A 57,671-nucleotide genomic window follows, 5' to 3' on the forward strand; every position below is an offset into this window, starting at 1 on the left:
CGAAAAAGTGGCTGAACTGGGGCGTCGGTGACCCTCAAAATGGGTTCCGAAGCCATGCACGTCAGTCCACCCAATCAAATCTCACTGATTCAGGGGTTTTGAATTTGAGCTTGCTTATCCCCCCCTCTCGGTTTTCTCTCGGCAATTCGACGATCCGTCTTATGGTACCTCCTGGTTAGATATGCTTATTTTTCCGTCCACACATGTATGCCCACAAGCTTCCAGGTCTCTCCTTCCATCCAGTATTTAAGCTCAAAAAAGACCTTCATGCTTTCTGTCTGGTAGTGGCCATTCAGGAAAAGTTGTCCTTCTTCAATGTGAGCGGTATTATCAAAAATCGGGTTCTGGCCTCTTACCACACCAAGATCCACCTTGTTTTCCACAAATGAGGAAAACATATCGGCCAAACCTTCATTGGATACCTCTTTCTGCCATATTTGGGCAATGTGATTATATAGTGGCGTAAAGTCATTCCTGTTTATGGAGTCGGCTAGAGTATGCATGGTGTTGTTTGTGAGCCTGATCAGCTCACGCCGGGACGGAACCTCCAGTTTCTTACCAGGGGGCGGTTGCGGTGGCCCTGTTCTCACGCTTATGTTCGAAAGTTTCCACTCAGAGTTCTCTGGCTTATAGGTAAGGTCGAATATGACCGTCATGAGAGAAGCATAATATTTGCCTTTGAGCTCCAAAGGCTGATCAGGCTTTATCTGAGGCTCATTTTCCAGTATAGGGTCCAGTCCCTCAATGACAGTGAGATCGATCTTCTTTTCCACAAAGGACTTGAAGTTGTCGGCCACGGTCTGTGGCGTGTTTCCCTTTCTCAATGCCATGGTGAGTTTTTTGTGGAACTGGGCAAAATTCCCTGATTTAATGGCCTCGGCCAGCAGGTACATGGTCTCGTTTACAAGCTTTTTGGGGTCCATGATCGGGGCCTCTGAGGGGCTCCTTCCTTTTTCTGCAAGGCTTTCGGCCAGCAGATCGCGAGCAGCTATTTCCAGCTCACGGTACCCCGCCATCCATGCCAGAGGCCCGCTCATGGGGGAAGGGACCAGCAGGCCCATGGCAATATGTGCGTCGTGCTTGGCAAACACGGCCACAGCCAATTCCCCGGCTTCACCACCGATCAAAACGCTCCACCTTTTTGCCTTCATTTGCCGTCCGGAAAATCTCTTTGTTATCTCCGTTTCTTCCAGCGAGCCTTGGAGCTTTATTCCTGCATCCATCATGTCCTTCTTGATCCCTTCCACTATGTCATCGGGAGAGCGGTTGAGCGTCTTTGATATGCCTTTGATGTGCAGGAATGCCAGGGTGCGTGCTTGGCCCCCGGCCAATTCTTTTCGCAAAGAGATATCAACCCCTGATTTCCCCTTTGGGATCACGTCAGGTTCTTTCGCCGTCCATGAGGCGGGGTAACGAAATCTCAGAACAGGTGCCCGTTTTCCCCCGTAGATCTTCATGGGTTCGGCAAATTCACTGGTTGCGTTCCTTTTTACGGTGAAGGAAATGGCTGCGGCGCTGAAGACCCTGGCATAGTGCTGAAAGGACGTCTCAAGGGCAGAACAGGCTATTAGGAACAGGCGGGAACCGTGGCGGGAAAACGTCAGTCGGGCTAGATAGGACTGGCCCTCTTGCTCGAAACGCGCCAGCACCTCTTCCACCTTTCGGCCATTGTAGGTCCCTACTCTCCTCAACAAGACTTGAAGCCCACTTCCCTTGAGGTAGAAATCCACCCAGTCTTTTATGTTCACCTCAAAGGGCAGCTTGCAGTACCAAACCTCAATAGAGGCGAGGCCTTTCTCTTCTTCAGGTGCTATGAGCTTTGCAACTGAAAGAAGGGAAGCAGACTCCTGACCCAGCTCTTCTTTGGAGATCCTTATGGGAGTGCCTTCCCAATCTTTGGGCACCAGCATACTGAAGGCCAGGTCGTCCCTTTCAAGAGGCCGAAAGTGCATGTTGTAGAACAGTTCTTGGAGTTCTTGATCGGTATACAAATGTTTTATGGGAAGGAACTTCTCAGGGTCCAAGGTCGCGGACCTCAACGGCACATGGAAAAAAAGTACAACCAACATCATGAATATGCAAAGCCGCATCAATTTTCCCATAGCGGGACCTCCTTTCTCTGACTGGTCACGGGGCGCTCAAAGGCAGCCTCGGGCCGCATAGACCGGGTCTTCGCCCATCACAATTCATGGAAACCAATAAATGCACTGTCCCCAAAATTCTGAACTGCTGCCCCGAGCTTTCTTCAGAAATGCCCTTTTGGGGCCCTGATGCCGGCAAGTGTCCAGCGGTTTTCGAAAATCTCTTCGTGGTAGAGAAGGCAGCGAAAATCCAAAAAGAGCTCGAGTCATTCATGGGGCCTCAGGAAGTGATCAAGATCTCTTGGCTTCCCGAAGCCCGCCTGGTCCATGCTATAGGTTTTGTGGGCGATCATAGCGTTCCTGCGGAGTCCCTGTTTTGGCAGGGGAACGAGGGGCCGGTGAAGGTAGTGAAAACATACAATGACATCCTAGCGGGCTTTTTCGATCAGGAAGTCCGTGTCAGGTCGGCCATCCTGGTTGTCATCATGAAACCGCCTCTTCAGCGGCACGCAGGGCGGCAGCGATCACTTACCGGAAAGACCTGGCCCTCCTTCCAGGCGGAACCTGTTTCTGGCAAGGAAAACAGCCTTACACCCGTTGCCCATGGCACATCCCGGACCTTGCCTGTGGGCAGGGATATCCAGATTCTTCACCCCAAATTCGGCAGGCTATTCGGGGGATGCGACCATATATTTCCACTTTCTTTAGGAGAAATGAAGAGGCAGGAAAAAGTCAAGAAAAACCGAAGAAACTCTTCTTCCTGTTGGGAGGAAATCGTATGTTCGCTCTTGTGGCACATCAACGGTCCGGTTCTCCTTATTGGCTGAACGAGGGTGCCGGTGAGACGGATGGAATTGTCGCGGGAGCGGCGCAGGATGCCATTTGAGGACCTCTATGGCCATTGGGGGAGCAAGCGGTTGCCCCAGGCTGATCCCGTCTGCCTGCTGGGGATGAGCCCGGGAACCTTTCGCTGTGCTGTCGATCGCTTTGAGCGCAGTGGTGCGGATGTACTCATGGATAAACGGTTTGGCCGGGAGTCACGCCCACGTGCTCCTGTGGACGAAGCCGTGTAACTGCTTGGAACGCAACACACTCTTATTCTGTCATTTTTCGGCCGATAATGGTCCAGTAGATGTCAGCCAAACTGGTCCACGGATTTTCACCCGAGGTGGTCCAGTCGTTGTCAGCCGAAGTGGTCCAGTGAGGTGCCAGTGCGGTTCCTCCAACATAGGGCATTGTTTCCTCGCACCTACTAGTGAGAAGAGCAGTCGTGCGCTAGCGGAGGAAAACGACCGTGGATATCCGGGAACTGTTGCACCGAATTCAGAAACGAGAAAGTGACCGTGCGATCGCACGGCAATTGAAGATGAACCGAAAGACGGTGGCCCCTTTACGGGCGACAGTTGGCGTGGGGTGGATGGGTGGAGGCGGACCCTTCGCCCTTCCGCCGCCCGCGTTCGGCTCGGCGCGTTTGACAAGGCGTGCAGCGGGGGGTTAGTGTCGAAAAAAGAGGAGACAACCCATGCCCACTGAGCTTTCCACCCTCCTGGCCACCGTGGGCACTTCCGTGGCACTGGTCAAAGAGGCCCTGCCCTTGGTCGATTCGATCAAATCGGGCTGGCTGGCCCGCAACGAGAGCACAAAAAAAGAGCTGCAAGAGACGATAGACAAGCTCCGCCAAGCCGTTCGGGACACGGGCACGTTGGCCCATCACATCGAAGGTTATCTTCGCACTTTGGAAAACATCAAAGAGCTCCTCTTCATTTGCAAGCGAGTGGAGCACCTGGTGACCGACAATCTCACGGCCTTGCGCAACCGAACGGACATCTACTACCAAAGCACCTGGGACCTCGTCGACCTGCTCATGGAAAGCCTGGATCGAGAACGGACCACATCGCGAATGGCCTTCCTGGACCGAATCTCCTGGTACGACGACAAGGACAAGCATCAGATGGAAATGCTCCTGCGTCAGTTCGCTCAGGCCTTCGAGCGAGCTTCGGGACACAGGGAGACAAGAGCGGCCGACAACCTCCTCTACCGGATGCAAGACATGACCGGAACGCTCCAGAATGCGGAAGCCCTTTTGAAGGACACCATTTACGATAAGTCCCTGAGAACCCTTCAGTCCTTGCAGGTGTAGAGATCCGTTGCCGGACGGGTGGAGGGGCTTGGGCAAGGGCTTGCCGGGCAGGATGTGAAACCTCGGGTGAATGGGCGGCGGGATGTCTTCTGTTCACCGAAGAGACCCGGCCAGGGAGAGTCCCCATGAACGGACATGACCAGATGCGGCAGGCCTTTCAATCCCAATATGCCGACAGGTACCGGACTCCCGAGCCCCTGGTTGCGATCCGCCTCTCTCTTCTCAATCGACTGCACCGGTACCAAAGCGCTCTGGAAAGGCACATCCTGGCCTACATGAGCATCTATCAGGTTCAGAGGCTCTCCGATCGGGCTCGCACCCGAATCGAGAAAGGACTCCAAGAGGAGCACAGGCTGGAAGACGCCTACTATTGGGAAGCCCTGAGGGATCTGTTACAGGATGCGCAGCGAACAATCCCCTATCCGTGCCCCGACGAACCCGCGGAAAGCCGCGTCACCTGGGCTCTTGATGCCCTCATGGAAAGCCAGCAAAAAGCGGTATCGGCCGCCAACGATGCCCTGACCAATCCCGACGGCATCGAACCGGGGAGCACCCTTCGTGCCGTCAAATGGGCTGTGGACGAGATGCTCGTGCATGCGGAAGCCGCCCTGCGGGAGTCGCGCAAGGGCGCCGAAGAGGCCCTGGCCGGCATTAAGGCCTGCAGCGAAAGGATTCTGGAGCGGGTCGAGGATCAGAGTCGAATCCCACGCCGGAACGTGTCCGAGGTAACGGCCCCAACGGGGATGAGATTCAAGGGCGCGGAGGTCTTGTTGGAGAATCGAACGGACCGAAACAGCGCCTCGATTGTGCCCGAAGACCCATCGAGGCGCCGATCCAATGCCTTTGGTGTCTTTCGCACCAGCTAACGCATCCCACGCAAGGAGACCCGCCATGTCCAGATGGCTCAAACTTGTTGCAAACGAATTGAACGAAGAGGAAACCCGCCGGCTCTTGACGGAAGCAACCACAAAACTCCACGACTTCCTCGAGAGTCACCCCGAGGCGGAATACCGCATTTTGGAAATCCTGGACAGGCGACTTTCAGAGTCCATCGACGGCGGAACGTGGGAAACATTCACCCACCTCATGACCACCTATCTCGGCCAGGACCTCACCCATTTCATTTCGTGGCTGGCTCTCGAAGACCAGGAACATCGTCTGGCCATGGCGGAGCAGGTGGCCTCCCCGGATGTGCTTTCCTTCCTCAAGCTTCTTCTGGCCTACCATGGGCCTGAGCTGGAGGAGGCTTACGTCTTGTGGCAGCAGAACCCCGACGACTGGCGAACCATGGTGCGCCACGTCCACTACGATCAGATCGCCCAGCGCTACAACGTGAAGCTGGAAATTGAAAAATACAACGGACAAAAGGTGGTGCTCGAGGGGCCGCCGGATTCCCTCCTGGGACTGGCCCATGCGCTGCTGGTCACGGTGCGGATGCTGGAAAGTCCTGAGCACTTTAGTGACAAGGCGGCTCAAGTCTTTTTCGAAGAATTGGAACTCAACCGATCCTTCTTCGCCGAAGAAACAGAAGAAACAAAGGAATCAGAAGACGACGGACCAGGTCCACAAGAGCTTCACTGAGGCGTCCGGGGGGCAGTTGCAAACCGAGATGGGAACCGGCCGGGCCCAAGGCATCGCCAGCCCGGACCATTCCCATCTGGGTTCGTCATGGGGTCGCCGCTTTTATGAACTGTTCCCGTCGGTTTCGGGATGGGGTTGAGGGATCCCCAGGAGGTCTGAGATTTCTTTTTGAGCCTTGATGATCGTCTGCGCCTTCTTGATCTGGTCGCGGAGGCGCTGATTTTCCCGCTCCAACTGGGCCAGCCGTTTTGCGAGATGGCGGTCCGGGTTCGGTTTGCGCCCCCGTTTTCGGGGAGACAATGCTTTGAGCTGCCCCTCGTCTCGTTGTCTGCGCCACGTGGTCAAATGCGATGAATGAAGACCTTCCCGGCGAAGAAGGGCGCCGATCTGCCCAGGCAATGTGCAGGCATCGGCTTCCTTGAGGATGCGCAGCTTATAAGCGGCCGTGAATTTGCGGCGGCGTTTCTTTTTCATGACCTGTGGATCCAGTACCTTGAGATTGGCCCCGATGGGGGCAACTCCAGACGCCCCATGGGCCCCTTCCGTTCCCCCATGCCTACCCTGTTTGCCGATTCTAAACTGATGTCATCCGATCCTTTTTCCTAAACGCCCTACCCAACTTTAACAAGGAGTAATTGTCTCAACTACATGGGCACAGAGGGATCGAATCAGGTGACAAGCCCTTTGCCACGCCCGGGGAATGCCGGGGAGCCTGGGGCGGAATCTTTCACGTTGTGGGCGTTGCTTTTCCGCCCGCCGTCTGGCAGTTGGGAATCCCATGCGGTCCATCTTTCCAATCGGATGGGCCCGTGGTGCCAAAGGAGATGAGTCTATCCTTAACCAGAAGACATATTGGTGAAGTCCTGCAAGAGTTGATTCTGGACGCCTTTCCCTTTTCGTTGGATGGGCCCCGCCCGGGCTCAGTCTTCGGTCTTTGACGCTCCTTTTTCCCACGCGGCTACCGGTCCGGGGATCACCCGAAAAATGGGGTGGGCTTCCGGGCGCGTGAGACCGCAAAGGCGCCGGTATCGGTCCGGGTCCCGGGTCTTGAGCTTTCCAAGCAGATGTTGCCATTCGTAGAGAAGTTGTCCTTGGGTGACCACGATGGGGTCAGTGGGGGGTGGAGGGTCCACTTTCGTTTCGTCGAATCGGTACCCCCGGGCCTGGGCTTCCAGGAGCACGCCGTGTAAATATGCGTTGACGGCTTGCAACGGGTTGTGCGCCTCCCTGAATCGTACCAATTGCGGGTGATGGGTGTATCCGCGGGTTCTACCCTGGAGGACGGCCTTGGCCAGAAGCCCTTCGCGCCAGAGAGCCACCAGTCCCTTGGCATCCAGGTACTTGGGGTGAAGGGACCAGAGTCTCATGGGGCCCTCCGCGGCAGCATCTTTCCCTTCTGGGATGGGGTGTGTTGGAACATCTTGTTCTTTCCTCCCGGGTGACAACTCCATCGCAGGGACCGTCAAGGAACAAAATACGTGGAATACGCGGCCGAAATGGCGCGTTTGCGGTTCGCCCATCCCTTTTCCCGGAGCCCGTTCAACAAGGCGTTCCATCCGGGCCTTGCACCGCCTGCGATCTTTGAAGCGGATTGGCCCATCGCCATGGAGAGCGCGTGGTGAGGCGAAAACAAAAAGGGGTCAGGTCGTTGGACCTAACCCCTTGATTGTGTTCTGGTGGGCCGTCAGGGACTCGAACCCCGAACCTCCTGATTAAGAGTCAGCTGCTCTACCAATTGAGCTAACGGCCCATGATGTCTATCTGGTACGCCCGGCAGGATTCGAACCTGCGGCCTGCGGATTCGAAGTCCGACGCTCTATCCAGCTGAGCTACGGGCGCATGCAAACCCTTCAAACGGGGCTTTTTACTAGCCCAGGCGGGTGGGATCTGTCAAGGAACTTTTTGAAGTCGTGCGGAAAAATCCGCCAAAGCGAAATGATCAGGGATGCCAGGAGGTTGGCCTGAGGGTCGGGGTGCCCATTTCAAAAGGCGGCCTGCCCGTTTCCGAACAGCTTCTTAGGCCTTGTAGGTGCGCATCAGCACGGCGAAGACACCCAGAAACACCCCCATGATCCCCGCGGCCAGGGCGAACGCGGGCAGGTAGCCGCTTCGTTCGATCACCAGTCCCATGGTGGCGGAGGCCAGCATGATGCCGAAGTAAATGCAGGTGTTGTAGCCGCCCATGGCCAGGCCCCGGGAATGGGCGGGCACCACCACGGCGATTAGGGCCCCGATGGATGTGAAGGCCAGCGCCAGGCCGGCGCCGAGCAGCACGGCGCAGACGAGAAAGTGCCACAGTTGGCTTGCGACGCCGAAGCCCACCATGGCCGCCCCCGCGCCCACGGCGCCAAAGGCCACAAGCCGTCTTCGGTCTCCCGTCCGGTCGCTCCAATGGCCGAACGGAATGCGTGACAGGGCATTGGATACCCCTTGGACGAAAAAGATCATGCCGATGGAAGCGATGGGAATGGAAGCGTCCCGGGCATGGAGCGGGATGAAGGTGATGAACATCCCCAGCCCGAAACAGAGTCCCAGGGTGACGAGCCAGCAGCCCCAGACCGGGGGGTTGCGCAGCACATCCCGGGCGGCTTTCCGGAGCGGAGGTCGGGCCGGCGTGCCGCTCTGGGCCGGAGGGGTGGGAAGGGCGGCGAGGATCAGCGCGAACAGAACGGCGGTGAGCACCCCGGAGGCCACGAAGACCTGGGCGTAGCCGAATCCGTCGGCGACCCAGCCGCCCACGGCCGGCCCCACGCTCATACCCGTATAGAGCGCCGTGGTGTACCATCCGTAGGAGCGCCCCAGGTGGCTTACCGGCGACACATCGGCCACATAGCTCATCATGGTGGGGCCATAGGCGGAAAGGCCCACGCCGAAGAAGAAATAGACGAGCATGAGCTGTGCCGGGGTGGTGGTGAAGGCCAGCCAGAAGGAGGTGAGCGAAACGATGCAGGTTCCGGCCAGGGCCACCCGCTTGCGACCCCAGCGATCCGAAAGGAGCCCCGTGGGGAAGGAAAGGCAGCCGGCGGTGAGAAAGAAGACGGAGTTGATCCATCCCACGGTGGGCGTGTCCGCTCCCAGCGACTTGGCATAGAGGGGTACCACGGGGATGCGCATGTAGGAGGCGGTGTAGAAGCCGAAGGTCACCGCACAGCAGATCGCCAGGCAGGTGGCGAAGGAAGCCGGCCTGGAGGTCCAAAGGCCCAGGGCGTTTTGGTGTGGTTTTTTCATGGCCTGTCCCTGAATCCCCTGCGGCAAGAAGGAAAAAGCAGGCAATCCCCCCGAGTGAGGCGGTGTTTCCCTGTATCCTTAGCACAAATCCCGGCGGGAGTGAAAGGCTGAGCCGGGATACTGGACGGTCCATTGCAACACCCGCCGTGGCCTTCCCACACACCGCGTGGCCTGTGCGCCAGGGGAAGGGAGCGATTCTACGCCTCCTGGGCGGGTGTCAACCTTTTTCCGGACGCTTCTCCCTTTCCGTTCCGGCCTTTCACTGTGCTGTGAAATGCGCTATGATTCCGATGACTATGGAGGGATGGATCGCTATTTTCACTGACTGAGGAGGGATTTTCGTGACCGCACCATCCAATGCCGCTCTCCGTTTCGAGGGCACGGACCGCTACTACCTCAATCCGGAACTGCGCGAGATCGTCAACATCGCCATCGCTATGGAAAAGCCCCTGCTCCTGACCGGGGAGGCCGGAACGGGCAAAACCCAGCTTGCCTTCGAGATCGCCCGGTCCCTGGGCCTTCGGATGGAGGAGGCCCGGTGCAAGTCCACCTTCAAGGGCGAGGAGTTGTGCTACGTCTACGACACGGTACTCCGATTGAACGATTCCCGGTTCGGATCTGGGGATGCGGGCCGGGATGTGAACAACATCTGGGACTACATCCGCTTCGGCCCCATCGGCCGTGCTTTCACGGCCGAAGATCGGCGGGTGTTGTTGCTGGACGAGATCGACAAGACCGATTCGGATACCCAGGACAACCTGCTGGATGTTTTGGAAGACGGGGCCTTCATCATCCGGGAGATCAACCATAAGGTAAGGGCCAAGCATCGGCCGATCATCATCATCACGAGCAACGCCAAGAGGGAGCTTTCCGATCCCTTCCTTCGCCGTTGTTTCTGTCATTACATCCCCTTTCCCGGCCCCGAAGAGATGGTGCAGATCGTCAAGCTCCACTACCCGGACATCCCTGAGCCCTTTCTGCAGGCGTCTTTGGAAACCTTCTACCGGCTTCGGGAGGAGGGCTTCGAAAAGCCTCCGGCCACGGCGGAACTCCTGGATTGGATCGGGGCCATGCAGGCCAGCGGCGCGCGCGGCCCCGGTGCGGGCCGGGACGTGGTGCACATCGGCACGCTTCTCAAAAGGACTCAGGACATCCTGAAATTCAAGGGCATCCGGAAAGCTCTCCGGTTCTAGGGAGGCTCCATGATCGCCTTCATCTACGGCCTCAAGCACGCCGGGATTCCCGTGAGCGTGCACTACATCCTGGAATTCTACCGGGGGCTGAGGGCGGGACTGGCGCCCGATCTGGACCGGCTCTTTCTTCTGGCGCGCCTGGTCTTCGTCAAGAAGGTGGAGCACTACGATGCCTTCGAACAGGTCTTTCGCTCCGTCTTCCTGGGCGATCCCAACGTGGATCCCACGGACTGGGAAGAGCTTCTCGCCGGAAAACCCTTCCAGCAATGGCTCCAAAAGGAAGTGGAAAGCGGGCGGCTGCCTCCCGAAGCCCTGCGCCAATTGGACACGGAAGAGCTCCTGGAACGTTTCTACCGGACCGTGCTGGCCCAGGAAGGCGAACACCACGGGGGAAACACCTGGGTGGGCACCGGAGGCCGCTCCCCCTACGGGCATAGCGGTCGCCAAGGCGGTGGAATCCGCGTCCACGGGCGAAGCGTCCACGGAACAGCCCAGAAGGTGATCGGCGCCCGTCGCTACATCAACTACAGTGACCAGGCGCCCCTGCGCACGGAAAATCTTCGCCAGGTGCTCTCTTCCCTCAAGAGCCTCCGGCCCGTGGGCCCTGAAAACGAACTGGACGTGGACGCCACCATCTATCGGACCGCCAAGAACGGGGGCGAGATCGAGCTCATCTTCCGAAGGGAGCTGCGAAACCGCGTGGACATGGTCCTGCTGGTGGACAACGGCGGCTATTCCATGCTGCCCTACGTGGATCTGGTGCGCACGGTCTTCAATAAGATCCGCGACTGCTTCCGGGATGTTCGCACCTACTACTTCCACAACTGCATCTACGGAGCCGTCTATGCGGATCCTCAGCGGCGCCGTCCCGTTTCCTGGGAAACCCTGCTGGGCTCGGGGCGAAAGACACGGCTCATCCTCATCGGCGATGCCAACATGGCCCCGGCCGAACTCATGGCCGCCTACGGATCCATCGACATGGTGACCACCGTGCGCAAACCCGGCTACGTGTGGCTGCGCGAACTTCGGGACGCCTTTCCTGTGAGTGTCTGGCTGAACCCCATTGGAAGGGACCAGTGGCCGTGGCAGAGTTCCACCATCGAGCGGATCGGGCGGATCTTCCACATGGAAGACCTGAGCCTGGGTGGCATCAAAAACGCCGTGACCTACTTAAACGTCCAGGGCCAAGCCGTGGACCAGTCGGGATAGTCTCGGATTCAAAAAGGAAAGGACGCCACGTCCGCGGGCCGGGAGGGGCAGCGCCCCGAAACGTTTTTGTGGGATTGGGCGCAATTTCTGAAAGCGCTGGCGTGCATCGCTTGGAAAGCGTGCAATTTCGCCCGCGGATTGCGGGCATTCAACCCCAACGAGCAGCAAATCCATGGCCTACATCGATAAGGAAGCGCGCCGCCTGGTGGGCAAAGCGATTCATCACTACGATCTGATCCAGGACGGAGATCGGATCGCCGTGGCCGTTTCGGGGGGAAAGGACAGCATGGTGCTGCTCTGGCTCCTTCGCGAGCGCCTACGGCGCATCCCCATCCACTACGACCTGGTGGCGGTGCACGTGGCCCTGGGCTTCGATCCGCAACCGGCGGCGGAGCTGGAGGCCTTTTTTCGCCGGGAAGGCTTCGACTACCGCATCCTTCACACCGACTACGGCGTGAAGGCCCATTTGCCGGAAAACAGGGAGAACCCTTGTTTTCTGTGCGCCCGAAGGCGTCGAGCCGCCATCTTCCGCCAGGCCCAATCCCTGGGATGCTCCAAGGTGGCCTTTGCCCACAACCAGGATGACTTCATCGAGACCTTTTTCATGAACGTCTGTTACGGCGCCCAGGTGGCCGGGATCGTTCCCAAACAGCCCTTTTTCGGCGGACTGATCACCGTGATCCGTCCCCTGGCCCTCGTGGATTCCCAGAAAGTGGCGCGCCTGGCCCGCAACCTCCAACTGCCGGTGGTGGAAAACCCCTGCCCCTCGGCGGGAAAGAGCGCCCGGACGGAAATCCGGGATTTCCTCTTTTCCCTCTACCGCAAAAACCGCAAGGTGCGAGGCAACATCTTCCACGCCCTGAGCAATGTGAATCCGGAGTACCTGCCCCCGCCTCTCAAGAGGTGAAGCCCGGGAATCGGTGGGGCGTGTGGATCCCAGAAGGGGCCCCAGACCCATCTTCAGCGCAGTGCAGCCCCTCAGGGCTGCCCAATAAAAAGGTCAGGAGAGACGATTCCATGACGGAAAAGAAGCCGACCTTGTATCTTATCGACGCCAGCTCCTACATGTATCGCGCCTTTTATGCCATGGGCCAGCGCCTCACCGCACCCGACGGAACGCCCACCCAGGCCGTCTACGGCTTTCACCAGATGCTCCAGAAGGTGCTCAAGGACAAAAAGCCCGAACGGGTCTGCGTGGTCTACGATCCGCCGGGACCCACCCTTCGCCACGCCATCTATCCCGACTACAAGGCCACCCGGGAACGCATGCCCGAAGATCTGGTGGTCCAGGTGCCGCTTATCAAAAACCTGGTGGATCTCCTGGGTATCCCCTCGGTGGAGATCACCGGCTACGAGGCGGACGACGTGATCGCGGCCTTGGCCCGCAAGGCGCTGCAAGCCGGCATGCGGGTGGTGATCATCTCGGGCGATAAGGATCTGCATCAACTGGTGCGGGAACCCCACGTGATCCAGTGGGATCCGCAAAAGGACGAAATCTTCACCAGCGAGACGGTGGAGCGCAAACTGGGCGTGCGGCCCGAACAGGTTCGGGATTTTTTGGCTCTCATGGGCGACAGTTCGGACAATGTTCCCGGCGTGGCCGGCGTGGGCCGGAAGACGGCCCAAAATCTGCTCCGCCAGTTCGGGACCCTGGACCAGGTCTTGAGCCGTGTGGAAGACATCAAAAGTGCGGCCATCAAGAAAAAGATTTTGGCCGGCAAAGAGGCGGCGCTCCTTTCCCGGGACCTGGTCACCGTTCGAGAGGATGCACCCGTGGCCCTGGAACCGGACCAGTGCACCATCGGGGCGGCCGACACCAAGGGGCTGGTGGCTTTCTTTCAGTCCTTGGGGTTTCGACGCTTCTTGGACGAACTGGCCCGGGAAGCCGGTGGCGAGGCCGCGCATGCCGCCGCCGAAGGCCTCCAACGGCGCGATCGGCTGGTGACCGATGAAAAGGGCTTTTCGGCCGTGCTGGCTGAGATCGCCCGGGAGGACGTCCTTTCCATCGACCTGGAAACCACCTCAACGGACGCCATGCGGGCCGACCTGGTGGGGGTGGCCCTGTGCTGGGAGGACCACCAAGCGGCCTACATTCCCGTGGGGCACACGGGAGAGGATGCCGGGGAGCAGCTTTCGGCCACTCGGGTGCTGGAAGGCCTTCGGCCCTTTCTGGAAGGCGAGCGGCCTCGAAAGGTGGGGCAGAACATCAAGTATGAGTGGGTGGTGCTGAAGCGCCACGGCGTGGAGCTTCAGGGAATCGACTTCGACACCATGGTGGCCAGCTACCTTTTGGATCCCGGCAACCCGTCCCACCGCCTGGAACGCATCGTGGCCGAGCACCTGGGCGAGAGCAAGCTGCGCTACAGCGATGTGGCCGGATCCGGCAAGCATCAGATCCCTTTCGCCCAGGTTCCCCTGGAAAAGGCCGTGGACTACGCCTGTAGCGATGCGGAAACCACCTTTCGGCTGGTGCCGGTGCTCCGGGAAAAGCTCCAAGGCGCCAAGCTTGAGAACCTCATGGATACCCTGGAACGGCCCCTCATCGCTGTGCTGGCGCGCATGGAACACAGGGGCATCCGGGTCGACGCGGCCCGCCTGCACGAACTTTCCAAGGTTTTGGAAGAGGGTATTCGCAAAGAAGAAGAGGCCATCTACCACATCGCGGGAGGCCCGTTCAACATCCAGTCGCCCATCCAGCTCCGCGACGTGCTTTTCGGAAAGCTGCAACTTCCGGTCATCAAGAAGACCAAGACCGGACCGTCCACGGACATGAGCGTTTTGGAGGAGCTGGCCGCCCTGCATCCCATCGCGCAACACATCGTGACCTACCGAAGCCTGACCAAGCTCAAAAACACCTACGTGGACAACCTGCCCAAGCTGATTCACCCCGAGACGGGCCGCATCCACACCAGCTACAACCAGGCCGTGACCGCCACAGGGCGCCTGAGCAGTTCGGATCCCAACCTGCAGAACATCCCCATCCGAACGGAGGAGGGACGGCGGATCCGGGAGGCCTTCGTGCCGGAAGCGGGCTGCGTGCTGCTCGCCGCCGACTATTCCCAGATCGAACTGCGCATCTTCGCCCACTATAGCGGCGATGAGCGGCTGGTGGCCGCCTTCGCCGAAGGGGCGGACATCCACCGGCGGACCGCTGCGGAGATGTTCGGGGTGCCGCCCCATGAGGTCACCCCGGAGATGCGCCGCCAGGCCAAGACCATCAATTTCGGGATCATCTACGGCATGGGCCCTTACGGGCTGGGCAAGCAGCTTGGGATCAGCCAGGCCGGCGCCAAGGCGGCCATCGAGCGCTACTTCGCCACCTACGAAGGCGTGAAGGGCTGGATCCAACAGGTGGTGGAGGAATGCCGAGAACGCGGCTATGCGGAAACCCTCTTGGGACGACGCCGGTATCTGCCGGAATTGAACAGCCGCAACCGCAACGTGCGCCAGCAGGGGGAACGCCTGGCGGTGAACACCACCATCCAAGGCACGGCGGCGGATCTCATCAAGAAGGCCATGATCGACATCGACGACGCCATCCGCAAGGAAGGCCTTGGCACCGCCATGCTCCTCCAGGTGCACGACGAACTGGTCTTTGAGGTCCCGGAAGACGAACTGGACCGGATCCGCGCCTTGGTCAGGGACCTCATGGAAAACGTACATCCCTTGTCGGTGCCCCTGGTGGTGGACATGGGCTGGGGAGCCAACTGGGCCGAGGCCCACGCGTGACATCTTTGGAATCCACAGCCCATAAGGGCGACTTCCAATCTCGCTCTTTTTTGAAAGGTGCATGTGCGATCTTTGCAAACGGATCCTTCCCACAAGCAACTTTGGAACGGCTACAACATGCTGACTCAGGTGGAAGCATCCTTTCGGAGCCTAAAAAAGGAGCCTTCCTTGCGGTCGGCCACTCACCGCCTACGGCGCCGCATTCACGGGCGCCGTGCCTGCGGCTTTTGGAAAAGGGCCCTGCGCAACGATAGAAAAACCCAGTGGTGAAGGGAAAAAAACACGTTCTAACGATAACAATATGTTACACAAAAAAGTGACCAATTGGGGTTAGAGATTCGCAGTGGAAAGGACGACTTCCATGACGCATGGAGAAAGACCCAAAGCCGTTGTCCTCCTATCTGGAGGACTGGATTCGACCACCTGCCTGGCGATCGCCAAGGACGCCGGCTATGCTTGCTACGCTTTGACCTTCTCCTACGGCCAGCGCCATAAGGTGGAACTGGAGGCGGCTCGGCGGGTGGCCGCGGCTTTTTCGGTGGAGGAACACCTGGTCCTGGAGCTTCCGCTGGACCGCATCGGCGGCTCGGCGCTCACCTCCCCCATGGAGGTTCCCAAGGACGCGCCTCTGGCCATGGAGGGGGGATCCATTCCGGTAACCTATGTGCCGGCCCGAAACACCATCTTCCTGTCGCTGGCCTTGGCTTGGGCTGAGGTGCTGGGCGCCGCGGACATCTTCATCGGTGTGAACGCTGTGGATTATTCGGGCTACCCGGACTGCCGTCCGGAATACATTGAGGCCTTCCAGCACATGGCCAATCTGGCCACTAAGGCCGGGGTGGAAGGGCAAATGAAGGTGCGCATTCGCACGCCGCTGCTGCACTGGAGCAAAGCGCAGATCGTTCGCAAGGGGCGCGAACTGGGGGTGGACTACGATCTCACCCATTCCTGTTACGATCCCGATCCCGAAGGCCGCCCCTGCGGCCGTTGCGAGAGCTGTCGGCTTCGGGCTCGCGGATTGGAGGGGGCGCAGGAGCTTGTCCGAGAACGCACAGGTTGCTCCCTTCTTGTACGGACGGAAGGTTGGGACTACCATGCGAGCCCGTTCAGCCGACCTGGCCTTTAAGTGGGGGCGGGTTCCGAACCCGCCCTCATCAGAGCTCAAAAAACATCCCATAGCACCGTGGGATGGCATTTGAAGGAGGCCCAAACCCTCCGAGCATCTTGGGCGGAGAGGCTCATGGTATTTTGTTGGAGAAGGTTTCCCGGAGGCCGGAAGAAAAAAGGAGGTTTACGTTGATTTTCCCCTGGAGACGCTTACCGGTTCAAGGCGTTTTGATCCTTGTTTGCACCCTGGTGTTGGCCACCGGTTCCCTGGGTTCCGCATGGGGACAGACACCGGAATCCTCTCCGTCCGGCCAGCAGGGCGTTTTGTCCGGCGGGCAAGAACCCCCCAAAGCGCCGCTGCTCCCACCGTCCAAGGAAAAGGTCACCCCCGTTCAGACGGAAAAGATCGACCAGGCGGCCCAGAGGATCGGGGCCAACATCGACCGGATGAGCGAAAAGGCCTCCCGGAGCCTGGGCAAATGGGTGGATGCCAAAGTATTCTACGGCATCAGCTGGCTGAAGCTGATGGTTTGCGCGGGGCTCCTTTTCCTGGTGGTGTTTTTCGAACGCGTGGTGCGCGCCCTGCTCCACCGGAGGCTCCAGAGTTTGGAAGCGGCCGGCGAAAAAGAAGGATGGCTCTGTCTGGCCTTGGAGACCCTCCACAGGCCCCTCACCCTCTTCATCTGGGTTTACGGCGTCTACGGGGCCCTGTCTCCGCTCTTCGGGCATTTCCAAGCGCCGGACGGCAGCAACCTGGTTCATACCGTGGCCAGTAAAGCCGCCGATGTGGGGGGCACCATCGTCCTCATTTGGGTCATCTACCGGCTGGTGGCCGTGGTGGATCTTCGTCTGAAGCAAAGGGCCAGCACCACGGAAAGCACCATCGACGACATGCTGGTCCCGCTGGTGGGCAGGAGCCTTCGAATTTTCGTGGCGGCTGTGGGCGCTATCATGGTGCTCCAGACCCTCACGGGCATCGATGTGGGACCGCTCATCGCCTCCCTGGGCATCGGTGGTCTGGCTCTGGCCCTGGCGGCCAAGGAATCGGTGGCCAATTTCTTCGGCACGCTGACCATCCTCTTCGACAAGCCCTTCCAGGTGGGAGAACGCATCCTGGTGGACGGCTATGACGGGGTCGTGGAATCCGTGGGGTTTCGCAGCATCCGGCTCCGGACCCTCACGGGGCACCTGGTGGCCGTTCCCAACGAAAAGGTGGTCAACTCCCCCATTGAAAACGTGGGAAAACGCCCCCACATCCGTTGGCTCACCAACATCACCCTCACCTACGACACGCCGCCGGAAAAGGTGGAACGGGCCGTGGAGATCATCCGCACCATCCTGGAAAACCACGAGGGTATGCATCCGGACTTTCCTCCCCGGGTCTATTTCAACGGCTTCAACGACTGGAGTCTCAACATCATGATCATCGCCTGGTACCATCCCCCCAACTACTGGGATTACCAGGAATGGCTGCAGAAGACCTGTCTGGCGATCATGAGGGCCTTGGACGAAGAAGGCATCGAATTTGCTTTTCCCACCCGGACCCTTTACCTGGCCAACGACGACCGACGCCAGCTCAAGCTCCAGATGCTCCGGGGCAAGAGTTCATGAAGCACACGTCTTTTGCCGGAAGGAAAGAGCCATGCAGAAGGGGACGAAGCAATCCGCCAAGGAGCCGGGGTTGCCGCCGGGCACTTTGAGCTTTGTGGGACACAGGCGGGCCGAAACCGTCCGCATCCAAGTGGTGGACTACGACGGGGAGACGGCGGACACCTTCCAACTGGAACAGGTGGACGACTGTTCGAACCTCGCCGGGCGGCGCGCCAATGGCTGGATCCATGTGAGCGGTCTGCACCGGGTGGACATCGTGGAGAGGCTGGGCCGCTGCTTTCAAGTGCCGCCCCTGATCCTGGAAGATATTCTGAACACGGGGCACCGTCCCAAGGCGGACATCTGGGAGAAGGGCGTCTTTGTCGTGGCCAAATTCTTTGCCATGGAACCGGAGGAGGAAACCCTGCAGATGGAGCAGGTTTCCTTCATCCTGGGCGGGAATTTCCTGATCAGTTTCCAAGAGAGCGACCGGCCGATCTTTAAGCCGGTTCGAAAGCGGTTGGCCACTCCCGGGAGCCGGCTGCGGCGATGCGGTGTGGACTACCTGCTTTATTGCCTCATAGATCTGGTGGTGGACCACTATTTTGTGGTAGTGGAGACGGTGGGGGATCGGATAGAGGATCTTGAGGAGGCCCTGTTTCATGGCGAGGGAGAGGATCTGTTGGATCCGATCCATCGCATCCGCAGACAGTGTCTTTTCCTGCGCAAGGCCGTGGTTCCCCTGCGGGACGCGGTGGGGATCCTGCGCCGTGAAGAAGGGCCCTTGGGGAGCCGGGAGATTCAGCCCTACCTGAAGGACCTGCAGGACCACGTTTTTCAAGTGCTGGACACGCTGGAAAACCAGCGGGAGATGGGCACGGCCCTTCTGGACGTCTATCTGTCGTCCATGAGCAATCGTATGAACGAGGTCATGAAGGTGCTCACCATCATCGCCACCATCTTCATCCCCATCACCTTCATTGCGGGGGTCTACGGCATGAACTTCCAATACATGCCGGAGCTGAAATGGCCGTGGGCCTATCCGGCGGTGTGGCTGATCATGATCGTCGTGGCCGTTCTCATGCTCCTTTTTTTCAGGAAAAAACGATGGATTTGAAGCGTATCCCTTGGCGTATTCCATATCCCTGCCGACGTGTCGTGCCGGTCCTTCTCGCGGGCCTGATGCTTCTCGTGGGAAGTGCCGTCTGTGCCAGAGCGCAGGACGGAAAGGACACGGTCTCCGCGGAATCTCAGGCCCAGTACCAGGAGCTTTCGGCCTCGCTTGCCCGGGCTATGGCCGCGGAAAAGGGCGTTCTGGAGGAACTGGCCAAGCGCTCCGAGGAACTGGCCTCCCTGCAAAAGGCCGCTTCCCAAGAGATCAGTGCCCTTCGGGTGCAGCTTTCCGCGTTCAGCAATCTTCTTTCTCTTTCCAGCGCGCCGGTGGAAGATCTTACTAAGGCCCAGGGGGTTCTCAAGCAGGTTCTGGAAACCACGGCGTCCCGTCTCAAGGAACTGGCCGATCAGCAAGCGGAGCTGGAACAGAGGTTGACGGAACTGGCCGATCAACGCTCTCTGAACAAAAAGCAGACCGAAGACCTGCAGGCCCAAAAATCCGACTCCCCTATCGTCCAGACCCTGGTCAGGCAATTGAAGGAAGTGAACGGGCTTCTTCAACAGAAGGAGAAACGCCTGAAAAGCCTGTCCGACAAGGTGGCCACGCTTCGGGCCGACTGGGTTCAAATCCAGGAAGAAGCCAGTCTGCTCCAGGAAAAGTTCACGGCCCGGATCAACGAGCGAAAGAAGGAAGAGCTCTTCCAAAGAAGCCGAAACCCCCTGGCGGCTTTGAGCCTGGAGGAGATCCGCTCGGAGGTGGAGCGCTTGGCCGTCTTCACCACGCGCCCATTCACATTGGGTTTCTGGTCGGAACAAGCTCGTTTCTTCTGGCGCACGGGCGGGATCCTGCTCATCACGTCCCTTCTGGTCTTTCTCATCGTGGAATGGATCCTGGTGAGGCTGCGCCGTCTTTGTCGATCCCACGTTACGGAAACGCTGGTGCGGGAAAGAGGCTGGTACTGCCTGGCGGTGCAGCTCCTGGCCCGTTCTCTGCCTTTGGCGGGGGCCGTGGTCTTCGCCACCGGTTACGGCCTGGCCCGGAATCTTTATGACACCTTCCCACCGCTTCGGCTGCTGGTCTCCCTACTCCTTCTTTGGCTCTTTACTTCGTGGGGCATCCAATTTTTGTCTCTCATGAAAGAAAGGGGCACCGGGCCCTTGGGCACCTTCGTACGCCGGCGCCTAAGGCTGGCGCTTTCCGTGGCCCGATGGGCTCTTTTGGCCTACTTCTGCCTCCAGGAAGTGTTGGGACGGGCCGGCGCGCTGCTGCTCATCTACCGCTTTTTTCTGGAAGTCCTGTTTCTGGCCTGGACCCTGGCCGTGGGAAGTGGGCTCAAGATGCGGATCCAGGACGTTCACCCAGATGGGTCCCGTGTCCTGTCAAGTGCAGCCCGTCTTTTCCCCCTGTGGCTCTACGGGGTGGCCACGGTGGGACTCCTGTTGGAACTGGCCGGCTACGGCCTCTTGGCCGTTCTCTGGTATGCGGGCTGGGCGCGAACGGCGGTGGTGGGCCTTTGGCTCTTCGTCTGTTTCATGGCTTTGCGGGAGTGGGAAAAGATCTCCGAGACGGCTTCCGCCTTTACCTCCCAAAACGAGGGGCTCACCCAAAGGTCCTTTCAGTGGCTCATGGTGCGCCTTCTGTGGGTTGTCTGGCTTTTTGCGGGTATCCTGGGAGTATTGATCGCCTGGGGCGCCAAACGCGCCGTCATCCTGAGCCTCTTCCGGGTCCTCAACACCCCCGTTCCCATCGGAGGACTCTCCTTCCGGCTCAGCGGCCTTCTCTACGCCGTGATCCTGTTGGCCCTGACACACGTGGGGACGCGGGTTTTCAAACAGGCCCTTCGCTCGAAGGTCTTCCGGCATAGCGGCTTGGAGCGGGGACTCCAGGAATCGATCACCACCATCAGCGGCTATGTGCTGTGGTTTTTGGGCGTGCTGGCCGCCTTGAACGCTCTGGGATTCAGCGGCACCTCCCTCACCGTGGCCTTCGGGGCCCTGGGCGTGGGCCTGGGTTTCGGGCTCCAGAACATCTTCAACAACTTTGTCAGCGGACTCATTTTGCTCTTTGAACGTCCCATCCAGGTGGGCGACGCCATCGAGGTGGACGGAATCTGGGGCGAAGTGAAGAAGATCAATGTGCGCTCCACGGTCATCCAAACCTTGGATAACGCGTCGCTCATCATTCCCAATTCGGAGTTCATCAGCGGCCGGGTGACCAACTTGAGTTTCAAGGACTTGCGCTTGCGGCGGAACATCGATGTGGGCGTGGCCTATGGATCCGACGTGGAACTGGTGAGACGAACGCTGGTGGAAATCGCCGACAAGCACCCGCACGTCTTCAAAAAACCGGAACCCAGCGTTCTCTTTCTCGACTTTGGAGACAGCGCGCTCATCTTCCGGCTGCGGTTCTGGACGACCACCGATGCCTGTATCCAGGTGGAAACGGAAATCCGCTTTGAGATCGACCGGCTCTTCCGGGAGCGGGGGATCGAAATCCCCTTCCCGCAAAGGGACATCCATATCCGATCGGTGGTTCCCAGCATGGAGTCCGCCATCAAGGGGGAGAAGGACGAGGACGACGTGTCCGAAAAGGACCGAGGTGACGCATGAGGCTGATGGAAATGATCCTTCCCAGAGACCTGGGCGCCTTTGCCGTTCAAACCCTCCGGGAGGCCGGCTATGCAGAGACACACGTCCTGGCCATGGATGACGACCTGGCGCTGCTCCTGGTGCTCATGTGGTTTGCCAAGGGGCCCCTGATCGGCGTGAAGGCCCTGTGAGGAGCCCGGCACGCGCATGAACGAAAAACTTCGCCGCTTCTCCGACCGCTTCGTCAGGATTCATGGGGATCCCCATGAAATCGCCCTGGGATTTTCCTTGGGGATCTTTGTGGGCTTGAGCCCCACCCTGGGGGTGCAAATGGTTTTGGCCGCCTTACTGGCGGCGCTGCTGGGCTGGAACAAAATCGCCGCCGCGGCGGGCGTCTGGATCACCAACCCCTTTACCGCTCCCTTCATCTATCCGTTCACCTACTGGGTGGGAGCCCGTTTGCTGAGCCTGGGAAAGTCTGCACACCAGGGTACGGCCCTGCAGGCGAAGGGGTTTCTTTACGTTCTCGAGAAGATGCCCCACGTTCTGGGTGCCATGACTGTGGGCGGCATTGTGGTGGGGCTGCCCCTGGCGGTCCTGGGCTATTGGCTGGCGCTTCGTGCCGTCACCGGGTACAGGGAAAAGGTGAAGACGCGACTCAGCCAGGCCCGCCAGCGCCTGCGTCAGGAGCGTGCCGCTCGAAAAGCGGAACGAAGGTCGGAAGGGCGGGGAGGGAAAGCACCCAGCTCATCCCAGAGGAGGGCCCCATGAACCCACCAAGTGATCTGAAAAGCCTGATCCTGAGATCCATGGACCAGGTGCCCGAACCGTTCCGGCCGTCCTTCGTGGACCAGCGGGTCTACCTGTGCGACGGTCGCCTGGTTCCCTGGTCGGGTCCGCAGAGTCCCGTGCTGTCTCCCATTCACACGGCGGGCGAAGGCGGAGAGGCCGAGCCCGTCCGCCTGGGCCGCGTTCCCGATCTGGAAGAGGGCCAGGCCCTGGAATGCCTGGAAGCCGCCTATGGTGCTTACGACCATGGGCGAGGCCCCTGGCCCACCCTATCCATCGGGCAACGCTTGAGCCATATGGAAGATTTCGTACACAGGATGATCGCCCGCAAGGACCAGGTGATCCGCCTGATCATGTGGGAAATCTGCAAAAGCCGCCAGGATGCGGAAAAGGAATTTTCCCGCACGGTCCGATACATCCGGGATACCATCGACGCGCTCAAGGATCTGGACCGGGCGTCTTCCCGGTTCGTCTTCCAAGAAGGCATCCTGGCTCAGATCCGGCGGGCTCCCTTGGGGGTGGTCCTGTGCATGGGGCCTTTCAACTACCCACTCAATGAAACCTTTGCCACCCTCATCCCAGCGCTGCTCATGGGAAATACGGTGGTCTTCAAGCCACCCAAACACGGCTGCCTCCTCTACGAGCCCCTCCTGGAGGCCTTTCGGGACGCCTTCCCACCGGGGGTGGTGAACATGGTGACGGGATCCGGCTCCCGGATCATTCCTCCCCTCATGGAATCGGGCAAGGTGAATGTGTTCGCCTTCATCGGGAGCAGCCAGGTGGCCAATTCCCTGAGGCAGCGTCATCCCAAGCTGAACCGGCTGCGCTGTGTCCTGGGGCTGGAGGCCAAGAACCCGGCCATCGTCCTTGCGGACGCGGACCTGGAAGTGACCGTCCGGGAATGTGTGCTGGGAGGATTGTCCTTCAACGGGCAGCGTTGCACGGCCCTCAAGATCTTCTTCGTCCACAGGTCCCTGGCTCAGCGATTCGTGAGGGAACTGAGCGACGCCGTTTCCTCCGTGAGCCTGGGACTTCCGTGGCAGGATCCCATGATCACGCCCCTGGCGGAACCGGACAAACCGGACTACCTGGCGTCCCTGATCGACGATGCCGTGGCCCAAGGCGCTCGCGTTGTCAACGAAGGAGGCGGATCCCGCTACCGCTCCGTTTTCCGTCCGGCCGTGATCTACCCGGTGGATGCGCGGATGCGGCTCTTCCACGAGGAACAGTTCGGTCCCGTCCTGCCCGTGGTTCCCTACGACGACCTGGAAGAGCCGATTCGGGCCGTGATTGAATCTCCTTACGGCCAGCAACTGAGCATCTTCGGGACCGACCCGGGAAGGATAGCGGAGCTGATCGATCCGCTGGTCAATCAGGTGTGCCGCGTCAATCTCAACTGCCAATGCCAGAGGGGGCCGGACACGTTTCCCTTCACCGGACGAAAGGACAGCGCGGAATCGACCCTTTCGGTGTTCGACGCTTTGAGAGCCTTTTCCATCCGCACGCTGGTGGCCACCCGTGACGAGGAAAGCAGCAAGGACCGCGTCCGCACGATCTTGCGGGAGCGGCTGTCGCGTTTCCTTTCCACGGACTTTCTGCTCTGAGGTGCCCCATGATCTATACCGTCACGCTCAACCCGGCCCTGGATCGAACGCTCGTGGTGGATCGGCTCATGGAAGACGACACCGTGAGGGTCCGCGAAGAAACCTGCTATGCGGGAGGCAAGGGCATCGATGTCTCCCGGGTCATTCGGGAACTGGGAGGCCATAGCGTGGCGTTGGGCTTCGTGGGTGGCTACGGCGGTTCTCACCTGGAAGGGCTGCTGATCAATGCGGGCGTACTCACCGACTTCGTGCGCATCGGGGGAGAAACCCGAACCAACATCATTGTGAAGGAAGCGGAAACGGGACGGCAGTTCGTGCTGAGCGCTGCAGGCCCCGAAGTACGGGCGGCCGAGATCGGCGCGTTGTACCATCATATCCTGGGCCTGCCGGACATGGACCACATGGTCTTGAGCGGCAGCCTGCCCCGAGGGGTTTCCCCCAGTGTCTACGGCCAGCTGGTGCTGGCGGCCCGGAGGAAGGGAGCGTTCGTGGTCCTGGACGCGGACGGAGAGGCGCTTCGCGAGGCTCTGAACTACCGGCCCCACTGCATCAAGCCCAACCGGCACGAACTGAGCCGTCTGGTGGACCGGGACCTCTCGAGCCAGGAGGAGATCGTCGCCGCCTGCCGGGACATCCACCGCAGCGGTGTGCCTTTCGTGCTCGTTTCCCGCGGGAAAGAGGGGCTGATCCTTTCCTGTGCGGAGGGGCCGGCCATCAGGGCCGTGGGCCCTCCGGTCCAGGTGGATTCCACGGTGGGGGCGGGCGATTCGGCGGTGGCCGGATTCGTTCTGGCCCACTGGAGGGGCCAAGGTTTGGAAGAGTGCATTCGGCTGGCCTGCGCCGCCGGCACGGCCACCGCCATGACCCCCGGCACCGAGCTCTGTCACCGCCGGACCGTGGAGGAGATCCTTCCCCAGGTTGTGGTGGAGATGCTCCCGGAGGGGTGAAGGCCCCTGCCCCCCTGTGACAGGAAGAAGAGCTGGGGGAAGGTGGGGGCCGGCGCGGAGGTGTTGGACCCGGCCGTAGGAGCGGCGAAAGCCGCGATGATTGAAGGATCCGTTCTAGAAACCCTTGCCGGGAGCGGGCTTGCCCGCGGCCCCAATTGCCGGCAAATCCCCTGCTGAGGGAGGGATTGGCACACGCAGAGGTCTTTTCAGCATCGTGGCGGCAGCGGCGCAGATTGGGTCTTTCGGAAGGCCGCTATTCCGACTCACATCGCTGAAGCAATGGACCCCCCCACTTACTCCCAGCTCACGATATCCGCGTTTTCCCCTTCTCCGCCTTCCTGTCCATCGGCGCCCAGCGAATAGAGATCGTAGTCGCCGTGTTCTCCAGGGCACCTGTAGACATAGTCCCGGCCCCAGGGGTCCTTGGGAACGGCCTTTGGAAGGTAGGGACCGTCCCAGGTATCCAGTCCGGGGTTGGTTTGGAGCGCATCCAAGCCCTCGTCGGAAGTGGGATATCGGCCCACATCGAGCCGAAAGGTATCGAGAGCTGTTCCGAGGAGTGCGACCTGGGCCTTCGCGGCCTTGATCTTGGACGAGCCCACCTTCTGGAACATCTTGGGAGCCACCAGGGCAGCCAAAAGCCCCAGGATGACCATGACAATGAGCAATTCGATGAGAGTGAACCCCGCAGCAGACCGGCTTCCTGATCGTCTGCGTTCCTGTGGATGGTGAGTCCTCATGTGTTTCCTTTCTCTCCCCGTTTCCGTCACGCGATCGGCCTCCCGAAAAGGCATATCATCTTAGCCCAAAATTCCCCATTCCGCCAGAGAGCACCCGAAAAGAGACGGGCGGATCCTCTTCGTGGGCTCAGTGGCGCTCGGAAAAAAACGGCGAGGCTGGATACAGCCGGGACCGTACCTGCCGTGGAGGTCTGTCCACGATTTGGGATGGATGGAACTTTCTGAAAACAGACACCCGTTATGATGATTCCCCAGGGAAACTCGATGGGCGTCCTGATGCGTGTCAAAAAGGTGTGTCTGGATGCCTGGAGGAGCGGCCTCGGCTGCGATCCGCATGGTCGGAAAGGCGGCTGGTGCGAGCCGCTTGCGCGGGGGCGACCCGGCAGGTCGCCCCCGCGAACCCTACGTTTGAGGGCGATCATGCGCCATCGAGACCGTTAGGAATGCTCGCCGTGATGGCCGCCTTGGGACTTGGGGGCTCCTTGGTTCGGTGCGTGTTCGGTCTTGGCGGGTTGATGCTGCGCCGGGGTCTCGGCTTGGGAAGATTTCATGTGTGCCGGGCCCGTCTTTTCTGGGGCTCTTTCCTTTTGTCCCACAACCCAGGAGCCGCCCTTCCTGACCAGAGGAATCCGGGCTTCCACCTCGATGGTTCCCGTCACCTCCACCACCGCGCTGGTTTCATCCTGTTCCACTACCTTGTAGGTCAGATTGGAGGTATCCATCTCGATGCCCTTGTGCTTGGAAACGATCTGCTTTTCCAGGAAGCTCTTGGCCGCCTCCTCTGGGCCCTTCTTGGCGCACCCCGCCGCCGCAACCAATCCCACAGCCATGAGAACACACAGAAACCGCTTCATCGTCCTTCCTCCTTCCGTTTTGGTTGTTCAAAGACCCAGCCGACCAATGGAAACTTTTGTACTAATGGGCGCGGAATTTGTCGAGAAGAGAGCGAACCACGTCATTTTCCGGAAAGCCCAGGCGACCCAAGGGCTCGTTCCCCACCGCCGATCGGAAGCGGTGCCCAAAGAGGGGGCGTTCCGTTCCCCGGTATATCACCCCGGTGACAAATCGGCCGTCTTGGCCCAACAGAAGCCGGAGGGCCGCCTCCCGGTTGGTGGGATCGTGGTCCGTAGGCACCGGCCGAAGCCTTTCCTTGTACCAGCTCACCGGGTGGGGTCCCCATGTGATGCACGGTTGGATCACCTCCACCAGGGACAGCCCCGGACACCGAACCGCCTCCACCAGCAGATCCTTGAGATGATCGGGGTCTGCCGCAAAGCCCCTGGCCACGAAGGCCCCGTCGTGCAGCACGGCCACGGCCGGCATGTTGAGCGGTGTCATCTCCACTCCGTGAACCTGGAGGCTGCGCACTTCCCCCACCGGGGTGGTGGGGGATCCCTGTCCCTTGGTGAGGGCGTAGATTTCGTTGTTGTGCACCACCACGGTCATGTTGGGGTTGCGGCGGAAGGCGTGGAGCAGGTGGTTGCCTCCCTCGCCGTAGCAGTCGCCTTCCCCGGTGGTCACCACGGTGGTGAGCGTGGGATTGGCCGCGTGAATTCCCAGGGCCACGGGGATGGCGCGGCCGTGGAGTCCGTTGAAGAAGTTGCATCGCAGGTAGTGGGGCAGCTTGGCCGCCTGGCCGATGCCCGAAACCAGGCACACCTGGTGAGGCTCCAACTGCAGATCCACGAAGGCTCTTTTCAGGGCCGTCAGGATCCCGAAGTTGGGACATCCCGGACACCATTGGATTTCCACGTCGTTTTGAAAGGGATCATGCACGTTCATGGTAAGCCCTCCTGATGTATCGGGCGGTGAGAGGCAACCCGTCGCTGCGAAGGATGTGTCGGTCGATGCGAAGGCCCAGGCCTTGGCCAAGGAGGGAAGCCAGTTGAGCCGTGGCGTTGTTTTCCACCGTCCAGAGCCGCGCGCCTTGCGGGAAGGTCACGGGGGCAAGAGGCCACAGTTCCGTCCAATGGAGGATGCCCACCGGCACGGCCTCCTTCCGCAGCCGGTCCACGGCCTCCAGGACCGCACCCCGCGTGGCCCCCCAGGAACAGAAGACCTCCCGCGCGTCCTCCACCCGATAGGCTTCCGGCGGTTTCATGGCCCGACACAGGTGCTGGGCCTTTCGGAGCCTTTTGGCCATCATGGCGGGAACCGTTTCGGCCAGATCCTCCGTGATGTGTCCCCACTCGTCGTGTTCGTCGCTGTCGGCGGTCACCAGGTGGTGACTCATTCCGGGGACGAGACGCGGAGAAACGCCGTCATCCGTGAGGGCGTAGCGCTTGTAGATCGTCAAGCTTTCCGGGTCGGCCAGAAAGGATTCCGGCCGGCTTCGATCCATTTCGAAATCGGTGATCGTGAACCGGGAATCGGCCAGGAACTGGTCGCTCAGCACGATCACCGGAATCTGGAACCGGTCGGCCAGATTGAAGGCACGAACCATCTTGTGAAAGGCGTCCTTGGGATCGGCTGGGGCCAAGACCGCCTTGGGAAATTCCCCGTGGCCGGCGTGGACGGCGAAGAGCAGGTCTCCCTGGGCGGTGCGGGTGGGAAGCCCCGTGGCTGGTCCGGGTCTTTGCGCCAGCACGATCACCACCGGTACCTCCGTCATTCCGGACAAGCTGATGCCTTCCACCATGAGGGCGAAGCCTCCTCCCGAGGTGGTGGTCATGGCGCGGGCTCCGGCAAAACTGGCTCCCAGAGCCATGTTGATGGCTCCGATTTCATCTTCGGCCTGTTCGCAGAAGATACCCAGTTCTTCCGATCGCTTGGCCAAGAAGGTGATCACCCCCGTGGAGGGCGTCATGGGATAGGCGGCGATGAAGCGGCACCCGGCCCGCACCGCGCCCATGGGAAGGGCTTCGTTGCCCGTCACCAGGTAGTGGGATCCGCTCCTTTTGGGGAAAGACCAGGGGCAGGCGTCTCGGCAGGCCGCATCGGCCGCATCGTATCCCAGCCGGGCCGCCTGGCGGTTGGCCTCCACCACCTCCAGGCCCTTGGCGGCGAATTCCCGGCCCAGCACCTCCTCCAAGGCGTCGCGTTCCATGCCCAGGACTCCCGCCAGGGCCCCCGCGGCGATGGTGTTGGCATAGATGACGCGCCCCAGCCTTTCTTGGGCCATGGCCTTGAACGGAACGACCATGGCCGCCTTGTCATAGGGCTCTTCCGCCAGCAGAATCCCGCCGTCTTTCAATCGGCCCGCCGCCTTTTCATAGGCCCCTTGGTTGAGGCACAAAAGGATGTCCGCTTCCCAGGTGGGCGCGTTGCAGGGGTCTTGGCGCACCCGAATGGTGTAGGTGTTCTGTCCGCCTCGGATGCGCGATTCATATTCCTGCCAGGTAAAGACGGCGTAGCCGTGGGCGCTCAAGGCATCGGCCAGCACGTCCCCGATGGTCTGGATGCCTTCGCCGGCGCTTCCGGCGATCACAAGGGTGCAGTCCAACATATTCGGCTCCTTTGACTGAGAAGATGGCGGCGTTGGGAGTGGGTTGCGTTGCTTCATCCCTTTAACACGCTGGATACGCCCTGGAAAGTGGACCGTGCCAATCGTTTCCAGATGGAGGCGTTTTCGAGACGGCCTTGGGCGGATCCGCCACTTTCTTCCGGGAGGCTGTCTGGCAATGGCCTTTCGGCCTTTTGAAATTTCTAGCTGCTTGAAATGTCCCTGGGCCTTGTGGCTCTTTGGGGGCCTTGCAGAGGCGGGTTCGGAACCCGACCCTGCTCCCGCAAGGCCAGGCCGACGGCGCAGCCCCAGCCGGCAGTCCCAACCTTCCGTCCGCACAGGAAGGGAACAAGCTGGACGTTCTTGGACAGGCTCTCAATAGTCGATCCTCCATTGGACCCCCACGCCCGCACCCGTGTCTCCTCCCAACTCCGTTTCCAGGGAAATGTTGGGGGTCACCTCCACTTCCACGCCCACGCGGCCGGAGCCCTCCCCAAGGCCCTGCTCCACCTCCACGCGCACCGTATCCGAAAGGTACTTGCCCACCCCCAAGCGGGCGTTTTCCAACCCCTCGCCGGTCCCTTTGAGCTCAATGGCATCCACGCCCAGGCTGCTTCGGACCCGGTCCAACATTCCCGGCGCGTTCGTCCCGCCCGTGGCCAGGGTCTTGATGATCTTGGCCAGTCGGAGTGCTTGGAAAGGGGTGAGCTTGGAGGCGCTTCGGCCGAAGAGGATCTGGGCCAGGACCTCGTCCTGGGGGCGTTCGGGAGTGGAGGAAAGCTGGATGGCGGGCTTGGAGGCGGGGCCCGTGATGGTCACCACCGCCGTGAGTTCCTTCAGTGCGGCTTCGGCCGTCACATCCAGCACGGGATCGGGGGGAAAGCTGCCGTGGAGATCGACCGTTCCCTGCTTCACCTGAAAGCGCTTGTTCAAAAAATCCAGGGTTCCCCGGATCGTCTGGAAGCGCCCTGTGATCATTGGCTTGGAAGTCGTTCCGGAAAGACGCACGGCGCCTTTCCATTGGGAATCCAGCCCCCAGCCGCGAACGGTGGTCCGGCGGGGAAAGTCCACCGCAAGATCCAAGCGGATCCGGGAAGGGCTTGTGGGAGAAGGGGGGCTTTCGGGCCGGGCCGAAGGGGGCGTCTTGCCTCCCACTTCCTCCACCTGGATCTCGGTCATTTCCGGCGGAAGCCGTTGGGGCAGCATGATCTGCAGGGGCTGCACGGTGAGTCGACCGCGGATCGTCATGTCCTGCATGGAACCCGATACGCTCATTTGGCCGGAGACCTTTCCAAAAACATCATCGCCATGTGTGGGGGCAAAATCTTCGAGGGTCGCTTGGATCGAGAACGGGTAGGACTGGGACGGCCCCAGCCGAGCAGTCCCCGAGCCTTTCAGGCGGCCCCCCAAGCCGTCTTGGGCCGTCAACTCCAGGATGCGGATGTGGCCCCCGGAGGCCCTGGCGGAAAGACGCAGGTCTTGGACCAAAAGTCCCAGATCCTCGTTTTCGTATCGCCCCCCATCCAGGTCCATGGTGCCGTTCACTTCCGGACGTGGCCACAATCCGGAAAGATAAAGACGGCTCCTCAGGAGGCCCGAAATGTGCTGGCGGTCCAGTTCCAGAAGGGGCGTCAGCCTTTCCAAGTCACAGGTGAGATCCGCGAAGCCCCGCAGCGGCGTGTCCCGGCGGATCCGGAAGGCGAACGGATCCAGATGGAACCGTACGGGAAGAGAGATTTCCAGGCGGGTGGGCCCCTTGGCAAAACCGCTCACTTCGCCTCTGACCCGCAGATTTTGGGGGGTCAAAGACAAGTCCACTTGCGCCGATGCGGCCGGTGTCGAGTCCGCATTCCACGACGGCGGTCGAAGGTCTTCGGCATTCAGGGACACCTGCACCCTGGGGCCGGCTGGCTTCGTCAAAAGACGGGCCCGCCCGTTCAGGCGCCCGTTGATCGCCGGTCCTCCCAAAAGTCGGACCAGCTTCAGGTCCAGGTCTTGGAGCCTCACCGCCGCCCTGGATGCCCCCGGCTCCCAGACCCCCTCGGCTCGAACGGCTCCATCCCCAAGTCTCAAGGAGAATTCCGACACTTCCATGCGGTTTCCCAAGCGTTTCAGGGTCGGTGGTCGATCGAGGGAAAAGGGCATCTCCCCGAGCCGGCCGGAAAGCCGGTTCAACAAAACGTCCAGCTCTTTCGGCTTCCGCTCCACAACCCCTTGCGCCTCCACCTGGAAAGGCGCGGTGGCACGGCCCTTCCATCGCGAGGAAAAGGCCAACCGCCGGCCCTGGGCTTCCACTGCCACCCGCGCCTCGTTCACCGTTAGAGACGGCCCCTTCAGGCCGGCAGCCGCCAAACGGATCGTTCCTTCGGGGTTGCGCGCCAGACGGGTCACGTCCAGATCGCATCGTAGCGTCTGCAAGAGGAAGTCCCCGAATCCAATGGATGTGCCCGAAAGGCTGCCGCGGGCCCGGGACCCGTCTTTGCCCCGGGTGAGATCCAAACGGGCTTGGAGGCTGCCGCGCATGTCCTGGCCCACCACCTCTCCCAGCTGTTCCAGTCGCGGGACGGAAAGGGCCAAATGCCCGGAAAAGGCCATGGCGGCGGGGTTTCCCTCGAGATTGCCTTGGACATGGGCGTCCCGAAAGCGGGCGTTCAAGCGGGAAAGATCCACCATGCCGTCTTTGGCTGCGAAACGAGCCTGAAGTATCAAGGGGCCGTGGGCGTGTTCGGCGTGCAGGGTGAGCCGGCCTTGGGGCGAGCGGGGGAGATCCGTTGCGTCCAGGTCCGCTCGAATGTGTTTCCAGTGGGCGGTCCCAAAGGCCACGTGGCTTGCTTCCAGCAAGGCCTTGAGGTGCAGGGCGTTCCAGGGGCCTTCCACGGTGCCGGAGGCCTTCAATCGTCCCGCCAGATCCTGGGGAGCCAAAAAGGAAAAACGGCCCAGGGCGGGAAGCTCCAGATCAAAGCCTGCCTCCAGACTCTGCTTTCCAAGATCCGCGGTTCCGGAAAGTTGCACGAGGCCCATATCCGGGATCTGCACTCGGGCTTCTTTCAGAACCAGCTTGCCTTCCGGAGCCAGCCGCCCGCGGGCGAAGACCTGAAGTCTCTCAAGTGCTACGGGATTTCCGTGGGTCAAAACCAGCCGGTCGGCCTCGCCGTCCAGGTCCAGAACAAAGGACGGATAGACCTGCCTGGCCCCCAGGCCGATGCTCCAACGGCCCTGAAGGCGGACGGTCTTTCCCGAAAGTTTCGGGAGAGAAACGTTGGCAAGGGAAAGCACGGTGTCGCCCGCCAGTTCTTTCGCGTTTCCCCTCACGGTCCCTTCCAACAACCCCTTGCCCGAAACCGGAAGGCCCGTCAGGGAAGAAAGAACCTGTAGATCGGAAAACGCCACCTGGTAGGATGCCTCCTCCACCTTCAAGGGATCCAGGCGGACACGGCCAGCCACGTCAAGATCCAGTGCGGACGAGGTGAGCTGGAAAGAGGACAGTTCCAAGGCGCCGTCTTCCCGTCTTTGAACCCGAAGGGAAAGATTCGCCGGGAGGGCCAGGACGGGGGCCCACGGTTCCGGGAGAAGGGAGCGGGAAGGCTCCGCCGTGCCTCGGGCGGAAAGGCGAAGCGGGTGGCCGGTCCGGGGAAGATCCAAAACAAGAGAAAAACGGGCGTGCCCCAGCGCGGCAGACTGGACAGTGACCGCTCCCTCCCACCGGGAAAGATCGCCTTCCGCCTCCACCTGCGCGGTCATCTCGCCTTTGTCGGCCATGCCCAGGCGGCGCTGCACCCAGCCTGCAGGCGGTTCAAAAAATTGGAGTCGGACCGAAAGGTGAGGCGCTTCCGGTGTGAACAGGGCGTCCAGGGATAGCCGCGTGCCGGAGGCCTTCTCTCGGCCCGTTACCGTCAGGGTCGCCTCCAGCGTGCCCTCTTTCGCCTGGGACCTCACGGTTCCCTCCAGGGAGGCGCTCAGGGCCTCGCCCACCACGGGAGCGCCCAAAAAGAGGTGATCCAGGAAGAGGCGTTCCACGGTGATGGGAAAGAGGCTTTTCGGGGGGGACCAGGCCTCTGTCTTTTCCGGGGAGGAAGCGGGCTGGGATGTTTGGGGAAGGCGCAAAAGCCGAAGCCGTTCGGCTCCCAGCGCTTGCAACTGAAGACGCCCTCGGAGCAGCATCCACGGGTTCCAGTCCAGCTGCGCGTCCTTCACTTCAAGCCACGGCCCTTCCGCGTCTTCCATCCGGAGGAGTTTTACGCCCAGGGAAAAGGGGATCCAGCCGGAAAGGCCTTCCAGTTCGATCACCTGTCCGGGTTTGGAAAGCCTTTGGGATAGGGCCTTGGCTGCGAACCGCTTGGTCCCTGGAAGCTGGAGGGCACCCCAAATCGCTGCAACCAAGACCAAGGCCACACAAGGGACGAGAACGGCAAGTTTGAGAAGTGTCTTCATGATGATGTGGTGATTCCTGCCCCATGTCCATCACGCAGGGCAGCCGGTGGAATATGGAATACGGATGACCCGTTGAGAAAGCCCGGCTTGCTCCCTTCTTGTGTGGACGGAAGGTTGGGAGGACCAGACGGGTTCGTGCGACCGGCTTGGCCATGCCTTGTAGGGGCGGGTTCGGAACCCGCCCCTACAAGGCTGTCTGCAATCTCAAAAAGCGCCACGGGACCGGTGGAATTTCAACTGGTCAGAAAGCCACAAAAGGGCGAAAGCCATTTTCGGGCAGCCTCCTAGGGCAAGATCCAGCGCACCTCGAAGACATGAAAATCGAGACCGGGATTGTGTTCATAGATGCCGGCGTTGGACAGATGCTGGAAGCGGTATCCCACGCTCAACCCTTTGAGGAGCTCTAGATCCACTCCCAAATCTTCCGTAAACTGGAAGGCGCCCCCCACATTCTCCCGCCCGAACACATGGTCTTCGAGAAAGGCCGGGCGCAAACCGAAAACGATGGAAACGCGCTTCCACGGTGTCTGCAGGCTCAGGGCCGGTCCCGTGGAAAAGAGTACGCGGTCTTCACCGGCGGCGCTCAACAATCCGAAGTGGATCTCCCAGAACGTATTGAGATACCAGCCGTCCTTCCATGTCCAGTCCCAGGGCAGGGTATGAAATGCCACCAAGTCTTGGATATGAAAGGTTTCCTCCTTCTTTATGGCGGTAAATCCGGAACGGACCGCCATTCCGAACTGGAGCTTTTCCGCGGCCGGTAGGCGAGCCGGGACCAGGACCGGCAGCAAGACCGACAGGATCGCAACGCTCAGGGCCTTACGCATCGAAACCTCCATACATACGGGAACCTCAGAAAGCCTGTCCAAGACTTACATAGAATTGGAAGGCACCGTCAATGTCTTCTCTGGGATTGAGAGGAAAGGCCACATCGATTCGGAAGGGTCCCAACGGTGAATAGTAGCGCACCCCGAGGCCGGCCCCCCAGCGCAGAGTGTCAGAAGGATCGGGCAGGGAATCGGCATACGCGGACCCGCCGTCCACAAAAAGAACCATCCCATAGCGCTGGGTGATCTTCCATCGGGCTTCGGCGTTCACCACAAAGAAGGATCGTCCACCCACGGGGTCCGTTCCTTTGAGGGGGCCCACGCTCTGGTAGTCATAGCCTCGGATGGAGCCGCCCCCTCCCGTGTAGAAACGTATGTCGGCCGGAACGGCGTCTCGGCCTGCGCCCAAGATGGTCCCCACGGAGGCCTGGAAAGCCAGGATGAGTCGCCTGTCGTCCAGCAGGTCCCGGTAGATGCCGGCCCTTGCGGACAGCTTGGAAAAGGCCAAGGACAGGTCCCCCAGGTCCCAATAGGGTGTCATGGCGATCTCCAGCCTCTGCCCCGAGGCCGGATCCAGCAGGTCGTCCGTGGTGTCCAGGGTAAAGAGGACGGGCGCATGGAGAAGCGCAAAGGAGCTTTTGTCTTCATCTTCGTCCACGGAGGCCAAGCGAAAGCCGATTCCCGCAGCTGCCCGTCTTCCGCGGCCGAGATCGCGGCGAAGGGACAAGAGGGTGTGCGCTGCCCGGGATAGGTACGCGTCGGTATCCTCGCGCAAAAATCCCGCATCCATCTGAAGGGACTGGTTTCTTCTCATGTAATCGCGCACCAGGAAAGTGCCGTGGAGCTTCTGCTTGATGGGGGAAGCGGTGGCCCCCACGTCCAATCGGTCCCCCCGATGACGCAGGTTTCGGTGCTGCCAAAAGATCTTCGCCCCGGGGCCCGTGTCCGTGGCGTAGGACAAGCCTCCCCTGAAGGTCCGATGTTTTCGTTCCAGGACGGTCAACAGCACGGGAAGTCGTCCCTGGGCGTCCACCTCATGGCCCAAAGAAAAGCGAACCAGTGAAAAGAGGTCCAGGGAGATCAGCCGATTTCGGGCCTCGTGGACAAGGCGCCGGTCGAAAAGGCGGCCTTCCCGCCAGGGGATGCGCGTCCTGATCACTTCTTCCGAGACCGATTCCAGGCCCTGGATGCGCAAGGGCCCAAAAAACGCTTTCGGCCCCGGGTCCACCGTGTAGAACACCCGAACACGGTGCACCTGGTGATCCACCACCACCTTTCTTTTGGCGATGCGCGAAAGCGGGTACCCGTTGTTGGCCAAGGCAGTGAGCAGCCGCTGGTCTGCCTCGAGAATGTCCTTGGAAACGGCCGGCGCCCCCTGGGGGAGGGTGGCGTTCAGTGCGTCCAGGAGCTCTTTTCGCACTCTGTCTTCCAGATGCGGGGCATCCAGTCGCGGGGCATCGAAAAGATAAGGGGTTCCCGGGGCCACCTGGAAGACCAGTTGAACGGGGCCGGGTTCTGTCTCCACTCGGAACGTGACGCGGCAACCGTAATAACCTTGGGAGCGAAGCCACCTGCGGAGGGTCTGCTGGTCCCTTTGAGCTCTTCGCCTGAGTTGGGCCAAGGAGACAGCCCCTTCCGGCTGCAACCGGACGCTGTCCAGGAAGGGCCGAAAGGCCGCAAGGTCCAGCTTTTCCAGTGAGCCCTGGAAATGCACTGCATAGGAGATGATCGTCGCGTCCTTTGAAAAAGCCGGGAGTGGGCGGCAGCAAACCGACCAGATCAGCGTCCCCATGAGCATCCAGAGCCAAGGGAGCCACACGCCTTCGGCCTCTCTCTGACCCACGGCCTTCATGCGTTCTCCTGTCTCAGCGTTTCCCCAAGATTCCATCCCCGGTGAAGTGCCGAGTTGGAAGGGTGTTCGAAAACGCCCAGCTTGCTCCTTTCTTGTGCGGGCGAAAGGTCGGCTCAGTTAGCCGGGCCCGTGTTGCCGGCCTGGCGTTTCAGCAGTAGGGGCGGGTTCCGAACCGCCTCTACAAAGCTCAAAAAAGCATCAGATAGCACAGTTGAATTGCATTTGTCAGAAAGGCCAAAAAGGCCAAGAGCTATTTTTGCACAGCCTCTTAAGATGCTGTGCGAAAAAAAGCTCCGAGCCAAAACCATCCTGTGAACACCCTCCGTGGGGGCGACCCGCCGGGTCGTCCCCACTGGCATTAAGGCCTCCTGTTTTCATCCCGGCATCCACACCAGGCGTCTTCACTTCATTGGTGTCCTCATGGGGCCAGGTCGTTGCCAAAAGGGAGCAAGTCCGGCGTTTTCGGACAGGTCTCCAGTTTGTTCGCATTATGGAATCCCCCAAAGCCCTTGGCAAGGCTCCGGGCCCAATTCGCCCTTTGGAGCCGTGTCCACAACTCCATGGATGGTGCCACATTGCCCCATGGAAGACTCTTGTCTATGGTGGAAAACGAATCCTGGGCAAGGGACGCCGTAAAGGGCGAGAAGAAAAGTCACTCCGGGTGGCATGAAGCCGATCGGATCGGGAGGAAAGCTTTCATGGGAAAGGGAAAGAAGATTCTCATTGTGGGAGGTGTGGCCGGAGGGGCATCCTGCGCCGCTCGCGCCCGAAGGATGGATGAACAGGCGGAGATCATCGTGTTCGAACGCGGGCCCCATGTGTCTTTCGCCAACTGTGGCTTGCCTTACTATGTGGGGGATGTGATCCGCCGGGAGCAGAGCCTGCTGGTGGCCACGCCCGGGCTTTTTCGCACGCGCTTCAACATCCAGGTGCGGTTGCGCTCGGAGGTGACGGCCATCAACCGCTCCAGGCGAACCATTACGGTAAGAGATCACGAAAACGGAAAAGAATATGAGGAAAGCTACGACGCCCTGGTCCTTTCTCCAGGGGCCGCGGCCGTCCGTCCTCCCGTCGAGGGGCTGGATCTTCCGGGGGTCTATTCCGTTCGGACCATCCCGGACAGCCAGGAGATTCGACAACGGATCGAAGATGCCCGGGCGGGGCGTGTGGTGATCATCGGCGGTGGATACATCGGCTTGGAAATGGCGGAAAATCTCATCCGCCGAAACCTTCGGGTGACGATCGTGGAGCTGCAGTGCCAGCTCATGCCCCTTGCCGACCCGGAAATGGTCGTGCCGATCCACCAAGCCCTGACCAAGCGAGGGGCGGACATCCGGCTCGGCCAGGAGGTGACGCGGGTGACCCGAGGTGCGCAGGGGCTTCTCACCGTGCACCTGCAGTCCGGCGAGACAGTGGATGCCGATGCGGTCATCCTGGCCGTGGGGGTGCGCCCCGAAACCCGCCTGGCCGCGGAAGCAGGCCTGGAACTGGGGCCCATAGGGGGCATCCGGGTGGATGAGCGCATGCAGACCAGCGATCCCCACATCTGGGCCGTGGGCGATGCGGTGGAAGTCTACCATGTGGTTACCGGCACCTGGGCCCCCATGCCATTGGCTGGTCCCGCCAACTGCCAGGGGCGGATCGCCGCCGACGTGATTTGCGGTCGAGAGGCCCGCTTTCGGGGAGTTCAAGGAACGGCCGTGGTGGGGGTCTTGGATCAGGTACTGGCCGCCACGGGGCCCAGTGAGCGGGTTTTGAAAAGACTGGGCCTGTGGGAATCGCCTCTGCAATGCGAAAAGATCTACCTCCACCCGGGCCACCACGCCAATTACTACCCCGGCGCCGAGGTCATCACCATCAAGCTCATCTTTTCCAGGAAGGACGGCAGGATCATCAGCGCTCAGGCCGTGGGGAAAGAGGGCGTGGAAAAGCGCATCGACGTGATTTCCATGGCCATGCAAATGGGTGGAACCGTCTTCGACCTGGAAGAGGCGGAAGTGTGCTATGCACCTCAGTTCGGCTCGGCCAAAGACCCTGTGAATTTGGCGGGGATGATTGCAGCCAATGTCTTGAGAGGGGATGTGGAGGTGGTCCACGCCCCGGACCTGACGGCGCCTCCCGCGGACGTGTTTATCTTGGATGTGCGCGAACCCTTCGAGTTCAAGCGGGGCCACGTGGAGGGGGCCGTGCACATCCCCCTGGGGGATCTGCGTCGGCGGATGCATGAACTGCCGCGGGATCGTGAGATCTGGGTTTATTGCTTTGTGGGCCAGCGTTCCTATGTGGCCGCCCGGGCGCTCCGCCAGCACGGATTCCGCGCCAAGAATCTGAGCGGGGGCCACCGCAGCTTGCTCATGTGGCAAAAGGCGGCCGCCCTGTCCTAGGAGCGTGCCCCGGAATGCTCCGGTTGTTCCCTTCTTGTGTGGACGGAAGGTTGGGGCTGTCAGGCGGGCCCGTGCTGCCGGCCCCCTGTGCCCGGACGGACAACAAAAAAAGCCTCCCACGGCGTGGGAGGCTTTTTTTGCTGTCTTTTCGACTCAGGCTGCAGCCATGAATCAGCTGGCCGCTTCGCCCTTGGCCTTTTCCAGCTCGGCCTTCAGCTTTTCCACTTCCTGTTTGTATTTTTCGGCCTCTTCCTTGTACTTGGACGCCTCATCGGAGGCCGGGGCGGGAGCCGCTTCCTCTTCTTCTTGCTTCTTTCCGAACGGAAGCTGATCTTTGACTTCGTCGTAACCCAGGTAGGCCGCCATGGCGCCGCCCAGGAGCAGCATCAACGGCACAGCTCCTGCCAGCAGGTGCAGGAACGGACCAAAAAAGATAAAGATCCCTATGATTCCCAAAAACGCTGCGGCAATACCGCCCAAAAACACCTTCATCGTTCTTCCTCCTTCTGTTCCCTGGATGGCTCAACAATTTCTGTTGTCATTGACGCATATCGGGTCCGCTCATCGGCGGGTGCCTGAAAGTGATAAAAATTTCACGTATCCCTTAGCATGGCCCCGGGGCGATTGCAAGGACAAAGTGGGCGCGGCAAGGCGGGTCTTTGGGGTTGACCCCCTTGCTGGCCTTCCGTATATAGAACTGTTTTTCCATCGCCCGACCATCGACCGAGCACGACCCGTAAGGGTCCTTTCCGCGAGAGAGTGGATGAAGAGCATCAACCTGGACGATCTTCTCATCAATATGGAACGGCCCGCCCGCTACACGGGCGGAGAGACCCACGCGCGGCTCAAGGATTTCGATGCCGCCACCATCCGTATGGCCCTGGCCTTCCCCGATGTTTACGAGGTGGGCATGAGCCACTTGGGGCTACACATCCTCTACCACCTCCTGAACGACATGGAAGAGGTCATGGCCGACCGGGTCTACACTCCGTGGCCCGATTTTGAAAGGAGGCTGCGCGAGACGGGCACCCCTCTCTACGGCCTGGAATCCCGCAAGCCGCTCAACCGCTTTCATCTGGTTGGGTTCAGCCTTCAGTATGAGCTGAGTTACACCAACGTTCTGACGATGCTGGACCTGGGTGGCATTCCCCTGAGAAGCGCCGAGCGGGGAAACGAGGATCCCTTCGTGATCGCCGGAGGTCCCTGCGCCTTTAACCCGGAGCCCTTGGCGCCCTTTCTCGATCTGGTCCTTCTGGGTGAGGCCGAAGAAGCCCTCAAAGAACTCTTGGACATGTACCGGCGTTGGCAAGGGGCGGGGGCTTCGCGGCGAGAATTCCTGGAAGAGGTCCGAAAGATCCCGGGAGTGTACGTGCCGGCCTTCTTTTCGGCCCGCTACGACGCTGCCGGGCGCCTGGAAGGGGTCGAGCCCCTGTATGCCGACTACACCCACGTGCGCAAACGGTTAATAACCGATCTGGACCGCGTCTCCCCGCCCCCCTTGGCTCCTTTGGTGCCCCTGGCGGACATTGTCCACAATCGACTGGGCCTGGAGATCGCCCGGGGATGCACCCGAGGATGCCGTTTCTGCCAGGCGGGTTACATCTATCGTCCGGTCAGGGAAAGGGATCCGGTGCAGGTCCTGGAGCGGGCCCAGATGGCGATCGACAGGTCCGGGTTCGAAGAGGTGTCGCTGCTCTCCCTCAGTACGGGCGACTACTGCCAGGTGGGCCCCCTGCTGCGGGCCCTCATGGACGCGGTGGGGGACAAGAAAGTGGCCGTTTCTCTGCCGTCCATGCGGGTGGGCACCCTCACGCAGGACCTGATGCAACAGATCCGCAAGGTGCGAAAGACCGGCTTTACGGTGGCACCGGAAGCGGGCAGCGAGCGGCTTCGGCGGGTGATCAACAAGAACATTTCCGACGCCGATCTGCTCACCACCGCCCGGACCGCCTACGATCTGGGCTGGAACTTGATGAAGCTCTATTTCATGATGGGCCTTCCCACCGAAACCCTGGAGGACCTGGACGCTCTGGCGGCCCTTTCCCTGGAGGTGTGGAAGGCGGGCAAGGCCCGCAAGGGCAAGGTGAATGTGTCCGTTTCCACCTTTGTCCCCAAGCCCATGACCCCTTTCCAGTGGGTGGGCCAAATCTCCAAGGAGGAGATCGAAAGGCGCCTGGCCCATCTCAAGGGGCGGCTCCAAAAGCCCGGCGTGCGCCTCAAGTGGCATGATCCCGATCAAAGCGTTCTGGAAGCGGTCTTTGCCCGGGGAGATCGACGTTTGGCCGACGTGATCGAAGATGCCTGGCGACACGGGGCCCGCTTCGATGGGTGGGCGGAATGGCTGCGGATGGGCACCTGGCTGGAAGCCTTCCAGAGGGCCGGTGTGGATCCGTTTCAACTTGCCCAACGTTCTTTCGAAAAGAATGAGGTATTGCCCTGGGACCACCTGAGCGCCGGTCTGGACAAGGATTTTCTCTGGAAAGAATACGAAAAGGCCCACCGTGAGGACCCCACGGAAGACTGCCGCTGGAATCCATGCAGTCAGTGCGGGGTGTGCGACCACAAGATCGTGCGACCCCATCTGCACAAGGCGGAACCGGCCTTGCGTCCCTCCATGGGCCCTTCGGCCGCGTTGGGTCCGGGCGTTGCGTCAACGTACCGTTTTCGGTACGCCAAATGCGGCCTCGCCCGCTTTCTTGGGCAGCTGGAAGTGGCCAGGTTGTTTGAGCGGGCGTGTCGGCGGTCGCACCTTCCCGTGGTCTTCAGCCAGGGATTTCATCCCCATCCGAAGATTTCCTTTTCGGAAGCCCTGCCTTTGGGCATGGAGAGTGAGGCGGAAGAGGGAACGATCCAACTGGAAAGGGCGGTGCTTCCCTCCCGCATCCAGGAAGTCCTCAACGCCCAACTCCCGGAAGGGCTGCGTGTCCTGCAGGTTCAGGCCGATCGAGCGGGACATGCGCCGCCGCGGGAGCGGCTCATCACGTACCGAGTTTCCCATTTGACCCCCTCCCAAGTGGACTGTATCATCAAAATTTGGCGTTCCCGGCCCCGGCTTCAGTTGGTCAAGAAGACCAAAAGGGGCCAGGCGACGGCGCCTCTGACCCAGGTGGTGGAAAGCCTGGAGCGCCTCGATCCCACGGCCGTCGTCCTGCGCCTGGTGGATCGGCCGGGATTGCACTTCCGGCCCCAGGCCGTGTTGGAACAAATGATGGCGGATTCCGCACCCCTTTCCGGGGCGGCTCGCGTGTGCAAAGTGTCCGTGGATCCGCTGGAGTCCTAGATATGGCTGCGGAACTCATCATCAACGCCGACTTCTACGAAACCCGCGTGGCCCTGATAGAAAACAGCCAGGTGGCCGAGCTCTATATCGAGCGGGCTTCCGATTTGGGAATCGCGGGCAATATCTACAAGGGCCGGGTCGTGCGCGTCCTCCCGGGCATGCAGGCCGCCTTCGTGGACATCGGCCTGGAAAAGGCCGCCTTTCTCTATGTGAGCGACGTGCATCACCCGCTGGTGGAGATGGAACAGATCTTCCAAACCGAGCCAGACGGTGTGCCGGACGCCGGGCCCTCGGAGGCTTTGGCGGAGGTGCAGGAAGCGGACGGTCCCGCCAACGGCAGACACTGTGTGGACGTGCCCATCGAGGATCGCCTGCAGGAGGGCCAGGAGATCCTGGTGCAGGTGGCCAAAGAACCTTTGGGAAACAAGGGCGCCCGTATCACCACCCACGTGACCCTGCCCGGGCGCAACCTGGTCCTCATGCCCCTGATGGACCACGTGGGCGTGTCCCGTCGAATCGAGGATGAAAAGGAACGAAAGCGTCTGCGGGATCTGGTGCTTGCCATCAAGCCAGCCCATTGCGGGTTCATCGTTCGAACGGCCGCCGAAGGAGAAGAGCTGGAAAAGATCCAGGCGGAAATGGATTTCCTGCTCAAGCTCTGGAACAACATCCAGCGCCGTGCCGAAACCGCCTCGGCGCCCTCCCTGGTCTACCGCGATCTGGACATCACGCTGCGTGCCGTGCGGGATCTGTTTACCAAGGAGGTGGACCGTCTGGTCGTGGACAACGAGGCAGAATACCGCAAGATCTTGCAGTTTGCGGACACCTTCATGCCTTCGCTCAAGAGCGCCGTGGAGCTCTACGACGGCACGGAGCCCATCTTCGACGCCTACGGCATCGAGATGGAGGTCCAGCGGGCCTTGGGCAAGAAGGTGTGGCTCAAATCCGGAGGCTACATCATCATCGAGGCCACCGAGGCCCTCACGGCCATCGACGTCAACACCGGCCGCTATGTGGGAAAACGCAACCTGGAGGAAACCATCCTCAAGACCAACCTGGAGGCGGTCAAGGAGATCGCCTGCCAGCTTCGGCTTCGCAACATCGGCGGCATCATCATCATCGATTTCATCGACATGGAAAAGGAGGCCAACCGGGAGAAGGTCTTCAACGCCCTCAAGGAGGCGGTCAGAAAGGACAAGAGCAAGACCAACATCCTGCGCATGTCGGAACTGGGTCTCATCGAGATGACCCGTAAGAGGACGAAAGAAAGCATCGGACGTCTCTTGTGCGAACCGTGCTTTTATTGCGAAGGGGAAGGGCATCTCAAGTCCACCCAAACCCTGTGCTACGAGATTCTGAGAGAACTGCAGAGGGATCAAGGGGACTTTTTCGGGCGCAACGTTCTGATTCGAGTCCATCCCCAGGTGGCGGCACGACTGCTGGACGAGGAACGCACGGCCTTGGAGCGCCTGGAAGAGAAGCTCCACGCCTGCTTCCAGGTGCAGGGAGAACGCCACTTTCATCTGGAACAATACGAGATCGCCCCATTGGAAAGCTGAATGGGCGGTGACCGCTCAGCAGATGGCAACGCTCAAACAGACAAGGAAGACGGACAACCGGTGATTCAAGCCACGATCATTCGGGATGCCCTGGACCGGCACAAGACCCTGCGGTGGGTGGTCTACAGCCTGATCATCGGAGTGGTGAGCGGGCTGGGTGCCTGCGCCTTCTTTTTCCTCCTGGAATGGGGCAAGTACTTCTGCCTGGAGTATCTGGCCGGCTATTCGGTGGCCAAGCCGGCGGGCGAACAATTGGTTCATCTGGAGCCCGCCGCCACCTTCCGCCGATGGGCACTTTTACTGCTGCCCACCGTGGGAGGGCTTCTTTCTGGGTGGATCGTCTACACCTGGGCGCCGGAAGCGGAAGGGCACGGAACAGACGCCCTGATCGATGCCTTCCACAACAAACAAGGTATCGTTCGTACGCGAGTCCCTTACATTAAGAGCGTGGCCTCCATCATCACCCTGGCCACGGGCGGTAGCGCGGGCCGGGAAGGACCCATCGCCCAGATCGGAGCGGGGTTCGGATCCTGGGTGGCGAGGACCCTCAACATGACGGTGCGGGAGCGGCGGCTCATGCTTCTGGCCGGATGTGCCGCGGGCTTGGGCGCCATCTTCCGCGCCCCTCTGGGGGGAGCGCTGACCGCCATCGAGGTGCTGTATCGGGAAGATTTTGAGACCGAGGGGATCGTTCTGTGCATCATGTCCTCGGTGGTGGCCAACGCCCTTTTTACCAGCATTTTCGGCCACCAGCCCATCTTTGAAACTCCGCAGATAACGTTCGTACAACCGGTGGAACTGCTCTTCTACGCAGCGCTGGGGCTGGTGTGCGTTCCCTTCGGCTGCGCCTATGTGAAGATCTTCTACGGGATGCGGGACTACTTTTTTCGCCGTCTTCCCCTGAAAAAAGCCCACATCACCGCGCTGGGTGGTCTCATGGTGGGGCTGCTGGGGCTCTGGCACCCCGAAGTGCTCTGCGGCGGATACGGAATCATTCAAAAAGCCCTACTCGGCCAGATGCCCATCACGTTCATGTTGGTCCTGGCCATCCTGAAGATCTTCGCCACCTCCTTTACCATCTCGTCCGGCGGCAGCGGCGGCGTCTTCGGCCCTTCCCTTTTTATCGGAGCCATGCTCGGAGGAGTGGTGGGCCAGATTTCCCATCAGTATTACCCCGAACTGGTGACCAACCCGGGAGCCTTCGCCCTGGTGGGCATGGGGGCCTTTTTTGCCGGCGTGGCCAAGGCCCCGATCGGCGCCCTGCTCATGGTCTGTGAGATGACCGGCGGCTACGCTCTGGTGCCTCCGCTCATGTTCAGCTCCGTTATCGCGGTGCTGCTGTCCGGTGGCTGGGGCTTGTATGAAAAGCAGGTTCTCAACAAGTTCCATTCCCCGGCCCACCGCGCCGATGCGGTCATCAACGTGCTCCAGACCCTCAAGGTCAATGACATCTATCGGCGCCAGGCCCCCGTGACCAGCCTGCCGGAAGACATGACCTTTGCCAATTTCAAACGCCTCTTGGTCCGAACGCGGGAATCCTTCTTTCCCGTGGTGGACGATTCCTTCCGCCTCAAGGGCATCCTGTCGCTGCCCGACTTGCGATCCATCTTCTTTGAGGATTCCCTGGCGGAGCTGCTGGTGGTCGGCGAGTTGGCCTCGCCGCCTGTGAGCGTGGACATCGAGGACAGCCTCTATGATGCCCTCATCAAATTCTTGAAATCCGGGTATGGGCGGATCCCCATCGAGGATCCCCAGACCGGGGTGGTGGGCGTGCTGCGCCTGGAAGAGCTCATGGAGGCCTACCACAAGGAGATTCAGCGACTGAAGGAAGACTGAGAGGGGGGATCTGAGAACATGCCAGGTCGCCCTTTGGGGCGTGCGCACGTCAACGCCCCAGCCCAAACGGGGCCCATGGGTTTCGAGCCATCTTTTTAGGGGAATCCGGAAACGCCCCCTTTCGGTGGCCGGCTTTTTGGTTCAGGGGGGTCAACGCGAAGCAACGTCCATGTCCCAGTTCTGGTGGAGGAAACCATGAAACGAAAAGACACCCTGTCGCAGAAGCTCTTCCACAGGGCGGAACAAGTTATACCCGGGGGCGTCAACAGCCCGGTCCGTTCGGGCCGCTCAGTGGGCGTCTCACCCTTTTTCGTCAAGAACGCGCGGGGCTGCCGTCTGGAAGACGAAGACGGCAACATCTTTATCGACTACGTGGGGTCCTGGGGCCCGCTCATTGCCGGGCACGCCCACCCGGAGGTGGTGGAGGCGGTGCGCCAGGCCGCCACTCGCGGGACTTCCTACGGCATCCCCTGCCGGCTGGAAGTGGACATGGCGGAGAAGGTGGTTTCCATGGTGCCCTCCGTGGAGAGCGTGCGCATGGTCAATTCCGGTACGGAAGCCACCATGAGCGCCATTCGCCTGGCGCGCGGGTACACGGGCCGGCCCAAGCTCATTAAATTCGACGGCTGCTACCACGGCCACAGCGACTGCTTGCTCGTGAAGTCCGGTTCCGGCCTGGCCACCCTGGGCATTCCGGGAAGCCCGGGAGTCCCGGAGGAGATCGTGGCCCACACCCTCTCCCTTCCCTACAACGACCTGGATGCTGTGGAGGAAGCCTTTCGAAAAATGGGCGACCAGATCGCCTGCGTGATCGTGGAGCCGGTGGCCGGCAACATGGGGACCGTTCCGCCGGCTCCGGGCTTCCTGGAGGGGCTGCGGCGGCTGTGCGATGCCCATGGGGTGGTGCTCATCTTCGACGAGGTCATCACCGGATTTCGGTTGGCCCCGGGCGGGGCCCAGGAACGGTTCGGCGTCCTGCCCGATCTCACCTGCCTGGGCAAGATCATCGGCGGCGGCCTTCCCGTGGGAGCCTACGGGGGGCGGCGGGAGATCATGGACCACATCGCCCCCGGCGGAAACGTGTACCAAGCGGGCACCCTGTCCGGGAATCCCCTGGCCATGGCGGCGGGCTGGACCATGCTCAACATCCTGAGCCGCGATGGGGTCTATGAGACCCTGGAAGACAGCGCCGCCTACCTGGAGGCGGGGCTTCGCCGCGCGGCGGCCGATGCGGGAGTGCCGGTGACCATGAATCGGGTCGGATCCATGGGATGCGCCTTCTTCAGCCCGGAACCCGTTCGCGACTTTGATTCCGCCTTGAAGTCCAACACGGAAGCCTACGGCATCTACTTCCGGGAAATGCTGGCCCGGGGCGTCTACCTGGCGCCGTCCCAATTCGAATGCTTTTTCGTAGGGCTCGCCCACGACCGCGAGGCGCTGGATCAGACCATCCAGGCGGCCCGGGAGGCCTTTCAGGCGGTTCAAATCGCCCTGGGACTCTGAAAAATGCGTTGACTTGGTTGGGGGCCTATGCTAGGTAGTCTGTGATATTTTACACGAAGTGGCCGATGAAAGATGAAACGAAAAAATTGCTGAAACAGGTGGGACTGGCGAGCACGCTGGGCCTTTCCGTCGCCTTTGCCATCTTCATCGGCGCGGGACTGGGTTTCTGGCTCGATTCCACGCTGGGAACCTTTCCCTGGTTGACGCTGGTCTTTTTGATTATGGGTGTCGTGGCTGGCTTCCGAAACTATTACCGGTTCATGCGGAAGCAGCAGCGAGAAGACGAACGAAAGCCATAGGAGCCTTTGCGAGCCTATCTGCAAGATGAGAAGCTGGTTCGGCGCATTGAGCTTGTGAATGTGATCTTTCTCTTGATCGCCTTCTTGGCGGCGCTCCTGTGGTTCTCCAAGAAGCAGGTTTTGGGGGTGGTTCTGGGAGGTGCTACGGTCACGGCCAGCTTCCGAGTGATGGGCTGGCAGTTGCGCCGGGCCTTGGCCAACCCTCGTCGGGTTCCCAGTAAGGGCGTGCTTTTCGTCAAGTACTATGTGCGTTTTCTGGGGACGCTCTTTGTGGTCTTTGCCATCATCTACTACGGCTGGGTCGATCCAGTGGCCTTCTTGGTGGGCCTGTCGTCGGTGATGGTCAGCATCGTTGTGGTGGGGCTGCAGCAAGCCTTGAATGTGATGCTCAAGGGGGAAAGGTAAGCTATGGAACACCCGGTTCTGTTTCTCAGTTTACTGTTGGAAAAGTTGGGGCTGCCCGTGGCTCACAGCGCGGAAGAAGCCCACACTTTCTTGGAGCAACTCCTTCAGCCCCATGTGACCTACACGTGGGTGGTTGCCATCGTGCTGTTGCTTCTGGCCAAGTTGGCGGTGAGCCGCCTGGAGCTGGTCCCCTCCGGAGGGCAGAACTTTTTTGAGCTGGTGATCACGGGCATTGAAGACTTCATGGTCGGCATCACCGGGGAAGAAGGTCGGTTTGCCTTCCCGCTCATCGCCACCTTGGGGTTTTTCATCCTCTTGAGCAACTACATGGGCATGATCCCCGGCTTCTTCGCGCCCACGTCCAATCTCAACACCACGCTTGCGTGCGCCATCATCGTCGTGTTCTACACCCATGTCATCGGCGTGAAGTTTCATGGGGCCAAATACATCAAGCACTTTATGGGGCCCATCTGGTGGTTGATCCCGCTCATCTTTCCCATCGAGCTCATCGGGCACGCCGCCCGCGTTCTGAGTCTTTCCATTCGTCTCTTTGGGAATATCTTCGGCGAAGAGCTGGTTCTGGCCATTCTCTTCTTCCTGGCCGGCCTTTACCTGGCGCCCCTGCCCATCATGTTCCTGGGCCTGTTTACGGGCTTCGTGCAGGCGTTCATCTTCTGTCTGCTTTCATGCATGTACTTCGCGGGCGCCATTGAGGAGGCCCACTGATCATCATGGCGGTAGCGGTTGGAGGAAGGCCGCATATATAAAATCCCCAATTCAAATCCACTACATTCAAGGAGGTTGTGTCGATGTCTAGAAAGGTTAGTTTTCTCACGACGTTGTTGGTGCTCGGGTTGACCACGGTGGCCTTTGCCGCGGAAGCCGGCTCGCCGGAGAAGGTGGAAGGCATTCGTTTCTTCGTCTATTCCGCCATCGCTGCCGGCTTTGGTATCGCCATCGCCGCTTTCGGAACGGGTCTGGGCCAGGGCATGGCCGTGAAGAGCTCGGTGGAAGGCGTGGCCCGCAATCCCGAGGCCTCCGGTAAGATCACTGTGACCATGATGATCGGTCTGGCCATGATCGAGTCGCTGTGTATCTACGCGCTCGTCATCGCCCTGATTCTCATTTACGCCAACCCGGTCTCCAAGCTCATTCAGGGCTTCGTGGGGCTGGCCGCTCACTAAGCGTGGGCCCCGTTGAGGCTGAATCGCTCCAGGACCGGGCCTCTTGGGGGCCCGGTCCCATTTGTTCCCAGCGGTTTGGCCTTCTTTTCAGGGAACCAATGTGAATAAGGGCACAACGTTGGGCCGCTTCACGTTCACAATGCACAGGTTCCAATGGGACCGACAATGAGGGTTGAGGATGAAGTTTGCCAAGATCCCCATGGCGACCATCAACCGCCTGTCCGTTTACATGCGCACGCTTCAGGAATTGCTGGAAGAAGACGTGGAGGTCATTTCCTCTGAGCGCCTGGCCAAGCAGTGCGGGGTCAATCCGGCCCAGATCCGCAAGGACTTGGCCTATTTCGGCGAGTTCGGCGTCCGGGGCGTGGGCTATCACGTGGCGGACCTGGTCAATCAGATCAAGGAGATCCTGGGGCTCAGCCGGACCTGGAACCTGGCCATGGTGGGGCTGGGCAACATCGGCTCGTCCCTCATCCGACACGGCAACTTCGTCAAGCACGGATACATCTTCACGGCGGCCTTCGATGTGGATCCCCAGAAGGTGGGGAAAAAGCTTCCCAACGGTCTTGTTGTCAATCACGTGGATGAGCTGGAAGAGGTGATTCGAGAGCGGGACGTGCACATCGGTGTGATCGCCACCCCGGCCGGTGCCGCCCAAAGCGTGGCCAACCAGCTCATTTTGGCCGGTATCAACGGCATCTTGAATTTCGCACCGGTGCAGATCCAGGTCCCCGATTGCTGCCACGTGGAAAACGTGGATTTCACCATCAAGCTGGACTGCATCGCCTACCATTTGTCCACCGGCGTCTAACGCCTTCCGGAGCGCTGAGGCGGATTCTGCCCGCCCAAGACGAGTCTCATCTTCTTTGTTTCAGCTCCGCCAGGGCTCGAGCTGTATGGGATGTTCCCTTGCAAGCCAGTTCGGCCGGCGTTCCCTGGGCCACGATGCGCCCCCCACCCGGGCCTCCCTCGGGGCCCAGATCGATCACGTAATCGGCACAGGCAATGAAAGGCAGGTGGTGTTCCACCACGAGCACCGTATGGCCCTTCTGGACCAGGCGGCGCAGGATCCACACCAGTCGCTCCACATCGTGCAGGTGGAGCCCGCGGGTGGGTTCATCCAGGATGTAGAGGGTGTGTCCCCGGGTGCGTCGCCCCAGTTCCCGTGCCAGGCGGATCCGCTGGGCCTCTCCGCCGGAAAGCGTGTTGGCGGGCTGGCCCAAACGCAGATAGTCCAGGCCCACATCGGCCAGCACCTGCAGGCGGCGTCGTATGGCGGGCAGGTTCTGAAAAACCTCCAGCGCCTGGGAGATGGTCATTTGGAGCACATCGGCGATGGAGTGGCCCTTGAAGCGGACGTCCAGGGTCGCCTCGTCGTAGCGGCTCCCGCGGCACGTCGGACAGGTGACGTACACATCGGGAAGCAGCACCATGTCGATGCGCTGGCGTCCCTCGCCTTGGCACGTCTCGCACCGGCCGCCCGGGGTGTTGAAAGAGAAACGCTCAGGCCGGTAGCCCCGGGTCTTGGCTTCGGGCAGGTTGGCAAAGAGGTTGCGAATCAGGTCGAAGACGCCGGTATAGGTGGCGGGTATGGACCGCGGTGTGGTGCCGATGGGGGCGGGGTCCACCAGGACCACGCCCTGCAGGTTGTGGATGCCCTCCAGAGCGTCGAAAGGAAGGGCCGTCATGGTGCTACGGTGCAGGAGGTTCCGCACGGCCGGGTAGAGCGTGTCTCGGACCAGGGTGGTCTTGCCCGATCCGGAAACCCCCGTGACGCATGTGAGGCCATGGAGGGGGAAGGTGACCGTCACGTCCCGAAGGTTGCGGCCCCGGGCTCCGCGGAGTTGCAGTGTGTTCCCGTTGCCATCGGCCGGCCCCTTGGGTGGCCCATGGGAAAAACCCAATCTTCGGGCACCGGAGGCGAATTGGGCGGTCAGCGATTGGGTGCATCGGCCGAGCCCGTCCGGATGGCCGCTGTAGAGCACGCGTCCGCCCTCCGTACCGCCTCCCGGCCCCAGGTCCACCACCCAGTCCGCCCACCGGAGGATTTGCAGATCGTGTTCCACCAGTAGGACCGTATTGCCGGCGGTGCGAAGCCGGGAGAGGGTTCGCAGAAGTCGCCGGCGGTCTCTGGCGTGAAGCCCCACGCTGGGTTCGTCCAACAGATAAAGCACGCCGGAAAGGGGGCTGTTGAGCTGCTGGGCCAGGCGCAGCCTTTGGGCCTCTCCGCCGGAAAGCGTCCAGGCCCCGCGGCCCAGAGGCAGATAGTCCAATCCCAATTGGAAGAGCGCCTCCACGCGTTGCAGGATTTGGTGGCGGGGTCCGGAAACCACCGCCTCCAGGGAGGGTTCTACCGCCAATTCCTGGAGCCATCGGCGAAAAGCGCCCAGATCCATGGCGCTCACCTCTCCAAGGGAACGCCCACCCAGGCGCACGGAGCGTGCCCGATCGTTCAGCCGCGTCCCTTGGCAGGCCTCACAGGGCGCTGCTTCCCCTGGGACGAGGGTGATCCTGGATGATCGGGCCTTGCGTGTCCCTTGGAGACACCCCAGCCCCTGACATTGGGGACAGGCGCCCTCGGGATGAAAGTGGGAAAAGAGACGGGGTGTGGGCTCCGGAGCCGTCCATCCGCATCGGCTGCACACCCGATTCTGGGAAAAGGAGAGCTCCGGGCCGTCCACAACGGCCACCACCACCCGCCCGTTCCCGAGCTGTGCGGCCAGTTCCAGGGAGCCTGTCAGACGGCGGGAGGCATCGTCTTTGAGGATCAGGCGATCCACCACCACCTGGATTGGGTAGGTCTTGCGCCTGGGAAGCGCGGGAAGGGGATCGAGCAGGTAGATCTTGTCCTCGAAGCGAATGCGGGCAAAACCTTCCCGGCGAAGCCTCGCCAGGGTTTTGGCCAGTTGCGCGTGGGGTGCGGGCTCCAGAGGTGCCAGGACCAGGAAGCGACTGCCGGCCGGCAGGCGCAACACCTCCTGGGTCATCTCTGGGATGGTGTGGGCGCGAATGGGAAGGTGGCAGGCGGGGCAGACCATGGTGCCCAGCCGCGCATAGAGGATCCTCAGAAAATCGTGGATCTCCGTGACGGTCCCCACGGTGGAGCGGGGATCGGCAGGGAGCCGTTTGTGCTCGATGGCGACCGTGGGCTGGAGCCCCTCGATGCTATCCGCGTCCGGCCTTTCGTGACGCCACAGGGAGCCCAGGGTGAAGTGGGAGGCGGGCAGGAAGGCGTCCAGGTACCGGCGGCACCCTTCGGCGTGGAGCACATCGAAGGCCAAGGTGGACTTGCCGGACCCACTCACTCCCGTCACCACGATCAGGGCGTCCTTGGGAAGGTCCAGATCGATGTCCTTCAGATTGTGCTGGCGGGCACCCCGGATGCGGATCACTCGTTGCCGCCCCTTTCCTTCCATGGTTCCGGTCTTGCTGATGTCAACAAGGGGTGCCGTCTTCGCGTTTCCACAGGGCGCGGGAGCGCGCCATGGAGACGGCGGCTCGGATGGCATGAAGCAGGCTGGAAGGCCGTGCTTTTCCCTGGCCCGCAATGTCGTAGGCGGTGCCGTGATCCACGGAGGTGCGAACGATGGGCAGCCCCAGGGTCACATTGACCGCCTCGTCGAAGTGGACCAGCTTGACGGGGATGAGTCCCTGATCGTGGTACATGGCCACCACGGCATGGAACTCCCCCTGGTACGCTCGGGTGAAAACGGTGTCCGGCGGATAGGGGCCCAACACGCGGCAAGGCCGGCAGAGCCTGTCCACCGAGCGCACCACCGGCTCGATGATGTCCTTGTCCTCGGTGCCGAAACGGCCGGCTTCTCCCGCGTGGGGATTAAGGCCCGCAACGGCCAGCCGAGGGCGCCGGATACCGAAATCCCGCTGCAGGGCCTCCAGACTGATCCTTATGGTCTCTTCGAGGGACGGGGCCATGAGCCTTTCCGGTACCTGGCGCAGGGCGCAGTGGATGGTCACCAGGGCCACGCGCAGCCGGGGGCCCGCCAGCATCATCACAACCCGGGAAGCGCCGCACAGGTGCTGGAGAAATTCCGTGTGGCCGGGAAAGGAAAAGCCGTTTCGGTGCAAGGCTTCCTTGTTGATGGGGCCTGTCACCACGGCGCCCACCTGCCCCTGAAGGGCCAGGTGGGCAGCCGTTTCAATGTAGTCGATGGTCGCCCGGCAGGCTTGGGCGGATGGGCGCCCATAGGGGATCTGGGATTCGTCCAGGCGGCTCGGGCGAAAGACCGGGATGGCTTTCTCTTGAGAGGCGATTTCGCTCACATCCGTAACCGGCCGAAAGGCCAGAGGGGCCCCCAGCAGGCGCGCCGCTCGCCTCAAGGCGCTCAGATCGCCCATGACCAGAGGACGGCAGGCGTGCGTGACGCCGGGGTCCGCCAGGGCTCGCACCAGCACCTCCGGCCCCACTCCGCAAGGGTCGCCCATGGTGAGAGCGATCAGCGGTCGGTCGGACAACTCAGCGGCCATGGCTTTCTCTCCAAGTTCAGATGGCCAGCATGCGCTCCACGGCCTGGAGGGCCTTCAACCGGATCGGCTCCGGCACCTCAATGCGCGGCGTGAGGGTCTCCAGGCTTTGGCGCACGTCCGCCAGGGAGGTCTTCTTCATGTCGAGACAGACCATCTCTTCCGAGACCGGGATGAGGGTCTTGTCCGGATTGTCCCGTCGCATGGGATGGAGAATCCCCACTTCGGTGCCGATCAGGAAGGTGTGGTGATCGCTTTCCCGCACGTAGCGCAGCATACCCGAGGTGCTGGTGACCACGTCCGCCAGATCCAGAACCTCCGGGCGGCATTCCGGATGGGCGAGAAAAAGGGCCTCTGGATGTTGTGCCTTGCGTTTGAGAACCGTGTCCGCCCGCAGGCTGTGGTGCACGGGGCAGTAGCCCTTCCAGTAGAGGATCTGCTTGGACGTGTGGCGTGCCGCATAGAGGGCCAGGTTCTGGTCCGGGATCATGTAGAGCGTGTCCGCCTGGGCAAAGGAAGCGACCACCTGATTCACGTTGGCCGACGTGCAGCAGGTGGTGCTTTCGGCTTTGACCTCCGCCGTGGAGTTCACATAGGTGATGATGGGTACGCCCGGGTGCGCTTCGGCCACGCCCCGCACGTCCTGGGCCTTGATCATGTCTGCCATGGCGCAGCCGGCCTGGACGTTGGGCAGCAGCACGGTCTTGTCGGGATTGAGAATCGCCGCCGTTTCCGCCATGAAGTGAACACCACAAAAGACAATCACCCGGGCGTCCGTTTCCGTCGCCCGGCGGCTCAACTCCAGTGAATCTCCCGTCAGGTCGGCGATTTCCTGTATCTCGGCGGGCTGGTAGTTGTGCGCCAGAATGATCGCCTTTCGGGCTTCCTTGAGCTCAGCAATGGCATTTTTCAGGTCTTGCTTTTCGTTCATGGGGTCTTCCCTTTCTCACTTGGATATGGCCCGTTGGAGGGCTGAGATCTCAGCGGGTTGCAATGGGCGTCCCGCGGGATCGATGACAAGGGTCTGTGGGTCCACGGACAACTGGAAAAGATCGGCGGGCAGCGAGGGCATCTCCCTGTGATGGGTGAGCCGAATCCGGTTGACGTTTCCCAAAGCGTCTCGAACTTCCATCTGCCAGACCCGGTAATCTTGCCTCTGGATCCACAGGCGAAGGGACTGCACATTGGGGTCCTCTGCGCGGGGGCGCAGGGTCAGTACCGCCATCTCGTCCGTGGAGGCCTTGGTGTCCAGACTCACATGGAAGGTGTCCGAAAGGTCAAAGGTCCCTTCCAGGAGGGTTCGCATGATGGGCGATCGGCGCATCTGTTGGGCGTCGAACAGAGAAACTTGTTTCTCTTCGGGCAGATAGAGCCAGGCCACGTCTCCGACGGTCACAAAGACCTGCCGGTCCGGTTCCGTGTATTCCCATCGCATGCGGTTCGGTTTCTGAAAGTAGAAGATACCGCGGGCTTCCGTGGTGATGCTGGAAGCGGCCACCGAGGTGGTCCACTGGGTGAAATCCGCCGTGTAGGCGCTCATGGCGTGGTAGCGCGCTTGGGTGTGCCGGAGGATGTCCCGCACGGTGGCGGGGGAACCGGTGTCTGCGGTGGCCTTTGGGGGAGCGGTCACCAGCAGTGCGACGGCCGTCAACAAGAAAAGGAAGAGGATTGGATCGCGCTTTCGATTCATGGGGCCTTCCGCGCTTGGCTCAGGTGTTGAAATCTTCCCGGGGAACCAGGACCTCTCGGGGCTTGCTGCCATCGGAAGGCCCCACGATGCCTTGCTGTTCCATGATCTCGATCATGCGCGCCGCCCGGTTGTAGCCGATCCGCAAGCGACGTTGGATCATGGAAATGGAGGCCTGGCGGCTTTCCACCACCAGCCGCACGGCCTCTTCGTACTTCTCGTCCAGATCGTCTTCGGGGATGTCCTGGCCGGCTTCGGGATCGTCGAAGTTCACCCGCTCCGCCATGGGATCGGCGTCCAGCTCCTGTTCCTTCCAGAAGGACGTGATCCTTTCCACCTCGGTGTCCGAGACGAAAGCGCCTTGGATCCGTTGCAGTTTGGCCGTTCCCGGAGGCAAGAAAAGCATGTCGCCGGAGCCGAGCAGGGATTCCGCCCCGTTGGTATCCAGGATCGTGCGGGAGTCCACCTTGGATGAAACCTGAAAGGAGATGCGGGTGGGGATGTTGGCCTTGATGATTCCGGTGAGCACGTCCACCGACGGACGTTGAGTCGCCAGGACCAGGTGGATACCGGCTGCCCGGGCCATTTGAGCCAGCCGGGTGATGTATTCTTCCACTTCCCGGGAGGCCACCATCATGAGGTCCGCCAGCTCATCGATCACCACGACGATGTAGGGCAGGTGGTGATGGTCCAGAACCGTTCCATTGGCCGTTTCCGAGGCCTCCCCCTGGTGGAGCTCCTTGCGTGGATCCGCCTTGGCCATCAGCCGGTTATAGCTTTCGATGTTGCGCACGTTCTTATCGGCCAAGAGTTTGTAGCGCAGCTCCATTTCCTGGACCACCCAGCGAAGGGCCCGGGTGGCCATCTTGGGTTCGGTCACCACGGGATGGAGCAGGTGGGGGATCTTTTCGTAGCTGCTCAACTCGATTCGTTTGGGATCGATCATGAGCAGCCGCAGGGTTTCGGGTGTGTTGCGGTAGAGCAGGCTCAGGAGCATGGCGTTGATGCAGACGGACTTTCCGGTTCCCGTGGCTCCGGCGATGAGCAGGTGGGGCATGCGCGTCAGGTTGGTCACCACCGGCTGGCCGGTGATGTCTTTTCCCAGAGCCAGGGTGAGCGGAAAGGTGGAGGATACGAAGGGCTTGGATTCGATGATGGATCGCAAGGAGACGGACGCCCGGTGTTCATTGGGGATTTCGATGCCGATGGCCGCCTTGCCCGGAATGGGAGCCACCACACGGACGCTCTCGGCCTTCAGGCCCATGGACAGGTCGTCGGCCAGCCCGACGATCCGGCTGATCTTGATGCCGGGGGCCGGGGCGTATTCGTACATGGTGATCACGGGCCCCGGACTGATCCCCACCACCTGGCCCTGCACACCGAAATCGGCCAGTTTCTCCTCCAGCACCCGGGCCTTCTCCTCCAGGAAGGTGGGGTCCGGCTGGGCCACTTCGCTGTCGTAGAAATCCAGGAGTTTGATGGGCGGAAGCGCATATTTTCCCGAAGCCGCCGCCAGTTGCACCGGTTTGTCACCCTTTGGCCTCTGAGGGGAAACGGCGGCGGACGGCTCGGGCTTCCGGGAGACCGGCCTCTGGGCTTGGCGACGTGGTTTGACACGCTGGGCTTTGGGGGCCGTGGCCTTTGAACGTGCCTTTCGTTCCCGCATCCGAGGAACCAGGGATGCCATTTGGGCACCCAGCCATCGAAGAGCGTTAAAGAGCAACCGACCGGCGGCTCGAAGCGAAAAGGGGGTGGACAGGATGAGAGCTATGAGAAAGAGGGCTCCCATCAAGATATGAGCGCCCAGGTCGTTGACGCGGGCCCTGAGGAACGCGGCCATGAGCGCCCCGAGTTGCCCACCGGGCAAGACCTGGGTGCCCAGGAAGGTGATCTTGGCAGCGTGCAGGGAGGCCAGGCCGATGAGGCTCAAGACCAGTAGGATCAACCCCAGAACCTGGATCCGCCCATAGGGCAGGGGATTCCTCCCGCGCAGGAACGCATATCCGAGCCATAAGCCGACGGCCGGCAGGGCATAGGCCCCCACACCCAAGACAAAGAGCAGGCACCAGGCCAGGTTGGCACCCAAGGCGCCCACCCAGTTGTGGGGTGGCTTCTGGGCGGTGGTCGATCCGAAGAAGGTGGGATCCGCCGGATTGAAAGACACCAGACTGCATCCCACCAGGATGGTCGCCGTCAGGATGATGAGGGCCCAGATTTCTCGCTTCTTGTGTTCCACCGAAAAGACTCCCTGGGAGTTGCTCGGAAAAGGATGCGCCGGTCAAGACGCCGGTAAATTTCCATTCCCTTCGCGGCCGCGGGGCTTGAGCCCTGCGGAAGACGACCTGATGAGGTGCCGGACTGGCTGCACCATGCGGGCAAAGGGCGCAAACCCGGCTGTTGACCAGCCTGAGTGGGCAGGGCACGGCCCCAAAGGCCGGAAAGGGCCAGGCGGGACCTTTTCCTGCAGCCTCCTAGATCTCCACCACGATGGGATAGATGAAGGGGCGCCGCTCCAGCACCTTCTGGAAGAAGCGTTTCAGCTCCCGGCGGATCTCCAGCTGGAAATCGCCGCAATCCATCATCTCACCTTCCGCCTGATAGCGTTCCAGCACATCCAGGATGAGGCACTTGGCCCCGTCCAGGATCTCCGGCTTGGTCTCTTCCAAGATAAAGCCCCGGCTGACCACGTCGGGGCCGTTGAGCACCTCCCGGTGCTCTTTGTTGATCACCAGCGTGACCAGCACCATGCCGTCCTCGGACAAGTGACGCCGATCCCGAAGGACCAAATCGCACACGTCCCCCACGCCCTTGCCGTCCACGAAGACCCGGCCCGTTTCCGCTTGTTTTTCAACGATGGCCC

44 protein-coding genes and 2 tRNA genes (1 of these 46 running past the window's edge) are annotated in these 57,671 nt (G+C 61.0%); 26 read left to right on the forward strand and 20 right to left on the reverse strand.

What is annotated here, in order from left to right:
* Positions 1-185: 185 nt before the first annotated feature.
* Positions 186-2,102 (reverse strand): hypothetical protein, encoded by a 1,917-nt coding sequence (locus B9A12_RS09805; RefSeq protein ID WP_084057719.1) that lies wholly within the window; start codon positions 2,100-2,102, stop codon positions 186-188.
* A gap of 86 nt (positions 2,103-2,188) precedes the next feature.
* Here B9A12_RS09805 and B9A12_RS09810 point away from each other — a divergent pair, with 86 nt between their 5' ends.
* From B9A12_RS09810 to B9A12_RS09825, 4 genes are all read left to right on the forward strand, one after another.
* A complete protein-coding gene (locus tag B9A12_RS09810) occupies positions 2,189-2,908 on the forward strand; it encodes a hypothetical protein (protein WP_139796577.1) in 720 nt (239 codons plus the stop codon).
* A gap of 695 nt (positions 2,909-3,603) precedes the next feature.
* Positions 3,604-4,221 (forward strand): hypothetical protein, encoded by a 618-nt coding sequence (locus B9A12_RS09815; RefSeq protein ID WP_084057721.1) that lies wholly within the window; start codon positions 3,604-3,606, stop codon positions 4,219-4,221.
* Positions 4,222-4,346: 125 nt separating this feature from the next.
* Positions 4,347-5,087: a hypothetical protein gene (locus B9A12_RS09820; protein ID WP_084057722.1), complete on the forward strand. Its 741-nt coding sequence runs from the start codon at positions 4,347-4,349 to the stop codon at positions 5,085-5,087.
* A 25-nt stretch (positions 5,088-5,112) separates the two neighbouring features.
* Complete coding sequence (locus B9A12_RS09825) at positions 5,113-5,802, forward strand: hypothetical protein (RefSeq protein ID WP_084057723.1); 690 nt, start codon at positions 5,113-5,115, stop codon at positions 5,800-5,802.
* Between the two features lie 102 nt (positions 5,803-5,904).
* Here B9A12_RS09825 and B9A12_RS09830 read toward each other — a convergent pair whose 3' ends face one another.
* The 5 genes from B9A12_RS09830 to B9A12_RS09850 form a co-directional block, all read right to left on the reverse strand.
* Complete coding sequence (locus B9A12_RS09830) at positions 5,905-6,276, reverse strand: transposase (protein ID WP_084057724.1); 372 nt, start codon at positions 6,274-6,276, stop codon at positions 5,905-5,907.
* A gap of 446 nt (positions 6,277-6,722) precedes the next feature.
* Positions 6,723-7,169: a pyrimidine dimer DNA glycosylase/endonuclease V gene (locus tag B9A12_RS09835; RefSeq protein WP_084057725.1), complete on the reverse strand. Its 447-nt coding sequence runs from the start codon at positions 7,167-7,169 to the stop codon at positions 6,723-6,725.
* A 307-nt stretch (positions 7,170-7,476) separates the two neighbouring features.
* A tRNA-Lys gene (locus tag B9A12_RS09840) sits at positions 7,477-7,552 on the reverse strand.
* Between the two features lie 12 nt (positions 7,553-7,564).
* Positions 7,565-7,641 (reverse strand) — tRNA-Arg (locus tag B9A12_RS09845).
* A gap of 177 nt (positions 7,642-7,818) precedes the next feature.
* The gene (locus B9A12_RS09850; protein WP_139796578.1) at positions 7,819-9,030 is read right to left on the reverse strand and encodes an MFS transporter; all 1,212 of its coding nucleotides are present in this window, start codon (positions 9,028-9,030) and stop codon (positions 7,819-7,821) included.
* Between the two features lie 341 nt (positions 9,031-9,371).
* Here B9A12_RS09850 and B9A12_RS09855 point away from each other — a divergent pair, with 341 nt between their 5' ends.
* The 12 genes from B9A12_RS09855 (at position 9,372) to pfkB (ending at position 24,900) form a co-directional block, all read left to right on the forward strand.
* Positions 9,372-10,223, forward strand: a complete 852-nt coding sequence (locus B9A12_RS09855; RefSeq protein ID WP_084057727.1) for an AAA family ATPase — start codon at positions 9,372-9,374, stop codon at positions 10,221-10,223.
* A 9-nt stretch (positions 10,224-10,232) separates the two neighbouring features.
* The gene (locus B9A12_RS09860) at positions 10,233-11,432 is read left to right on the forward strand and encodes a hypothetical protein (protein ID WP_084057728.1); all 1,200 of its coding nucleotides are present in this window, start codon (positions 10,233-10,235) and stop codon (positions 11,430-11,432) included.
* Between the two features lie 172 nt (positions 11,433-11,604).
* Positions 11,605-12,339, forward strand: coding sequence for a tRNA lysidine(34) synthetase (locus B9A12_RS09865; protein ID WP_084057729.1), 735 nt, complete (start codon positions 11,605-11,607; stop codon positions 12,337-12,339).
* Positions 12,340-12,449: 110 nt separating this feature from the next.
* Positions 12,450-15,161 (forward strand): DNA polymerase I, encoded by a 2,712-nt coding sequence (gene polA, locus B9A12_RS09870; protein WP_084057730.1) that lies wholly within the window; start codon positions 12,450-12,452, stop codon positions 15,159-15,161.
* A 361-nt stretch (positions 15,162-15,522) separates the two neighbouring features.
* Entirely contained in the window at positions 15,523-16,287 is a 765-nt protein-coding gene (gene queC, locus B9A12_RS09880; protein ID WP_084057732.1) for a 7-cyano-7-deazaguanine synthase QueC, read from the forward strand.
* A 170-nt stretch (positions 16,288-16,457) separates the two neighbouring features.
* Positions 16,458-17,879, forward strand: a complete 1,422-nt coding sequence (locus B9A12_RS09885) for a mechanosensitive ion channel family protein (protein WP_245802410.1) — start codon at positions 16,458-16,460, stop codon at positions 17,877-17,879.
* Positions 17,880-17,910: 31 nt separating this feature from the next.
* Positions 17,911-18,975, forward strand: a complete 1,065-nt coding sequence (gene corA, locus B9A12_RS09890; RefSeq protein ID WP_084057733.1) for a magnesium/cobalt transporter CorA — start codon at positions 17,911-17,913, stop codon at positions 18,973-18,975.
* The gene (locus tag B9A12_RS17365; protein WP_212636900.1) at positions 18,966-21,581 is read left to right on the forward strand and encodes a mechanosensitive ion channel domain-containing protein; all 2,616 of its coding nucleotides are present in this window, start codon (positions 18,966-18,968) and stop codon (positions 21,579-21,581) included. Before corA ends, B9A12_RS17365 begins: the two co-directional genes overlap by 10 nt.
* A complete protein-coding gene (locus B9A12_RS16990) occupies positions 21,578-21,751 on the forward strand; it encodes a hypothetical protein (RefSeq protein WP_170920517.1) in 174 nt (57 codons plus the stop codon). Before B9A12_RS17365 ends, B9A12_RS16990 begins: the two co-directional genes overlap by 4 nt.
* Before the next feature lie 16 nt (positions 21,752-21,767).
* Complete coding sequence (locus B9A12_RS09900) at positions 21,768-22,331, forward strand: DUF2062 domain-containing protein (RefSeq protein ID WP_084057734.1); 564 nt, start codon at positions 21,768-21,770, stop codon at positions 22,329-22,331.
* Entirely contained in the window at positions 22,328-23,953 is a 1,626-nt protein-coding gene (locus tag B9A12_RS09905) for an NADP-dependent glyceraldehyde-3-phosphate dehydrogenase (RefSeq protein ID WP_084057735.1), read from the forward strand. Before B9A12_RS09900 ends, B9A12_RS09905 begins: the two co-directional genes overlap by 4 nt.
* Positions 23,954-23,961: 8 nt before the next feature.
* On the forward strand, positions 23,962-24,900 hold the full coding sequence (gene pfkB / locus B9A12_RS09910; RefSeq protein WP_084057736.1) for a 1-phosphofructokinase: 939 nt from the start codon (positions 23,962-23,964) through the stop codon (positions 24,898-24,900).
* Between the two features lie 293 nt (positions 24,901-25,193).
* On the opposite strand, the gene gspG is transcribed toward pfkB, so the two are convergent.
* The 7 genes from gspG to B9A12_RS09945 form a co-directional block, all read right to left on the reverse strand.
* Positions 25,194-25,640, reverse strand: coding sequence for a type II secretion system major pseudopilin GspG (gene gspG / locus B9A12_RS09915; RefSeq protein WP_084057814.1), 447 nt, complete (start codon positions 25,638-25,640; stop codon positions 25,194-25,196).
* 437 nt (positions 25,641-26,077) lie between these two features.
* Positions 26,078-26,494 carry a hypothetical protein gene (locus B9A12_RS09920; RefSeq protein WP_084057737.1) on the reverse strand — a complete coding sequence of 139 codons (417 nt, stop codon included), beginning with the start codon at positions 26,492-26,494 and terminating at the stop codon, positions 26,078-26,080.
* 61 nt (positions 26,495-26,555) lie between these two features.
* Entirely contained in the window at positions 26,556-27,422 is an 867-nt protein-coding gene (locus B9A12_RS09925) for a thiamine pyrophosphate-dependent enzyme (protein ID WP_084057738.1), read from the reverse strand.
* Positions 27,409-29,085: a 2-oxoacid:acceptor oxidoreductase subunit alpha gene (locus B9A12_RS09930; RefSeq protein WP_170920518.1), complete on the reverse strand. Its 1,677-nt coding sequence runs from the start codon at positions 29,083-29,085 to the stop codon at positions 27,409-27,411. Before B9A12_RS09930 ends, B9A12_RS09925 begins: the two co-directional genes overlap by 14 nt.
* A 372-nt stretch (positions 29,086-29,457) precedes the next feature.
* Positions 29,458-33,513 carry a translocation/assembly module TamB domain-containing protein gene (locus B9A12_RS09935; RefSeq protein ID WP_084057740.1) on the reverse strand — a complete coding sequence of 1,352 codons (4,056 nt, stop codon included), beginning with the start codon at positions 33,511-33,513 and terminating at the stop codon, positions 29,458-29,460.
* 284 nt (positions 33,514-33,797) lie between these two features.
* Positions 33,798-34,340, reverse strand: a complete 543-nt coding sequence (locus B9A12_RS09940) for an acyloxyacyl hydrolase (RefSeq protein WP_170920519.1) — start codon at positions 34,338-34,340, stop codon at positions 33,798-33,800.
* 25 nt (positions 34,341-34,365) lie between these two features.
* Positions 34,366-36,192 carry an autotransporter assembly complex protein TamA gene (locus B9A12_RS09945; RefSeq protein ID WP_170920520.1) on the reverse strand — a complete coding sequence of 609 codons (1,827 nt, stop codon included), beginning with the start codon at positions 36,190-36,192 and terminating at the stop codon, positions 34,366-34,368.
* Positions 36,193-36,890: 698 nt separating this feature from the next.
* Here B9A12_RS09945 and B9A12_RS09950 point away from each other — a divergent pair.
* Positions 36,891-38,576 (forward strand): FAD-dependent oxidoreductase, encoded by a 1,686-nt coding sequence (locus B9A12_RS09950; protein WP_084057815.1) that lies wholly within the window; start codon positions 36,891-36,893, stop codon positions 38,574-38,576.
* 171 nt (positions 38,577-38,747) lie between these two features.
* Here the strand turns inward: B9A12_RS09950 and B9A12_RS09955 are convergent, their stop codons facing one another.
* Positions 38,748-39,068, reverse strand: a complete 321-nt coding sequence (locus B9A12_RS09955) for a hypothetical protein (protein WP_084057743.1) — start codon at positions 39,066-39,068, stop codon at positions 38,748-38,750.
* A gap of 271 nt (positions 39,069-39,339) precedes the next feature.
* On the opposite strand from B9A12_RS09955, the gene B9A12_RS09960 reads away from it, so the two are divergent.
* From B9A12_RS09960 to B9A12_RS10000, 9 genes are all read left to right on the forward strand, one after another.
* Positions 39,340-41,856 (forward strand): TIGR03960 family B12-binding radical SAM protein, encoded by a 2,517-nt coding sequence (locus B9A12_RS09960; protein WP_170920521.1) that lies wholly within the window; start codon positions 39,340-39,342, stop codon positions 41,854-41,856.
* 2 nt (positions 41,857-41,858) lie between these two features.
* A complete protein-coding gene (locus B9A12_RS09965) occupies positions 41,859-43,415 on the forward strand; it encodes an Rne/Rng family ribonuclease (RefSeq protein ID WP_084057745.1) in 1,557 nt (518 codons plus the stop codon).
* A gap of 60 nt (positions 43,416-43,475) precedes the next feature.
* Positions 43,476-45,251 carry a chloride channel protein gene (locus B9A12_RS09970; protein ID WP_245802411.1) on the forward strand — a complete coding sequence of 592 codons (1,776 nt, stop codon included), beginning with the start codon at positions 43,476-43,478 and terminating at the stop codon, positions 45,249-45,251.
* Positions 45,252-45,446: 195 nt separating this feature from the next.
* On the forward strand, positions 45,447-46,754 hold the full coding sequence (hemL, locus tag B9A12_RS09975; protein WP_084057747.1) for a glutamate-1-semialdehyde 2,1-aminomutase: 1,308 nt from the start codon (positions 45,447-45,449) through the stop codon (positions 46,752-46,754).
* Positions 46,755-46,819: 65 nt separating this feature from the next.
* A complete protein-coding gene (locus B9A12_RS09980) occupies positions 46,820-47,053 on the forward strand; it encodes an AtpZ/AtpI family protein (protein ID WP_084057748.1) in 234 nt (77 codons plus the stop codon).
* A 6-nt stretch (positions 47,054-47,059) separates the two neighbouring features.
* On the forward strand, positions 47,060-47,458 hold the full coding sequence (locus B9A12_RS09985) for an ATP synthase subunit I (RefSeq protein ID WP_084057749.1): 399 nt from the start codon (positions 47,060-47,062) through the stop codon (positions 47,456-47,458).
* Positions 47,459-47,461: 3 nt separating this feature from the next.
* Entirely contained in the window at positions 47,462-48,184 is a 723-nt protein-coding gene (gene atpB, locus B9A12_RS09990) for a F0F1 ATP synthase subunit A (RefSeq protein ID WP_084057750.1), read from the forward strand.
* 182 nt (positions 48,185-48,366) lie between these two features.
* Positions 48,367-48,642 carry an ATP synthase F0 subunit C gene (gene atpE / locus B9A12_RS09995; protein WP_212636906.1) on the forward strand — a complete coding sequence of 92 codons (276 nt, stop codon included), beginning with the start codon at positions 48,367-48,369 and terminating at the stop codon, positions 48,640-48,642.
* A gap of 178 nt (positions 48,643-48,820) precedes the next feature.
* On the forward strand, positions 48,821-49,453 hold the full coding sequence (locus tag B9A12_RS10000; RefSeq protein WP_084057752.1) for a redox-sensing transcriptional repressor Rex: 633 nt from the start codon (positions 48,821-48,823) through the stop codon (positions 49,451-49,453).
* A gap of 46 nt (positions 49,454-49,499) precedes the next feature.
* Here B9A12_RS10000 and B9A12_RS10005 read toward each other — a convergent pair whose 3' ends face one another.
* The 6 genes from B9A12_RS10005 to B9A12_RS10030 all read right to left on the reverse strand — a co-directional run.
* On the reverse strand, positions 49,500-52,058 hold the full coding sequence (locus B9A12_RS10005; protein WP_139796581.1) for an excinuclease ABC subunit UvrA: 2,559 nt from the start codon (positions 52,056-52,058) through the stop codon (positions 49,500-49,502).
* Positions 52,059-52,077: 19 nt separating this feature from the next.
* A complete protein-coding gene (gene pdxA, locus B9A12_RS10010) occupies positions 52,078-53,127 on the reverse strand; it encodes a 4-hydroxythreonine-4-phosphate dehydrogenase PdxA (RefSeq protein ID WP_084057754.1) in 1,050 nt (349 codons plus the stop codon).
* A 16-nt stretch (positions 53,128-53,143) separates the two neighbouring features.
* Positions 53,144-54,055 carry a quinolinate synthase NadA gene (gene nadA, locus B9A12_RS10015; RefSeq protein WP_084057755.1) on the reverse strand — a complete coding sequence of 304 codons (912 nt, stop codon included), beginning with the start codon at positions 54,053-54,055 and terminating at the stop codon, positions 53,144-53,146.
* 15 nt (positions 54,056-54,070) lie between these two features.
* On the reverse strand, positions 54,071-54,814 hold the full coding sequence (lolA, locus tag B9A12_RS10020; protein WP_170920522.1) for an outer membrane lipoprotein periplasmic chaperone LolA: 744 nt from the start codon (positions 54,812-54,814) through the stop codon (positions 54,071-54,073).
* A gap of 19 nt (positions 54,815-54,833) precedes the next feature.
* Complete coding sequence (locus tag B9A12_RS10025; protein ID WP_084057757.1) at positions 54,834-57,047, reverse strand: DNA translocase FtsK; 2,214 nt, start codon at positions 57,045-57,047, stop codon at positions 54,834-54,836.
* A gap of 235 nt (positions 57,048-57,282) precedes the next feature.
* Positions 57,283-57,671, reverse strand: partial view of a ribonuclease J gene (locus tag B9A12_RS10030; RefSeq protein WP_084057758.1) — the end only. Its footprint extends 1,291 nt past the window's final position; 389 of the gene's 1,680 nt are visible here — the last part of the coding sequence; its start codon lies beyond the right edge, outside the window; its stop codon occupies positions 57,283-57,285.

This window comes from Desulfacinum hydrothermale DSM 13146 (genome assembly GCF_900176285.1).
Classification (GTDB): domain Bacteria; phylum Desulfobacterota; class Syntrophobacteria; order Syntrophobacterales; family DSM-9756; genus Desulfacinum; species Desulfacinum hydrothermale.

What these genes read in the sequence shown, in the direction of transcription:
- B9A12_RS09805 (WP_084057719.1), bottom strand. Translation starts at nt 2,102, where the DNA reads ATGGGAAAATTGATGCGGCTTTGCATATTCATGATGTTGGTTGTACTT.
- B9A12_RS09810 (WP_139796577.1), top strand. Translation starts at nt 2,189, where the DNA reads ATGGAAACCAATAAATGCACTGTCCCCAAAATTCTGAACTGCTGCCCC.
- B9A12_RS09815 (WP_084057721.1), top strand. Translation starts at nt 3,604, where the DNA reads ATGCCCACTGAGCTTTCCACCCTCCTGGCCACCGTGGGCACTTCCGTG.
- B9A12_RS09820 (WP_084057722.1), top strand. Translation starts at nt 4,347, where the DNA reads ATGAACGGACATGACCAGATGCGGCAGGCCTTTCAATCCCAATATGCC.
- B9A12_RS09825 (WP_084057723.1), top strand. Translation starts at nt 5,113, where the DNA reads ATGTCCAGATGGCTCAAACTTGTTGCAAACGAATTGAACGAAGAGGAA.
- B9A12_RS09830 (WP_084057724.1), bottom strand. Translation starts at nt 6,276, where the DNA reads ATGAAAAAGAAACGCCGCCGCAAATTCACGGCCGCTTATAAGCTGCGC.
- B9A12_RS09835 (WP_084057725.1), bottom strand. Translation starts at nt 7,169, where the DNA reads ATGAGACTCTGGTCCCTTCACCCCAAGTACCTGGATGCCAAGGGACTG.
- B9A12_RS09850 (WP_139796578.1), bottom strand. Translation starts at nt 9,030, where the DNA reads ATGAAAAAACCACACCAAAACGCCCTGGGCCTTTGGACCTCCAGGCCG.
- B9A12_RS09860 (WP_084057728.1), top strand. Translation starts at nt 10,233, where the DNA reads ATGATCGCCTTCATCTACGGCCTCAAGCACGCCGGGATTCCCGTGAGC.
- B9A12_RS09865 (WP_084057729.1), top strand. Translation starts at nt 11,605, where the DNA reads ATGGCCTACATCGATAAGGAAGCGCGCCGCCTGGTGGGCAAAGCGATT.
- polA (WP_084057730.1), top strand. Translation starts at nt 12,450, where the DNA reads ATGACGGAAAAGAAGCCGACCTTGTATCTTATCGACGCCAGCTCCTAC.
- queC (WP_084057732.1), top strand. Translation starts at nt 15,523, where the DNA reads ATGACGCATGGAGAAAGACCCAAAGCCGTTGTCCTCCTATCTGGAGGA.
- corA (WP_084057733.1), top strand. Translation starts at nt 17,911, where the DNA reads ATGCAGAAGGGGACGAAGCAATCCGCCAAGGAGCCGGGGTTGCCGCCG.
- B9A12_RS17365 (WP_212636900.1), top strand. Translation starts at nt 18,966, where the DNA reads ATGGATTTGAAGCGTATCCCTTGGCGTATTCCATATCCCTGCCGACGT.
- B9A12_RS16990 (WP_170920517.1), top strand. Translation starts at nt 21,578, where the DNA reads ATGAGGCTGATGGAAATGATCCTTCCCAGAGACCTGGGCGCCTTTGCC.
- B9A12_RS09900 (WP_084057734.1), top strand. Translation starts at nt 21,768, where the DNA reads ATGAACGAAAAACTTCGCCGCTTCTCCGACCGCTTCGTCAGGATTCAT.
- B9A12_RS09905 (WP_084057735.1), top strand. Translation starts at nt 22,328, where the DNA reads ATGAACCCACCAAGTGATCTGAAAAGCCTGATCCTGAGATCCATGGAC.
- pfkB (WP_084057736.1), top strand. Translation starts at nt 23,962, where the DNA reads ATGATCTATACCGTCACGCTCAACCCGGCCCTGGATCGAACGCTCGTG.
- gspG (WP_084057814.1), bottom strand. Translation starts at nt 25,640, where the DNA reads ATGAGGACTCACCATCCACAGGAACGCAGACGATCAGGAAGCCGGTCT.
- B9A12_RS09920 (WP_084057737.1), bottom strand. Translation starts at nt 26,494, where the DNA reads ATGAAGCGGTTTCTGTGTGTTCTCATGGCTGTGGGATTGGTTGCGGCG.
- B9A12_RS09925 (WP_084057738.1), bottom strand. Translation starts at nt 27,422, where the DNA reads ATGAACGTGCATGATCCCTTTCAAAACGACGTGGAAATCCAATGGTGT.
- B9A12_RS09930 (WP_170920518.1), bottom strand. Translation starts at nt 29,085, where the DNA reads ATGTTGGACTGCACCCTTGTGATCGCCGGAAGCGCCGGCGAAGGCATC.
- B9A12_RS09935 (WP_084057740.1), bottom strand. Translation starts at nt 33,513, where the DNA reads ATGAAGACACTTCTCAAACTTGCCGTTCTCGTCCCTTGTGTGGCCTTG.
- B9A12_RS09940 (WP_170920519.1), bottom strand. Translation starts at nt 34,340, where the DNA reads ATGCGTAAGGCCCTGAGCGTTGCGATCCTGTCGGTCTTGCTGCCGGTC.
- B9A12_RS09945 (WP_170920520.1), bottom strand. Translation starts at nt 36,192, where the DNA reads ATGAAGGCCGTGGGTCAGAGAGAGGCCGAAGGCGTGTGGCTCCCTTGG.
- B9A12_RS09950 (WP_084057815.1), top strand. Translation starts at nt 36,891, where the DNA reads ATGGGAAAGGGAAAGAAGATTCTCATTGTGGGAGGTGTGGCCGGAGGG.
- B9A12_RS09955 (WP_084057743.1), bottom strand. Translation starts at nt 39,068, where the DNA reads ATGAAGGTGTTTTTGGGCGGTATTGCCGCAGCGTTTTTGGGAATCATA.
- B9A12_RS09960 (WP_170920521.1), top strand. Translation starts at nt 39,340, where the DNA reads ATGAAGAGCATCAACCTGGACGATCTTCTCATCAATATGGAACGGCCC.
- B9A12_RS09965 (WP_084057745.1), top strand. Translation starts at nt 41,859, where the DNA reads ATGGCTGCGGAACTCATCATCAACGCCGACTTCTACGAAACCCGCGTG.
- hemL (WP_084057747.1), top strand. Translation starts at nt 45,447, where the DNA reads ATGAAACGAAAAGACACCCTGTCGCAGAAGCTCTTCCACAGGGCGGAA.
- B9A12_RS09980 (WP_084057748.1), top strand. Translation starts at nt 46,820, where the DNA reads ATGAAAGATGAAACGAAAAAATTGCTGAAACAGGTGGGACTGGCGAGC.
- atpB (WP_084057750.1), top strand. Translation starts at nt 47,462, where the DNA reads ATGGAACACCCGGTTCTGTTTCTCAGTTTACTGTTGGAAAAGTTGGGG.
- B9A12_RS10000 (WP_084057752.1), top strand. Translation starts at nt 48,821, where the DNA reads ATGAAGTTTGCCAAGATCCCCATGGCGACCATCAACCGCCTGTCCGTT.
- B9A12_RS10005 (WP_139796581.1), bottom strand. Translation starts at nt 52,058, where the DNA reads ATGGAAGGAAAGGGGCGGCAACGAGTGATCCGCATCCGGGGTGCCCGC.
- pdxA (WP_084057754.1), bottom strand. Translation starts at nt 53,127, where the DNA reads ATGGCCGCTGAGTTGTCCGACCGACCGCTGATCGCTCTCACCATGGGC.
- nadA (WP_084057755.1), bottom strand. Translation starts at nt 54,055, where the DNA reads ATGAACGAAAAGCAAGACCTGAAAAATGCCATTGCTGAGCTCAAGGAA.
- lolA (WP_170920522.1), bottom strand. Translation starts at nt 54,814, where the DNA reads ATGAATCGAAAGCGCGATCCAATCCTCTTCCTTTTCTTGTTGACGGCC.